Annotated in this window: 56 protein-coding genes and 1 pseudogene (1 of these 57 only partly in view); 22 read left to right on the top strand and 35 right to left on the bottom strand. The window is 58.4% G+C overall.

Annotation, left to right across the window (positions count from 1 at the left end):
- On the top strand, positions 1-40 hold the 3' end of the coding sequence (locus CJF39_RS01045) for an MlaD family protein (protein WP_094991756.1). 899 nt of this gene lie to the left of the window's left edge; 40 of the gene's 939 nt are visible here — the last part of the coding sequence; its start codon lies off the left edge, out of view; the stop codon is at positions 38-40.
- Positions 37-675, top strand: coding sequence for an ABC-type transport auxiliary lipoprotein family protein (locus CJF39_RS01050; RefSeq protein ID WP_094991757.1), 639 nt, complete (start codon positions 37-39; stop codon positions 673-675). Before CJF39_RS01045 ends, CJF39_RS01050 begins: the two co-directional genes overlap by 4 nt.
- A 63-nt stretch (positions 676-738) precedes the next feature.
- Here CJF39_RS01050 and CJF39_RS01055 read toward each other — a convergent pair whose 3' ends face one another.
- From CJF39_RS01055 to CJF39_RS01075, 5 genes are all read right to left on the bottom strand, one after another.
- Positions 739-1968 carry a nucleoside recognition domain-containing protein gene (locus CJF39_RS01055; protein WP_094991758.1) on the bottom strand — a complete coding sequence of 410 codons (1230 nt, stop codon included), beginning with the start codon at positions 1966-1968 and terminating at the stop codon, positions 739-741.
- A gap of 105 nt (positions 1969-2073) precedes the next feature.
- Positions 2074-3393 (bottom strand): glutamate/aspartate:proton symporter GltP, encoded by a 1320-nt coding sequence (gltP, locus tag CJF39_RS01060; protein WP_094991759.1) that lies wholly within the window; start codon positions 3391-3393, stop codon positions 2074-2076.
- A 558-nt stretch (positions 3394-3951) separates the two neighbouring features.
- Positions 3952-4416 (bottom strand): inhibitor of vertebrate lysozyme family protein, encoded by a 465-nt coding sequence (locus tag CJF39_RS01065; protein WP_094991760.1) that lies wholly within the window; start codon positions 4414-4416, stop codon positions 3952-3954.
- A 2-nt stretch (positions 4417-4418) separates the two neighbouring features.
- Positions 4419-4583, bottom strand: coding sequence for a DUF1328 domain-containing protein (locus CJF39_RS01070; protein ID WP_019828122.1), 165 nt, complete (start codon positions 4581-4583; stop codon positions 4419-4421).
- Positions 4584-4667: 84 nt separating this feature from the next.
- Complete coding sequence (locus CJF39_RS01075; protein WP_094991761.1) at positions 4668-4952, bottom strand: hypothetical protein; 285 nt, start codon at positions 4950-4952, stop codon at positions 4668-4670.
- Positions 4953-5388: 436 nt separating this feature from the next.
- On the opposite strand from CJF39_RS01075, the gene algB reads away from it, so the two are divergent.
- Positions 5389-6735, top strand: a complete 1347-nt coding sequence (gene algB / locus CJF39_RS01080; RefSeq protein ID WP_094991762.1) for a sigma-54-dependent response regulator transcription factor AlgB — start codon at positions 5389-5391, stop codon at positions 6733-6735.
- A 10-nt stretch (positions 6736-6745) separates the two neighbouring features.
- On the top strand, positions 6746-8533 hold the full coding sequence (locus CJF39_RS01085; protein ID WP_094991763.1) for a KinB sensor domain-containing domain: 1788 nt from the start codon (positions 6746-6748) through the stop codon (positions 8531-8533).
- A gap of 223 nt (positions 8534-8756) precedes the next feature.
- Here CJF39_RS01085 and CJF39_RS01090 read toward each other — a convergent pair whose 3' ends face one another.
- The 6 genes and pseudogenes from CJF39_RS01090 to CJF39_RS01115 form a co-directional block, all read right to left on the bottom strand.
- Positions 8757-9533 carry an N-acetylmuramoyl-L-alanine amidase gene (locus CJF39_RS01090; RefSeq protein ID WP_094991764.1) on the bottom strand — a complete coding sequence of 259 codons (777 nt, stop codon included), beginning with the start codon at positions 9531-9533 and terminating at the stop codon, positions 8757-8759.
- A 56-nt stretch (positions 9534-9589) separates the two neighbouring features.
- Positions 9590-11620 (bottom strand): GGDEF domain-containing protein, encoded by a 2031-nt coding sequence (locus tag CJF39_RS01095; protein WP_094991765.1) that lies wholly within the window; start codon positions 11618-11620, stop codon positions 9590-9592.
- Positions 11617-12495, bottom strand: a complete 879-nt coding sequence (locus CJF39_RS01100; protein WP_094991766.1) for an endonuclease/exonuclease/phosphatase family protein — start codon at positions 12493-12495, stop codon at positions 11617-11619. The genes CJF39_RS01095 and CJF39_RS01100 overlap by 4 nt, the downstream gene beginning before the upstream one ends.
- Positions 12496-12509: 14 nt before the next feature.
- Positions 12510-13154 carry a thiol:disulfide interchange protein DsbA gene (gene dsbA, locus CJF39_RS01105; protein ID WP_094991767.1) on the bottom strand — a complete coding sequence of 215 codons (645 nt, stop codon included), beginning with the start codon at positions 13152-13154 and terminating at the stop codon, positions 12510-12512.
- 197 nt (positions 13155-13351) lie between these two features.
- On the bottom strand, positions 13352-13972 hold the full coding sequence (locus tag CJF39_RS01110; RefSeq protein WP_094991768.1) for a c-type cytochrome: 621 nt from the start codon (positions 13970-13972) through the stop codon (positions 13352-13354).
- A gap of 46 nt (positions 13973-14018) precedes the next feature.
- A pseudogene (locus CJF39_RS01115) lies at positions 14019-14271 on the bottom strand (c-type cytochrome).
- A 215-nt stretch (positions 14272-14486) separates the two neighbouring features.
- Here CJF39_RS01115 and yihA point away from each other — a divergent pair.
- On the top strand, positions 14487-15131 hold the full coding sequence (gene yihA, locus CJF39_RS01120) for a ribosome biogenesis GTP-binding protein YihA/YsxC (RefSeq protein ID WP_094991769.1): 645 nt from the start codon (positions 14487-14489) through the stop codon (positions 15129-15131).
- Between the two features lie 268 nt (positions 15132-15399).
- Here the strand turns inward: yihA and polA are convergent, their stop codons facing one another.
- A complete protein-coding gene (gene polA / locus CJF39_RS01125) occupies positions 15400-18168 on the bottom strand; it encodes a DNA polymerase I (protein ID WP_094991770.1) in 2769 nt (922 codons plus the stop codon).
- 74 nt (positions 18169-18242) lie between these two features.
- On the opposite strand from polA, the gene CJF39_RS01130 reads away from it, so the two are divergent.
- On the top strand, positions 18243-18533 hold the full coding sequence (locus CJF39_RS01130) for a DUF2782 domain-containing protein (RefSeq protein WP_094991771.1): 291 nt from the start codon (positions 18243-18245) through the stop codon (positions 18531-18533).
- Positions 18534-18590: 57 nt separating this feature from the next.
- Positions 18591-19541: a homoserine kinase gene (locus CJF39_RS01135; RefSeq protein WP_094991772.1), complete on the top strand. Its 951-nt coding sequence runs from the start codon at positions 18591-18593 to the stop codon at positions 19539-19541.
- A gap of 68 nt (positions 19542-19609) precedes the next feature.
- Here CJF39_RS01135 and CJF39_RS01140 read toward each other — a convergent pair whose 3' ends face one another.
- Entirely contained in the window at positions 19610-20530 is a 921-nt protein-coding gene (locus CJF39_RS01140; RefSeq protein ID WP_094991886.1) for a zinc ABC transporter substrate-binding protein ZnuA, read from the bottom strand.
- 66 nt (positions 20531-20596) lie between these two features.
- Here CJF39_RS01140 and CJF39_RS01145 point away from each other — a divergent pair, with 66 nt between their 5' ends.
- From CJF39_RS01145 to CJF39_RS01160, 4 genes are read left to right on the top strand one after another with little or no spacing between them, the layout of a single operon-like run.
- Positions 20597-21079 (top strand): Fur family transcriptional regulator, encoded by a 483-nt coding sequence (locus CJF39_RS01145; RefSeq protein ID WP_094991773.1) that lies wholly within the window; start codon positions 20597-20599, stop codon positions 21077-21079.
- Positions 21079-21867, top strand: coding sequence for a zinc ABC transporter ATP-binding protein ZnuC (gene znuC / locus CJF39_RS01150; RefSeq protein WP_094991774.1), 789 nt, complete (start codon positions 21079-21081; stop codon positions 21865-21867). The genes CJF39_RS01145 and znuC overlap by 1 nt, the downstream gene beginning before the upstream one ends.
- Positions 21860-22648 carry a zinc ABC transporter permease subunit ZnuB gene (znuB, locus tag CJF39_RS01155; RefSeq protein ID WP_094991775.1) on the top strand — a complete coding sequence of 263 codons (789 nt, stop codon included), beginning with the start codon at positions 21860-21862 and terminating at the stop codon, positions 22646-22648. Before znuC ends, znuB begins: the two co-directional genes overlap by 8 nt.
- A 37-nt stretch (positions 22649-22685) precedes the next feature.
- Positions 22686-23402 (top strand): PA5502 family lipoprotein, encoded by a 717-nt coding sequence (locus CJF39_RS01160; protein ID WP_094991776.1) that lies wholly within the window; start codon positions 22686-22688, stop codon positions 23400-23402.
- A gap of 67 nt (positions 23403-23469) precedes the next feature.
- Here the strand turns inward: CJF39_RS01160 and katE are convergent, their stop codons facing one another.
- Entirely contained in the window at positions 23470-25608 is a 2139-nt protein-coding gene (gene katE / locus CJF39_RS01165; protein WP_094991777.1) for a catalase HPII, read from the bottom strand.
- A gap of 254 nt (positions 25609-25862) precedes the next feature.
- Here katE and CJF39_RS01170 point away from each other — a divergent pair, with 254 nt between their 5' ends.
- From CJF39_RS01170 to CJF39_RS01180, 3 genes are all read left to right on the top strand, one after another.
- Positions 25863-26870: a methionine ABC transporter ATP-binding protein gene (locus CJF39_RS01170; RefSeq protein ID WP_094991778.1), complete on the top strand. Its 1008-nt coding sequence runs from the start codon at positions 25863-25865 to the stop codon at positions 26868-26870.
- Positions 26870-27544: a methionine ABC transporter permease gene (locus tag CJF39_RS01175; protein WP_094991779.1), complete on the top strand. Its 675-nt coding sequence runs from the start codon at positions 26870-26872 to the stop codon at positions 27542-27544. The genes CJF39_RS01170 and CJF39_RS01175 overlap by 1 nt, the downstream gene beginning before the upstream one ends.
- 83 nt (positions 27545-27627) lie before the next feature.
- Positions 27628-28398, top strand: coding sequence for a MetQ/NlpA family ABC transporter substrate-binding protein (locus CJF39_RS01180; RefSeq protein ID WP_094991780.1), 771 nt, complete (start codon positions 27628-27630; stop codon positions 28396-28398).
- A gap of 87 nt (positions 28399-28485) precedes the next feature.
- Here the strand turns inward: CJF39_RS01180 and CJF39_RS01185 are convergent, their stop codons facing one another.
- The 9 genes from CJF39_RS01185 to coxB all read right to left on the bottom strand — a co-directional run bounded on the left by CJF39_RS01185 (position 28486) and on the right by coxB (position 36696).
- Positions 28486-29121, bottom strand: a complete 636-nt coding sequence (locus CJF39_RS01185; protein ID WP_094991781.1) for an SCO family protein — start codon at positions 29119-29121, stop codon at positions 28486-28488.
- Positions 29118-30017 carry a heme o synthase gene (gene cyoE, locus CJF39_RS01190; RefSeq protein WP_094991782.1) on the bottom strand — a complete coding sequence of 300 codons (900 nt, stop codon included), beginning with the start codon at positions 30015-30017 and terminating at the stop codon, positions 29118-29120. The genes CJF39_RS01185 and cyoE overlap by 4 nt, the downstream gene beginning before the upstream one ends.
- A complete protein-coding gene (locus CJF39_RS01195) occupies positions 30005-31084 on the bottom strand; it encodes a COX15/CtaA family protein (RefSeq protein WP_094991783.1) in 1080 nt (359 codons plus the stop codon). Before CJF39_RS01195 ends, cyoE begins: the two co-directional genes overlap by 13 nt.
- Before the next feature lie 10 nt (positions 31085-31094).
- On the bottom strand, positions 31095-31688 hold the full coding sequence (locus CJF39_RS01200; protein WP_094991784.1) for a hypothetical protein: 594 nt from the start codon (positions 31686-31688) through the stop codon (positions 31095-31097).
- Positions 31663-32400, bottom strand: a complete 738-nt coding sequence (locus CJF39_RS01205) for an SURF1 family protein (RefSeq protein WP_094991785.1) — start codon at positions 32398-32400, stop codon at positions 31663-31665. The genes CJF39_RS01200 and CJF39_RS01205 overlap by 26 nt, the downstream gene beginning before the upstream one ends.
- A gap of 11 nt (positions 32401-32411) precedes the next feature.
- Positions 32412-33299, bottom strand: coding sequence for a cytochrome c oxidase subunit 3 (locus CJF39_RS01210; protein ID WP_094991786.1), 888 nt, complete (start codon positions 33297-33299; stop codon positions 32412-32414).
- A gap of 12 nt (positions 33300-33311) precedes the next feature.
- Entirely contained in the window at positions 33312-33881 is a 570-nt protein-coding gene (locus CJF39_RS01215; protein ID WP_047278694.1) for a cytochrome c oxidase assembly protein, read from the bottom strand.
- A 63-nt stretch (positions 33882-33944) separates the two neighbouring features.
- Positions 33945-35534: a cytochrome c oxidase subunit I gene (gene ctaD / locus CJF39_RS01220; RefSeq protein ID WP_094991787.1), complete on the bottom strand. Its 1590-nt coding sequence runs from the start codon at positions 35532-35534 to the stop codon at positions 33945-33947.
- Positions 35535-35568: 34 nt separating this feature from the next.
- Positions 35569-36696: a cytochrome c oxidase subunit II gene (coxB, locus tag CJF39_RS01225; RefSeq protein WP_094991788.1), complete on the bottom strand. Its 1128-nt coding sequence runs from the start codon at positions 36694-36696 to the stop codon at positions 35569-35571.
- Positions 36697-37027: 331 nt separating this feature from the next.
- Here coxB and CJF39_RS01230 point away from each other — a divergent pair, with 331 nt between their 5' ends.
- Positions 37028-37663, top strand: a complete 636-nt coding sequence (locus CJF39_RS01230) for a hypothetical protein (RefSeq protein ID WP_094991789.1) — start codon at positions 37028-37030, stop codon at positions 37661-37663.
- Positions 37664-37752: 89 nt separating this feature from the next.
- On the opposite strand, the gene CJF39_RS01235 is transcribed toward CJF39_RS01230, so the two are convergent.
- The 3 genes from CJF39_RS01235 to CJF39_RS01245 all read right to left on the bottom strand — a co-directional run bounded on the left by CJF39_RS01235 (position 37753) and on the right by CJF39_RS01245 (position 39701).
- On the bottom strand, positions 37753-38484 hold the full coding sequence (locus CJF39_RS01235; protein ID WP_094991790.1) for a carbonic anhydrase: 732 nt from the start codon (positions 38482-38484) through the stop codon (positions 37753-37755).
- A gap of 93 nt (positions 38485-38577) precedes the next feature.
- A complete protein-coding gene (locus tag CJF39_RS01240) occupies positions 38578-39060 on the bottom strand; it encodes a DUF523 domain-containing protein (RefSeq protein WP_094991791.1) in 483 nt (160 codons plus the stop codon).
- On the bottom strand, positions 39057-39701 hold the full coding sequence (locus tag CJF39_RS01245; RefSeq protein WP_169962344.1) for a 2OG-Fe(II) oxygenase: 645 nt from the start codon (positions 39699-39701) through the stop codon (positions 39057-39059). Before CJF39_RS01245 ends, CJF39_RS01240 begins: the two co-directional genes overlap by 4 nt.
- 143 nt (positions 39702-39844) lie before the next feature.
- Here CJF39_RS01245 and CJF39_RS01250 point away from each other — a divergent pair, with 143 nt between their 5' ends.
- Positions 39845-40597 (top strand): DUF2059 domain-containing protein, encoded by a 753-nt coding sequence (locus CJF39_RS01250; protein WP_094991793.1) that lies wholly within the window; start codon positions 39845-39847, stop codon positions 40595-40597.
- On the opposite strand, the gene CJF39_RS01255 is transcribed toward CJF39_RS01250, so the two are convergent.
- Positions 40580-41554 carry an alpha/beta hydrolase gene (locus CJF39_RS01255; protein WP_094991794.1) on the bottom strand — a complete coding sequence of 325 codons (975 nt, stop codon included), beginning with the start codon at positions 41552-41554 and terminating at the stop codon, positions 40580-40582. The genes CJF39_RS01250 and CJF39_RS01255 overlap by 18 nt on opposite strands.
- Before the next feature lie 109 nt (positions 41555-41663).
- Between CJF39_RS01255 and CJF39_RS01260 the strand changes: the two genes are divergently transcribed.
- Together CJF39_RS01260 and CJF39_RS01265 are read left to right on the top strand one after the other, a co-directional pair.
- Positions 41664-42248: a DUF6436 domain-containing protein gene (locus tag CJF39_RS01260; RefSeq protein WP_094991795.1), complete on the top strand. Its 585-nt coding sequence runs from the start codon at positions 41664-41666 to the stop codon at positions 42246-42248.
- Between the two features lie 28 nt (positions 42249-42276).
- Positions 42277-44658 carry a penicillin acylase family protein gene (locus CJF39_RS01265; RefSeq protein ID WP_094991796.1) on the top strand — a complete coding sequence of 794 codons (2382 nt, stop codon included), beginning with the start codon at positions 42277-42279 and terminating at the stop codon, positions 44656-44658.
- A gap of 18 nt (positions 44659-44676) precedes the next feature.
- Here the strand turns inward: CJF39_RS01265 and ubiA are convergent, their stop codons facing one another.
- Together ubiA and CJF39_RS01275 are read right to left on the bottom strand one after the other, a co-directional pair.
- The gene (gene ubiA / locus CJF39_RS01270) at positions 44677-45567 is read right to left on the bottom strand and encodes a 4-hydroxybenzoate octaprenyltransferase (RefSeq protein WP_094991797.1); all 891 of its coding nucleotides are present in this window, start codon (positions 45565-45567) and stop codon (positions 44677-44679) included.
- Complete coding sequence (locus tag CJF39_RS01275; RefSeq protein WP_094991798.1) at positions 45567-46121, bottom strand: chorismate--pyruvate lyase family protein; 555 nt, start codon at positions 46119-46121, stop codon at positions 45567-45569. The genes ubiA and CJF39_RS01275 overlap by 1 nt, the downstream gene beginning before the upstream one ends.
- Positions 46122-46330: 209 nt before the next feature.
- Between CJF39_RS01275 and CJF39_RS01280 the strand changes: the two genes are divergently transcribed.
- The 4 genes from CJF39_RS01280 to CJF39_RS01295 all read left to right on the top strand — a co-directional run bounded on the left by CJF39_RS01280 (position 46331) and on the right by CJF39_RS01295 (position 48736).
- Complete coding sequence (locus CJF39_RS01280; protein ID WP_003437744.1) at positions 46331-46498, top strand: rubredoxin; 168 nt, start codon at positions 46331-46333, stop codon at positions 46496-46498.
- A gap of 33 nt (positions 46499-46531) precedes the next feature.
- Positions 46532-47680, top strand: coding sequence for an NAD(P)/FAD-dependent oxidoreductase (locus tag CJF39_RS01285; RefSeq protein WP_094991799.1), 1149 nt, complete (start codon positions 46532-46534; stop codon positions 47678-47680).
- Positions 47681-47869: 189 nt separating this feature from the next.
- Positions 47870-48145: an HU family DNA-binding protein gene (locus tag CJF39_RS01290; protein WP_016782719.1), complete on the top strand. Its 276-nt coding sequence runs from the start codon at positions 47870-47872 to the stop codon at positions 48143-48145.
- Positions 48146-48352: 207 nt separating this feature from the next.
- Positions 48353-48736: a helicase gene (locus CJF39_RS01295; protein WP_094991800.1), complete on the top strand. Its 384-nt coding sequence runs from the start codon at positions 48353-48355 to the stop codon at positions 48734-48736.
- 48 nt (positions 48737-48784) lie between these two features.
- Here the strand turns inward: CJF39_RS01295 and CJF39_RS01300 are convergent, their stop codons facing one another.
- The 6 genes from CJF39_RS01300 to exbB form a co-directional block, all read right to left on the bottom strand.
- Positions 48785-50185, bottom strand: a complete 1401-nt coding sequence (locus tag CJF39_RS01300) for an aminoacyl-tRNA deacylase and HDOD domain-containing protein (protein ID WP_094991801.1) — start codon at positions 50183-50185, stop codon at positions 48785-48787.
- A 78-nt stretch (positions 50186-50263) separates the two neighbouring features.
- On the bottom strand, positions 50264-52339 hold the full coding sequence (gene recG / locus CJF39_RS01305) for an ATP-dependent DNA helicase RecG (RefSeq protein WP_094991802.1): 2076 nt from the start codon (positions 52337-52339) through the stop codon (positions 50264-50266).
- A gap of 8 nt (positions 52340-52347) precedes the next feature.
- On the bottom strand, positions 52348-53268 hold the full coding sequence (locus CJF39_RS01310) for a hydrogen peroxide-inducible genes activator (RefSeq protein ID WP_047278730.1): 921 nt from the start codon (positions 53266-53268) through the stop codon (positions 52348-52350).
- 162 nt (positions 53269-53430) lie between these two features.
- Positions 53431-54180, bottom strand: coding sequence for a TonB family protein (locus CJF39_RS01315; RefSeq protein WP_094991803.1), 750 nt, complete (start codon positions 54178-54180; stop codon positions 53431-53433).
- Positions 54177-54602, bottom strand: a complete 426-nt coding sequence (gene exbD, locus CJF39_RS01320; protein ID WP_047278735.1) for a TonB system transport protein ExbD — start codon at positions 54600-54602, stop codon at positions 54177-54179. Before exbD ends, CJF39_RS01315 begins: the two co-directional genes overlap by 4 nt.
- A gap of 6 nt (positions 54603-54608) precedes the next feature.
- Complete coding sequence (gene exbB, locus CJF39_RS01325; RefSeq protein WP_094991804.1) at positions 54609-55604, bottom strand: tonB-system energizer ExbB; 996 nt, start codon at positions 55602-55604, stop codon at positions 54609-54611.
- Between the last annotated feature and the right edge of the window lie 174 nt (positions 55605-55778).

A 55778-nucleotide genomic window follows, 5' to 3' on the forward strand; every position in this document is an offset into this window, starting at 1 on the left:
CTTGCTGGGCCGCGAACAGAACAAGGAATTCACGCCATGAATCGTACGTATCGCCTGGCAGGTTCAATTGTCTTGGCCGCGAGCCTGAGCCTGCTCAGCGCTTGCTCGATTCTGCCCAAACCCGAACCGGTTGATGTGTACTGGCTGCCGTATGCCCAAACGCCGATTGCAGCCAGCCGCAGCGCGCCAGTGAAATGGTCGTTGCGACTCGACAAGCCGATGGCCAGTAATGCGTTGAACAGCCAGAACATTGCCGTGGTGCCGCAAGGCAACCTGATCAGCAACTATAAGGGTGCGCGCTGGAGTGACCCGGCCCCGGTGCTGTTACGCAATCGCCTGCTGGACGCGTTTTTGCAGGATGGGCGGATTCAGGGCTTGAGCACTGACGACAGCAATTTGCAGGCGGACTACGAACTGGGCGGCGAGCTATTGGCGTTCCAAACCCACTACAACGGCAAAAGCCCGGAAGTGGTGATTCAGTACAACGCTCGACTGGTGCGCGCGAGTGACCAGCGGGTGATTGCGTCTCGGCGTTTTGAAACGCGCCAGCCGCTCAACAACCCCATGGTGCCAAGCGTGGTGGCAGGCTTTGGTCAAGCGACCGATGCGCTGATGCCTCAAGTGGTGCAATGGGTGATGCAACAGGGCCAGGCGCAGCGCGCCATCACCCCTTAGCAAACAACGCAGCCGCGCCTCCGGATGGACATTCAGGGACAAGGCTGCGAAAGCTCTTGGGCGTTAACCGAAGAACCAGTAGCACACGCCAATTGCGGCCAATACGCCCGAGAACTCTGCCAACAGCGCGCAACCCACCGCGTGACGGGCACGCTGGATACCGACAGCGCCGAAGTACACCGCCAGCACATAGAACGTCGTTTCGGTACTGCCCTGCACAGTGGCCGCCACCAGCGCCGGGAAGCTGTCGACCCCCTGGTTTTGCATGGTTTCGATCAACAGTGCCCGTGCCGCACTGCCCGAGAATGGCTTGACCATCGCAGTCGGCAGAGCATCGACAAAACGGGTGTCCCAACCCAGCCATTCAACCGCATGGCGGATGCCGTCCAGGCCGAAGTCCAAAGCCCCAGAAGCCCGCAGCACGCCTACCGCGCACAACATGGCCACCAAGTAGGGAAGCAGGTTTTTGGCCACGTCGAAGCCTTCTTTGGCGCCTTCGACAAAGGCCTCATACACCTTGACCTTACGGAGCGCGCCGATCACCAGAAAAATCATGATCAGCCCGAACAGGGTCAGGTTGCCGAGAATGGACGACAAACTGGCCAGCGCGGTGGCTGACAACCCCGCCAACAAGGCCATGAATCCACCCAGAATCAGCGCCCCCGGCAGCAAATACGCCAACACGACCGGGTCCCACAGGCGTAAACGCTGCATGAAGGCCACTGAGAGCAGCCCCACGAGGGTTGAAGCACTGGTTGCCAGCAAGATAGGCAGAAACACCAGCGTCGGGTCAGCAGCGCCCTGCTGCGCGCGGTACATGAAGATGGTGACGGGCAGAAGCGTCAGCGATGAGGCATTGAGCACCAGAAACAGGATTTGCGCATTGCTGGCGCTGGTCGGATTGGGGTTGAGTTCTTGGAGGGCGCGCATGGCTTTGAGACCAATCGGCGTAGCGGCATTGTCCAGGCCCAGTCCGTTGGCGGCGAAGTTCAGGGTAATAAACCCCAGCGCCGGGTGGCCGGGCGGCACCTCGGGCATCAGGCGCTTGAACAAGGGCCCCAGCGCCCTGCCCAGCCAGTCTACAATCCCGGCCTTTTCAGCAATGCGCAGAAATCCCAGCCATAGCGTCAGAGTGCCGAACAGAAGAATCATCACCTCAACCGACAACTTGGCCATGGCGAAAATGCTTTCGACAATCGCCGCGAAAATCCCGGCATTGCCCCCTACCAGCCATTGGGCGAGTGCCGACACGGTCGCGACGACGAAAAAGCTGAGCCATAGGCCGTTAAGCATCACAAACACTCCTTAAAGATGCGGCGAATGATAGCGGCCAACCCCCAGAAACAACAAACCCCGGACAAGTCCGGGGTTTGGGGAGTGAAGCGTGCGCGGGGGCGATTATTCGCCTTTTGGCAGGGCTTCCTTGCTGCGCCAGTGCGGCAGCGAGTTCCAGTAGCGCTGACCCTTGGCCTCGTCGTACATGCCTTCCCAACGCGAAATCACCAGTACCGCCAGGGCGTTACCAATCACGTTCAAAGCCGTACGCGCCATGTCCATCACGCGGTCTACACCGGCGATGAAGGCCAGGCCTTCCAGCGGGATGCCCACGCTGCCCAGTGTGGCCAGCAGCACCACGAAGGACACACCCGGTACACCGGCGATCCCTTTGGAGGTAACCATCAGGGTCAGTACCAGCAGCAGTTGCTGGCTGATCGACAGATCAATGCCGTACAGCTGGGCAATGAAGATTGCTGCGATGCTCTGGTACAGGGTCGAACCGTCGAGGTTAAACGAGTAACCGGTCGGTACCACGAAGCTGCAGATCGCTTTCGGGCAACCGTAGGCTTCCATCTTCTCAATCACACGCGGCAGCACGGTTTCCGAGCTGGCGGTGGAGTAAGCCAGTACCAGCTCATCCTTGAAGATGCGCATCAGCTTGATCACCGAGAAACCAAACATCTTGGCGATCAGGCCCAGCACCACGAAGCCGAAGAACAGGATGGCCCCGTAAACCAGCACCACCAGCTTGGCCAATGGCAGCAACGAGGCAAACCCGAAGTTGGCAACCGTCACAGCGATCAACGCAAACACACCGATTGGCGCGTAGTTCATGATCATGTGAGTCACTTTGAACATCGACTCGGACACGCCCTGGAAGGTTTTCACCAGCGGGTCGCGCAGCTCGGCGTTCAAGCTCGACAAACCAAGACCGAACAGCACCGAGAAGAAGATGATCGGCAGCATTTCACCGCGCGCCATGGCCGCGAAAATGTTCGAAGGGATCAGGTTGAGGATGGTTTCGATGAACGCATGTTCGTGCTGAACTTCTGCGGCCGTCGCTTGATATTTGGAGATATCAACCGTGCCCAGGGTGCTCATGTCGATGCCGGCGCCCGGGTGGAACACGTTGGCCAGTACCAGACCGACCACGATCGCGATGGTGGTCACCACCTCGAAGTAAATGATGGTTTTAAGCCCGATGCGACCGAGTTTCTTCGCATCCCCCACGCCTGCAATCCCGACAACCAGTGAAGAAATCACGATTGGGATTACGATCATCTTGATCAGACGGATAAAGATATCGCCAGCGGGTTGCAAGACGTTGCTGATCCACCAGGCCTTTTCAGCACTGAAATGGTTAAGCAGCGCGCCGATTGCAATACCCAGTACCAGACCGATGAGGATCTGCCAGGCGAGGCTCAGTTTTGCCTTCTTCATGTCATTACCCTTACTTCAAGTGGACTCGGGAAAAGGCTCAGACTAGAGCGCTGGAAAGCGCATTATTCCAAAACCTTTTCCCCCGTAGAAGGTCGCCCAAAATCGAGCTGATTAGGCTCTTCGGCAGGCGAAAAAAGGCGCAACTATTCCCATGCAAGGGGAAGCCGTCTAATGCCGTAAACGCCTACCCTATGCCGAATCGGCATGGATATTGTCCGACAAGACCTTAAACGCAGGGAGCAATAAAGACAGAGAATAGACGACATAACCGCCGCAGACCGGCTGTTTCAAGGTCTTTTTACAGCTGTGACGCGGCCTAAAAATACGTCCGCACCTCAGAAATATCCGACAACATAAATCGGTTATAGAGAAGTAATCATTTTGCTATTAGTCGATAGAAGGTCGACGTCCGCAAGGGTCGCTGAAGCCACATTTTTTTCAAAAATTTGAGTCACAGTAAGGTTTTACGAATAAAAAGAAGACTTTTCAGACGAAAAAAAACCAAGGCATAACCTTGGCTTTTTTACTCATCAACAGCTGAAGAAACTGCCCAACGGGTTAGTACCAGTTAGGGTCTTTCTTCAATTGTTCTTTTAGCAGTGCTTGCATACCGGCATCAGGCTGACCCAAGAATCGATAATCGGCATGACGCGTCGGCGACTTATCAGCCGGCAAACCTGCTGGCACTTCGACCAACATGCCGTAAGCGTGCTTCTTGTCGAGGCTGACCGCCACAATAAGACGCTTGTTCAAACAGGTCTGCGCGGTTTCACAAAGAGGCCCGACCAGGTAGGCATCGCCATCTTCAGTCAACGCGTTCATCTGCTCGGCGCTTCCCGACAGGTTCATCACCCATTCCGGAAGGCGCTCTTCCTTTTTGACCACGGCTTGCCATGTGTCCCGGTACGCGGGGTCATTTAACAGGTCGTTGGCACGGGACTGGCCATCATTGGCTGCCAGCGCCATGGCACTGCCGCCCATCAACAGGGCAGCGGCCATTGCCTTAAAGGATCGGTTAAACATGGTTATCCTCGACCGCGGCGGCCAAAGATGAAGGACACCACGAACATCACCAGGAAGACGACGAACAGAATTTTGGCGATACCGGTGGCGGTGCCCGCGATACCACCAAAGCCCAGAACGGCTGCGATGATGGCGATAATCAGAAAGGTAATTGCCCAACTCAACATGGTGATTCTCCTTATTACTGTGGGAAAGCGTGTCGATCTCGATGCAGCGTCTCAAGCCCGAAAGGGTCTCAAGGTTGTGAACACTTAAAACACCCAACGTTCCTGCGGCACTTCGGTATTTGCGATTTGCGTCTCATCGGCCGCTGTCAGGGCGTAACCGGAGATCACCTCGGCGCTCGAGCCGATCGCACTGAATTGCGTCTGCTGGGCGGGTTGGTGCAAAACAGTCTGTACAGGTTGTGTCGCATGCTCAAAACGTACGAGCTGCTGACCACCGATCAACGTGACCAGAAGCGCCAAACTGGCGAACAGGCCTTGTTGAAGATGAAGCGAAGAAAGGCGAATGCGGGATAGACCTAGACGATTCATGCTCAGACTCCTGCCACTCGGTGGTCATTGTTGGGTTGAGACCGCCAGCGTTGAATGCTGGAAGACTGCGTTACAGGAGTTATTGCAGTCTGCATGCCAAGTTTTAAATTCGAATAAAAACCTTATAAATCAATAAGTTAAAAGAGATAGGCAATTGCTTGAGCGAGCATCCTGCACGATGCAGAGATGTTGGGTCGGGCGTTATGCACGACTGACCCTGCTCGCATTCAACCCGTGGCAGGAAGGGATGGCACAATGCAATTGTTTTAGTAGGAGTAATTGACCGCCGCAGCCACTGAAAATCGCCTGAAATCAGTGAGTTACAGCATGCAGGCAAGTGGCTACCCTGCTAGCCTTTCAATCATTCGTGAAAAATCATGCAACTTGCCCGATTATTCCGACACTAACCAACATCACTTACTAAGGAACGTAGGAAATGGAGTCAGCCAAAGAGCAACAGGGCCGCATTCTGCTGGTCGACGATGAGTCCGCCATCCTGCGTACATTCCGCTACTGCCTCGAAGATGAGGGTTACACCGTTGCGACGGCCAACAGCGCCGCGCAGGCCGAGGCTTTGTTGCAACGCCAAGTATTTGATTTGTGTTTTCTGGACTTACGCCTGGGTGAGGACAACGGCCTGGATGTGCTGGCCCAGATGCGGGTTCAAGCGCCGTGGATGCGCGTGGTAATCGTCACCGCGCATTCCGCTGTAGACACCGCCGTCGACGCGATTCAGGCAGGCGCGGCGGACTATCTGGTTAAACCGTGCAGCCCGGATCAACTGCGGCTGGCCACGGCCAAGCAACTTGAAGTGCGTCAGCTATCGGCACGCCTGGAGGCGCTGGAAGGGGAAGTGCGCAAGCCTAAAGACGGCTTGGACTCCCACAGTCCGGCAATGATGGTCGTGCTGGAAACAGCGCGGCAGGTCGCCAGCACCGACGCCAATATCCTGATTCTGGGTGAGTCGGGTACGGGTAAAGGTGAACTGGCTCGCGCCATTCACGGCTGGAGCAAACGGGCGAAGAAGTCCTGCGTCACCATTAATTGCCCGTCGCTGACGGCCGAACTGATGGAAAGCGAATTGTTCGGCCACACCAAAGGCGCGTTCACCGGCGCCAGCGAAAGCACCTTGGGCCGCGTCAATCAGGCAGACGGCGGTACATTGTTCCTGGATGAAATCGGTGACTTCCCGCTGGCGTTGCAGCCAAAACTGCTTCGTTTCATTCAGGACAAAGAATATGAGCGCGTCGGCGACCCGGTTACACGGCGTGCCGATGTGCGCATTCTGGCGGCCACCAACCTCAACCTTGAAGACATGGTGCGCGAGGGCCGTTTCCGGGAGGACTTGCTCTACCGCTTGAATGTCATCACTTTGCATTTGCCGCCTTTACGCGAGCGCAGCGAAGACATTCTGACCCTGGCCGACCGTTTTCTGGCACGTTTCGTCAAAGAGTATGCACGGCCCGCACGGGGCTTCAGCGAGGAGGCGCGTCAGGCGCTGGCCAATTACCGATGGCCAGGCAATATTCGCGAATTGCGCAACGTGGTCGAACGCGCCAGCATCATTTGCCCACAAGAAGTGGTTGAAGTGAGTCACTTGGGCATGGCCGAGCAAACCACACCCAACGCCCCACGTATCGGAGCTGCCTTAAGCCTCGACCAGTTGGAAAAAGCGCACATCGGCGCTGTTCTGGCGACCAGTGACACCCTCGATCAAGCGGCCAAAACCCTCGGTATCGATGCATCTACGTTGTACCGCAAACGCAAGCAGTACAACCTGTGAGTACTCTTCGATGAAACTCGCGATCAAGCTACGAACACGGTTGTTTTTGAGTATTTCTGCGCTGATTACTGTGGCGCTGATGGGGTTGGTGCTCGGGGTGTTCGGCGTGATGCAAATGGCTAAAACCCAGGAAGCGTTGATCCGCAATAACTTCATCACCCTGGACCTGGGTCTCAAGCTTCGCCAGACCCTGGGCGATCAACTGATCCTGATGCTGCATAACGAGCCCGATACGCCAGCGCTTAAAGCCTCGTCCGAGCAGTACATGAAACTGCTCAATGAGGGCATTGAGCACGAGCGTAAACATGACTTGCCCAGCGGGTTTGCCAAAGCCCGGGCAGATTATGAAAGCTTCATGCAAGCCTTTAACCAGCCGCATCACAAGGGCATAAGCCTGAGCAACGACAATGAACTCACTCAGCGCTTCAATGCCCTGCGCAACGGCCTGATTGACGAGCACCGCAAAGCGCTGGAAACGATCAATACCGCCCAGGCGCAGGCACGGGATCGGGCGATGGTGATAGCGACTGTACTCGGACTGGTTGGTATCGCCGTGCTGATAATCGGCTTCATTACTGCCCATGGCATCGCCCGTCGGTTTGGGGCGCCTATTGAGGCCTTGGCCAAAGCGGCCGACAACATCGGCAAAGGCAATTTCGAGGTGGTCTTACCGCTCTCATCTGCCACCGAGATGAACCTGCTGACACGTCGCTTCGGGATTATGGCGGAGGCTTTGCGCCAGCATCAGGCAACCAACGTTGATGAACTGCTGGCAGGCCAGCAACGTTTGCAAGCCGTGCTCGACAGCATTGACGACGGGTTATTGATGATCGATCAGGAAGGTCGCCTGGAACACTTGAACCCGGTCGCGCAGCGCCAATTAGGTTGGGACGAGGGGCGATTGGGCCAGCGACTGGGCGAAGCACTGAGCCGGCCGGAGCTGGATCAGCAATTGCTCACAGTGCTGCGCGGGGGCAGTCTGGAACGCTTGCCCGAAGACCTGAGCGTCGACATTGAAGGCGAAACACGCCTGCTGACGTACAGCCTGACCCCGGTAAGCCAGCCCAATGGACCAATTCTGGGTGCGGTGATGGTGCTGCATGATGTCACCGAGCAGCGGGCGTTTGAGCGCGTTCGCAGTGAGTTTATCCTGCGGGCCTCGCACGAGTTGCGCACACCGGTGACCGGCATGCACATGGCCTTTGGCCTGTTTCTGGAGCGGGCGCACTTCGGTCCCCAATCGCGAGAAGCCGATTTGCTCAATACGGTGAATGAAGAAATGCAGCGGTTGATGCAGCTCATCAATGACTTGCTGAACTTCTCTCGCTACCAGAACGGCATGCAAAAACTGACATTGGCCCCCTGCGATCTGCACGAGATGCTCGATCAAGCGCATGCGCGCTTTGATGATCGGGCGGCGGCCAAAGATGTCGAGATCCTGATTGACCTGCAAACGCCGCTGCCGCGCCTGAATGCCGATCAGGCCCAACTGGAGCGCGTGCTGGACAACTTGTTGGACAACGCCTTACGCCATACCACCATCGGCGGTCAGATCCGACTGCAAGCGCGACGCCATGGCGAACGGGTAATTATCAGCGTAGAGGACAATGGCGAAGGCATCGCGTACAGCCAGCAAGGCCGTATTTTTGAGCCTTTCGTACAAGTAGGGCGCAAGAAAGGCGGCGCCGGGCTGGGGTTGGCGTTGTGCAAGGAAATTGTGCAATTGCACGGCGGGCGAATCGGCGTTTACTCTCGCCCCGGCCAGGGTACGCAGTTCTATATGGCCCTACCTATATAGGCGCCGCTCACACGTCATGTGCACGGCGCGGGTCATGCCGATGATGTGCGGTACTACGCCACTGCTGGCCGTGTAATCCAATGCATCAATGAACACCTTATCGATGCAAGGTGCGCAGGTACACCAGACTGCTTTAGCCGGTGCCAAAGTCATCCACCAAATCGAATGTTGAGATCAGCTGATGGTTGATACAGCATCTTGAAGCCAAACCCTGTTCCTGAGGCTATTTGGTGGTGTTCAGCACATTCAAAATAGCTGCTGTTTCTGCGTCCGGAGTGCCATCAAAGCGGGTGGGCCGGAAGCGCATCTGGAACGCTGCCAGAACGTGCCGCGTGGCGACGTCCAGCTCTCCGGTTTGCGGGGTTTCGTAACCGAATAAGGCCAATTGCTGTTGAAACCAGGTAATGCTCGGCAGTTGCCGCGCATACACGGCCTGAGCGCGAGCCACTGCCTGGGCATTAGGCCAAACGCCAAAGCCTGCCTCTGCCAAACGTTTCCACGGGAACAACGGCCCGGGATCGAGCTTGCGCGTCGGTGCGATATCACTGTGGCCAATGATGTTTTGCGGGTCGATCTTGTAACGCGTGGAAATGTCTTTGAGCAGAGCGATCAGGGTTTGGATCTGACCTTCGGTATACGGGTACCAGACGCGGCCTTGAGGCGTGTCACGGAAGCCTTTGTTGACGATTTCAATGCCGATGGAACTTGAGTTCAGCCAGGTGCGGCCTTTCCATTGGCTTTCGCCGGCGTGCCAGGCGCGCTGGTTTTCATCCACCAGCTTGTAAAGGGTCGGCGGGGTGTCGCCTATCAGGTAATGGCTGCTCACAGGACCATGGGTGAGCAACTCTAGCGAGCGCTCCAGCGAGGTGGATGTGTAATGCAGCACGATGAACTGCACACGGCTGTCGTAGTTGACCGACGGATGATTGGTGTCCATGCGTGGCCCGCTGGCACAACCGGCCAGCAGCAGGGCAGACAAGATCAGGGTGATAAATTTCATGGCTTGAGCTTTAACGTTAGAGGCAGACAGGCAACAGCATAACGTAAGGCTGGCGTTTAACCCTGTTCAATGGTGTTGCGACCCGCCGCCTTGGCCCGGTAAAGCGCTTCGTCTGCACGTTTAAGGACTTGGTCACTGCGTTCGCCGGGCTTAAATGCGGCCAAACCGATTGAAACCGTGACGGTCACGGGCTCACCCTTAAAGTGAAACGGGCATGCCTCGATTGCAGCACGTAACTTGTTGGCCAGTTGCACCCCCACAGCCAGGGCCGTAGCGGGCATCAACAGGACGAATTCCTCACCCCCAAAGCGGGCAATAAAGTCGTTGGGGCGCAAGCGTTTACGCAATTGCGTGGCGATGATCTTCAAAACCTTGTCGCCCGCCAAATGACCATAGCCATCGTTGATGCGCTTAAAGTGGTCCAGATCGAGCATAGCCACCAGCAGCATGTTGCCGTGCTGTTGCCATTGTTCTACCTCGTGGGCCAGTCGCTCGCCCCACGCCGCCCGGTTGGGCAAGCCGGTCAAAGGATCGATCAGGGCCTTTTGGCGCTGCTCTTCAAGGTGCTCGCGGTAGCCTTGGGCTTCTTGTTCCATATGCGCTACACGCTCAGCCAGGCCTTGCAGGTGGGCAGCCACTTCCTGCTCACGGGCATCGCGCTGTTGCTGATGCTGGTCCATAGTGCCCAGCAACCCTTCCAACCGGCTTTCAAGGATGTGTTTAAGGCTGTTCAGGTCCGCGGCGTCTTGCACGCTGTTCTGCAGATCGTCAACGTGCTCACGCAGTTGGGTGTGCATGTCATCCGCTGCGGTACGCCCCTCAGCATGGCCTTCGCTGGCGGCTTGAAGGTTGCCCTGAAAGGACTCGAGTCGCTCGTTCAATTGCTTGAGATAGGCTTCGAACTCATGCTGACCGCTGTCCGTAATGGCCAGCATCAAAACCGCAAGATCGTCGAGGATGGGCAGCAATTCGTACCAGTTCAACCCTTTTTCGAGACGGCTGCGCATGGCTTCAGCTTGCGGCCGATGATGTTCGGGCAACGAAAGATCATTCAACAGGCCCAGCAATGTTGATTCAATGTGTGTCGCGACCGAGCTGTAGGAGGGCTCAGGGGTGTCGGGCAGCGCGTAAACCGGGTCTTCTTCAGGGCTTGCCTGCTCAAGCGCGTCAGGTTCAGGTTCGAGGGCCGGGGATGCTGGAGTGGGTGGTGTCTGCGCCTGGACAAGCTCGGCTTCAGCCTGGGCGACCACCGACTCCAGCGCGCCGCTCGACGCCTCATCTGCTTCGGTTGCGATCGCTTCGGGCACCTCGGCACCTGCAACGTGTGCGACAGGCTCAAGCGGTGGCAGCGACAGGATTTCGGCTTCAATGGCCGAGGGCTGGGGTTGCTCGGGTGCCTGCTCCGGCACGTTGGCTACTTCAACCTCGTGATGTGGTGCAGGTGCAGGCTCGCCAGCAGGCGCAGAGTGCAATGGAACGGGTTCTGCACTGAGAAGCTCCGGGGCGGCGCTAATTGGCTGAGGGCCGGGCGTTTCAGGCTCAGGTGCAGTCTTTTCAGCCTCGGCGCTGCCAAACAAACGTTGCAGCAAGCCCGGTTTCGGCGGCTCTGCATCGTTCAATTGAGGCGCTAGCGCCTGCCCCTGCAAAGCACTCAACTCACCCAAAAGCAGCGGGATCTCACGCGCCTGAGTCACGCGGCTGTCGAGTTGCTTGGCAAAGGTCTTAAGGGGCTTTCTGACGTCCTTGGGCAAGGGCAGCGCCTGCAACTGATTCACCAGCGTGTTGAGCGCAGTACTGATCTGTTCGACCCGGGTTTCCCGGCGCTGCTCAGAGTCGAGCACGGCTTTTTCAAGGCGAGGCATAAGGGCCGCCAGCGCGGCGTCCATTTCGTCCGTGCGCACCGCCTCGCGCATCTCTTTCATGCACTGATCGACTGTACGATCAGAACCTTCGGCGGCCAACGTACTGCGCACCAGCCCACGGCGCAGCAAGTCGAGGCGTGCATTCCAGCGACGCTCGAGTTTTTCTTGTTGTTCGATACTTTTAAGGTACTTCTCTTTCCAGCGCTTGGCGTCGTCGGCGGTCATGCAGGGGGCTCACTGGCGGGGGAACTCAACGCGGGCAGTGAGTCGACACCCACCGAGCCGGGCAAACGTATTTCAACCGCGACCGGTAAATGGTCTGAAATGGGCTGGTCCAGCACCTGAACCCGCTCCAGGGTCAAGGTTGGACTGAGCAAAATATGATCAAGACAACGCTGGGGACGCCAGCTGGGGAAGGTGGCCTCCATTTGCGGGGCCAGCAATCCTAAATCGCGCAATGGCGACGTGTGCAACAGATCACTGGCATGGGTGTTCATGTCACCCATCAATATCTGGTGTTGATAATCGCCAATCAGCTCGCGCACATACGCCAGTTGCAGGGTGCGGGTTTTGGTACCCAACGCCAGGTGCATCATGACGACGACCAGAGCGTCCGCCCCTTCACCGAAACGCACGAGGATCGCGCCTCGACCCGCAGGGCCGGGCAAGGGATGGTCTTCAATCGCAGTAGGACGCAAGCGGCTGAGCACCCCGTTGCTGTGCTGGGCCAGGCGACCGAGATTGCGATTGAGTTGTTGATACCAGTAAGGAAATTCGCCCTGTTGGGCCAGATACTTGACCTGATTGATGTAGCCGGAACGGTGGCTGCCACCGTCCGCCTCTTGCAGCGCAACCAGATCAAAGTCGCTCAATACGTTGCCGATTCTGTCCAGGTTGCCTGTGCGCCCCTTGTGCGGCAGCACGTGCTGCCAACTGCGGGTCAGGTAATGACGATAACCCTGAGTGCTGTTGCCGACCTGAATATTGAAGCTGAGCAAACGCAAACGACGATCGTCCGGCAACCCGCGGGCTGCCAGATGGTCTTCATTGACCTGCGGTTCATGCAGGCCAACGATGCGTTCTTTTTTCCAGCGCCGCACGAGCAAGGCGCTCCTTACTGCTCAACCTTGTTCGCACGCTCTTTGGCAATCAACTGATCTGCAACGTTCAAGGTTTTCTCAGGGCCGCCTGTAGTACCGAGGTCAAAACGGTACTTGCCGTTGACGACCATGGTTGGAACACCGGTGATTTCGTACTTTTTGGCAAGTTCTTTCGCTTTGACGATCTGGCCCTTGATGGCGAACGAATTGAACGTCGCCAGGAACTTGTCTTTGTCTACCCCTTGAGTGGCCAAGAAATCAGCCATGTCAGCAGGATCGGTCAGGCGCTTGCCTTCTTTTTGGATAGCCTCGAACACCGCATTGTGCACTTTATGCTCAACACCCATGGCTTCAAGGGTCAGGAACAGTTGCCCGTGAGCATCCCATGGGCCGCCGAACATGGCAGGAATACGCACAAAATTCACATCCGCAGGCAGCTTCTCGACCCATGGGTTAACCACTGGCTCAAACGCGTAGCAATGCGGGCAGCCGTACCAGAACAACTCAACAACTTCGATCTTGCCAGGCTTAGCGACCGGAACAGCATTAGCCAGCTCGATGTAGGTTTTACCCGCTTCAAGCGGCACATCGGCGGCTTGGGCTGACATGCCAAACAGGCTGGCACTGACGAGAGCGGCGCTGAGGATCAGATTACGCATGCTTTACTCCTGGACAAATAAGGTCGCTGTCACGTGACCTGTATTCAGACAGGCCCGTGCAGTCTTGAGTTCGGTAGTGTAACGGCAGATGCCATAAAAAAGGGCAGCCTACGCTGCCCTTTTAAACTCACACTCAAGGATTAAACGATCGTTAACATTGCCATTGCTTCTGCGCTGGCTGCCCGACCCTAGAAACCTTAGTGCAGACCTTGAATGTAGCTGGCAAGGGCCTTGATGTCCTTGTTGCTCAGCTTGGCCGCAATACTGCGCATGACCATGGTGTCGCCGTCGTTTGTACGTTCACCTTCACGGAAATTGGTCAGTTGCTTCTCAATATAGTCCGCGTGCTGGCCGCCCAGATGCGGGAAGCCGGCAGGCGCGTTGCCCTGACCGTCAGGCGAGTGGCAGCCGGTGCAGGAAGGCAAGCCTTTCTCAATATCCCCACCACGGAACAGTGCCTGACCGCGTTCGACCAAAGCAGGATCGGCAGCGCCCACCGTGTTCTTCTGGCTGGAGTAGTACGCGGCGATGTCCGCAAGATCCTGATCACTCAGGTTGGTCAGCAAGCCGGTCATTTCCAGCACCGTGCGCTTGCCATCCTTGATTTCGTGCAACTGCTTGAGCAGGTATTTGTCACCTTGCCCGGCCAGTTTCGGGAAGTTTGGCGCCATGCTATTGCCGTCGGGACCGTGACAAGCGCCACATACAGCGGTTTTTGCCTGACCGGCAGCAGCATCGCCCACAAGAGCAGTGCCTGCAGCCTGGGCAACACCGGTGACGCCCAAGGTCAACAGCAGACTCACGAGTAATTTGTTCATCAGCTAATCCAACTACGGCTAAGGGTTAAAGAGTTATGGGCCGGGTTCACTCATTCATCACACGATGATCATTACGGTAAACCTCGACACTGCAGTCCATGCACAAACCACGCGGCGGCATCGCCTTGAAACCCTGGGTCACGTGCTGCACCAGCGCTTCCATACCCTTTTTCTTTCTAGTCTCAGGCTTTCCGACGACCGGTTTCGGTTCGGTTGGCGCGGGCCAGAACGTCAGGTAATACAAACGCGGTTGTACACGGCTTCCGGATCCTGTGTAGCCTGAGCGCTATTCGCGGCATCAAGACACCGACAGCCAGCAGTCATAAAACGACCTTTCAGGGTTGGGAGCTTGCTGCGTTCTAATGCGCAACCTAGGTCAATCGCTCCCGTGTACTTCATCCTACGCTGGGACAAAGCGCACACAAAATCTGCGGCATTATATACTGGCGTCACTGAAACGGAAACGACACTGCTCGCCGCGTCCATTCCTGACGCCGCTCACATCGGAAATCCCATGCAACTCAAGAACCCCATTCTCGGTCTGTGCCAACAGGCTAAATTCATGCTTAGCGCCGCCAAAGTCGATCAATGCCCTGACGACGAAGGCTTTGAAGTCGCATTTGCCGGGCGTTCCAACGCCGGTAAATCCAGCGCCCTGAACACCCTGACACACGCCAGCCTGGCACGCACCTCAAAAACCCCAGGCCGTACGCAACTGCTGAACTTCTTCCAGCTCGACGAAGAACGCCGCCTGGTTGACTTGCCGGGTTACGGCTACGCCAAAGTGCCAATCCCGTTGAAACTCCACTGGCAGCGCCACCTGGAAGCCTATCTGGGGAGCCGTGAGAGCCTGAAAGGTTTGATTTTGATGATGGATATCCGTCATCCCATGACCGACTTCGACAAGTTGATGCTCGACTGGGCCGTTCACAGCGGCATGCCGATGCACATCTTGTTGACTAAAGCCGACAAGCTGACGTTTGGTGCCGCCAAGGGTGAACTGCTCAAAGTTCAGTCGCAAATCCGTAAAGGCTGGGGCGACGCAGTCACTATCCAAATGTTCTCCGCCCCCAAGCGCATGGGCCTGGAAGAAGCCTACACGGTGCTTGCGAACTGGATGGAACTGCCCAATAAAGGCGAAGAGGAAGCAGGCGAGTAACAAATCGCAGGCAAAAAAAACCCCGGACTTCGTATGGGGAGGGGGAAGTTCGGGGTTCAAGTACTGAACCGCTAGGGCGGGGTTCAGAATTCTGCCAACACTTAACACAACATTAGGAGCATTGAAGGGCTTCACCACCCATTCAACAGATCTGAGTGGTGAAGAAGGATTTAGTTCCAGATGCCTAAAAACTCTTTGATCTAAGCAAATACCCTTCAGCACTAATGGCAAATTGCCTGCGACGATGAGTCGCAGGCAATCCGGCAAATTAGTGCGCCTCATCCCAGTTATTGCCTACGCCCACTTCCACCACCAGTGGCACGTCAAGCTCCGCTGCTTGGCTCATATGGACACGGACCTCGTCGCGCACTTGATCCACCAAGTCTTCGCGCACTTCAAGCACCAATTCATCGTGCACTTGCAAGATGACGCGCGCATCAAGGCCCGAGGCGCTCAACCAATTATCCACCGCCACCATGGCTTTCTTGATGATGTCAGCCGCCGTGCCTTGCATCGGTGCGTTGATCGCGGTGCGCTCGGCGCCTTTACGCAAGGCCGGGTTCTTCGCATTGATCTCGGGCAGGTAGAGGCGACGGCCGAAGATCGTTTCGACATACCCTTGCTCAGCCGCCTGGGTGCGGGTGCGCTCCATGTAATCAAGCACGCCCGGGTAGCGTGCGAAATAACGGTCGATGTACGCCTGCGACTGCTTGCGGTCGACCCCGATTTGCTTGGCCAGACCGAAAGCGCTCATGCCGTAGATCAAACCGAAGTTGATCGCCTTGGCGCTGCGTCGCTGGTCCGTGGTGACATCGCTCAGTTCAACCCCGAACACTTCCGCCGCGGTCGCACTGTGTACATCCAGGTTATTGCGGAAGGCATGCAGCAACCCTTCATCCTTGGCCAAGTGCGCCATGATCCTCAGCTCGATTTGCGAGTAGTCCGCCGCTAGCAACTTGTAGCCTTGTGGGGCAACGAATGCCTGACGAATCCGACGGCCTTCGGCAGTACGAATCGGAATGTTCTGCAGGTTTGGATCACTGGAGGACAAACGGCCTGTCGCCGTGACTGCCTGATGGTAGGAGGTGTGAATCCGCCCCGTCCGCGGGTTGATCTGTTCAGGCAGGCGATCGGTGTAGGTGCTTTTGAGCTTGCTCATCGAACGGTACTGCATCAGCACTTTCGGCAACGGGAAATCTTGTTCGGCCAGTTCAGCCAGAACAGCCTCAGCGGTTGAAGGCTGGCCTTTGGCCGTCTTGCTGATGATGGGCAGGCCCAACTTCTCGTACAGGATCACGCCCAGCTGCTTAGGGGAACTGAGATTGAATTCTTCGCCCGCAATCTCAAACGCCTGGCGTTCAAGCGCAACCATTTTGTCGCCCAGTTCAACGCTCTGTACGCCCAGCAGCTTGGCATCCACCAAGGCACCCTGACGTTCAATACGCGCCAGTACGGGCACCAGCGGCATCTCAATGTCGGTAAGCACACGGTTAAGGCTCGGAATCGCCAGCAGCTTTTCGTGCAACACATTGTGCAGACGCAACGTGATGTCTGCGTCTTCAGCAGCGTAGGGGCCGGCCTGTTCCAGCGAGATCTGGTCAAACGTCAGCTGCTTGGCGCCTTTGCCGGCAATGTCCTGAAAACTCGTGGTGCTGTGCCCCAGATACTTGAGCGCGAGGCTGTCCATGTCATGACGCGTGGCTGTGGAGTCGAGCACGTAAGACTCCAGCATGGTGTCGAAGGCAATACCTTGCACCACAATCCCGCACGCCTGATCGCCGCCAATTGCACAGTTGGCCAGAATGTTCATATCAAACTTGGCGTGTTGGCCGACTTTGGCTTTGCTCGGGTCTTCGAGCAGCGGTTTGAGCGCACGCAGTACAGTGTCACGGTCCAGTTGCTCAGGCACGCCCATGTAGGAGTGCGTCAGTGGAATGTAGGCCGCCTCTCCAGGCTTGACTGCGAACGACAACCCCACAAGCTGCGCTTGCTGAGCATCCAGACCCGTGGTTTCGGTATCGAAAGCGATCAGCTTGGCGTCCTGCAGCTTTTTCAGCCACACATCAAACCTGGCCTGATCAAGGATGGTTTCGTACTGCACTTCGCTGTCAGTACTCGTCATCGGCTCTTCATGAACAATCACTTGGCCCGCGCGTTTGGCTTCTCGCTCGACTTCAGCGATCCAGCTTTTGAACTCCAGTTCGGTGTACAACTCGATCAGCTTGTCGCAGTCGGGCGCTTTGAGGTGCAAGTCCTCAAGGCCGATATCCAGCGGCACATCAATTTTGATCGTGGCCAGCTGATACGACAAAAATGCCATTTCCCGGTGTTCTTCCAGCTTCGCGGGCAGGTTTTTAGCCCCGCGAATCGGTAGCGTCGGAACGATGTCGAGTTTTTCATACAAGTCGACCAGACCGCCGCCCACACCCACCAGCAAGCCAGAAGCCGTCTTGGGGCCAATGCCCGGAACGCCAGGAATGTTGTCGGAGGAGTCGCCCATCAGCGCCAAGTAATCAATGATCTGCTCGGGCGTCACGCCAAACTTCTCTTTGACCCCTTCAACGTCCAGCACACTGCCGGTCATGGTGTTGACCAGGGTGATGTGACCGTCGACCAGTTGCGCCATGTCTTTGTCGCCGGTGGAGATCACCACCGGGCGGTCTGCCGCGGCGCTGCTGCGCGCCAGCGTGCCGATCACGTCGTCGGCCTCGACGCCTTCCACACACAACAGCGGGAAGCCCAGCGCGATCACGCTCGCATGCAAGGGCTCGATTTGCACGCGCATGTCATCGGGCATGCTCGGCCGATTAGCTTTGTATTCGGCGTACATGTCATCGCGAAATGTCCCGCCCTTGGCATCGAAAACAACCGCGAACGGGCTGTCCGGGTACTGCTTGCGCAGGCTTTTCAGCATGTTCAACACGCCTTTCACGGCACCTGTCGGCAGGCCCTTGGACGTGGTCAGCGGTGGCAAGGCGTGGAAAGCGCGGTACAGATATGAAGAACCGTCCACCAGGACGAGGGGTGCTTGGCTCATGAGCAGGATCAACCTTTTCGGCGAGTCCGGCGCTAGAATGTCCGGACCAATGACGACAAAGGGACAAGGTTATCATGCGCACACTTAATCGCCTGTTGCTCACCAGCTTGATTGCAGCCATTCCGCTGGTAACCTTCGCGGCAGATGAAGCACCTTCCGCCGATCCGGAAGTCACCATTCGCACGGAAGGCGATAAAACCATCCAGGAGTACCGTCAAAACGGCTTCCTGTACGCCATCAAGGTCACCCCAAAAGGGGGCAAACCGTACTTTCTGGTACGCGCTGATGGTTCAGATGGCAATTACATCCGTTCCGACCAGCCGGATATGCTGATTCCATCGTGGAAGATTTTCGAATGGAAATAGCGTCTTAACTTTAATCGGCGCCGCGCCGTCGCGGCGCCCGTACTGGCAGTTTTAACCATGTCTGTTTTCACGCAACTGGCTCGTCCCGAGCTGGAAACTTTTCTTGCGCCTTATGGGCTCGGCCGTTTGCTCGACTTCCAGGGGATTGCCGCGGGTAGCGAAAACACCAACTACTTCATCAGCCTGGAGAAGGGCGAATACGTTCTGACTCTGGTTGAGCGTGGTCCCATCTACGAAATGCCATTCTTCATTGAATTGCTGGACGTGCTGCACGACGCCGACTTGCCGGTGCCCTATGCCTTGCGCACGCTGGATGGCCAAGCCTTACGTGAACTCAAAGGCAAACCCGCGCTGTTGCAACCGCGTCTGGCGGGCAAACACATTCGCGAAGCCAATGCTCAACACTGTGCGCAGGTGGGCGAACTGCTCGGTCATTTGCATGTGGCAACCCGCGGCAAGGTGCTTGAGCGCAAGACGGACCGTGGCCTGGACTGGATGCTGGCCGAAGGCCCCGCGCTGAAAAAAGACCTGACGCCTGATGCAGCCCGCTTGCTACAACTGGCACTGGATGAAATCAGCGAGCGCAAGGCACAGATTCTGGCGCTGCCACGGGCCAACTTGCACGGCGACCTGTTCCGCGACAACGCAATGTTCGAAGGCACGCACCTGACCGGGCTGATCGACTTCTACAACGCCTGCTCCGGGCCGATGCTGTACGACGTGGCCATTGCACTGAACGACTGGTGCGCAGACGACGCTGGCCAAATAGACGCCCCGCGTGCCCGCGCCTTGCTGGGTGCCTATGCAGCGCTGCGGCCGTTTACCGCCAGCGAAGCCGAGCTGTGGCCCACCCTGCTGCGCGTCGCCTGTGTACGCTTCTGGCTGTCGCGCCTGATTGCGGCACAGACATTTGCAGGCCAGGACGTGCTGATTCACGACCCGGCCGAGTTCGAACAACGTCTTGCTGCCCACCAAAAGGTCAGCATCGCCCTACCGTTCGCGCTGTAACCGCGCGGCTTTTGTCATCACTGTCGAGGCAGCGCCTCTTGCCCCGACAGTGGCTACAAAGATCCGTCTTACAAGCTTTCCAGACAGCCCGCCAAGTCGTTGCCCAACGTCTCCAGCAGTTGCTCATACCCTTGAGCCGTCGCCGGCGTGTAGCCGCCCAACGCATCAAGCTCAGCCAACTTGACGGGCATCCCGGCCGTCAGTGTTTCAGCCAGGCGCGGACGCAATGGCGGCTCACTGAACACACAGGTTTTGCCCACTTGCTGCAATCGCTTGCGCATCGCAGCCACATGTTGAGCACCGGGTTGCACTTCCGATGCGACGCTAAAGACACCTGCATGCTTGAGGCCGTAAGCACTTTCGAAGTAGTCGTAGCCTTCATGGAAGACAAAGAACGGCTTGTCGGCGACCCCCGCCAGACGGGCCTTCAGGCGCGCATCCAACGCATCCAGACGTTCGTTGAACGCTTTCAGGTTGCGCCGATATTTCGCCGCATTCGCCGGATCTTTCTCACTCAGGTCAGTCGCCATTTTGGCGGCGATAACCCGCGCATTCGCGGGCGCCAACCACAGGTGGGCATCCAGCGTGCCGGGGCGATGATCATGATCATGCTCGGCAGCATCCTCATCATGGGAGTGACTGTCTTGGGTAAAGTGACGCAGGGTAAGGCCCGGCAAGGTCTGTACAGACACCGACGGCGCTGCACGCCCATTAAGCACCCGCGGCATGAAGCCCTCCATGTCCGGGCCAATCCAGTACAGCAGGTCGGCAGACTGCACACGCCGTACGTCGGATGGACGAAGTGCGAAGCTGTGTGGCGACGCATTGGGCGGCAGCAATACGTCCGGCGTGCCCACACCGTCCTGCACGGCAGCCGCGATCAGTTGCAAGGGTTTGATGCTGGTGAGCACCTTAACGTCCGCCTGAGCCGGGCCGATCACCAGCAAACAGGCACTGAAAGCAATAAAAATCGAAAAAAGACGGGACACGATGAGCACTCGAAGTGGTTGAAACGGGTAACATAATAACGTCTCTCTCAGAAATCGTCGCCGCCCATGCCTATTACACCCCTCGCCAGCCGCCCACATGACCACTCCCATTGCGTCCACAGCGCCCTCAGCGAAGCCGATGCTTTGTGTGCGCAAAAGGGCTTGCGCCTGACCGCATTGCGCAAGCGTGTGCTGGAGCTGGTATGGCAGAGCCACAAGCCGCTGGGCGCGTACGACATTCTGGCCGTACTCAGCGAGCAAGACGGACGCCGCGCTGCGCCGCCTACTGTGTACCGGGCACTCGACTTTCTGTTGGAAAACGGCCTGGTGCATCGCATCTCGTCACTCAACGCCTTTATCGGATGCAGCCACCCCGAGCACCCGCATCAGGGCCAGTTCCTGATTTGCCGCACCTGCCACGCAGCCATTGAGCTGGAGCAAAAATCCATCAGCGATGCGATTATCAGCAGCGCGCAGGATGTCGGCTTTACTGTCGAAGGCCAGACTGTTGAAGTGGTCGGGCTGTGCGCAGGTTGCCGGGAGGCTTGATGAGCGCTGCATTGATTCGCCTTGAACACGTCACCGTGACCTATTCCGGGCAAAACGTGCTCGACAATATCGAACTGAGCGTCGAACCCGGGCAAATTGTGACCCTGATCGGCCCGAATGGCGCGGGTAAAACTACATTGGTCAAAGCGGTGCTCGGGCTGATCAAACCGACGAACGGCAGTGTTTGGCGCAAGCCCAAGCTGCGTGTGGGGTATATGCCGCAAAAATTGCACGTCGACCCGACGCTGCCCCTCTCGGTGCTGCGCTTTTTGCGGCTGGTGCCGGGCGTTGATCGCGCTCAGGCACTGCAAGCCTTGAAAGAAGTAGGCGCCGAAAAAGTCATCGACAGCCCGGTACAAAGTGTCTCCGGCGGCGAAATGCAACGTGTGCTGCTCGCCCGGGCCTTGCTGCGCAAACCTGAACTGCTGGTGCTCGACGAGCCGGTGCAGGGCGTGGACGTGGCGGGTCAGTCCGAGTTGTACGCACTCATTACCCGTTTGCGCGACCGTCACGGCTGCGGCGTGCTCATGGTGTCCCACGACCTGCACTTGGTGATGAGCACCACTGACCAGGTGGTGTGCCTCAACCGTCACGTCTGCTGCTCGGGCCACCCGGAGCAGGTCAGCGGCGACCCCGCATTCGTCGAGCTGTTCGGCAAAAACGCACAAAGCCTGGCGATTTATCACCACCATCACGACCACGCCCATGACTTGCATGGCTCTGTGGTAACCGAAGGCGCTCCAACAGCGCACGCACACGTTCATGGAGAAGGCTGCAAGCATGGCTGATTTTTTGTTTTACGCCCTGCTGGCTGGCTTGGCTTTGGCGGTGGTTGCAGGCCCCCTGGGGTCATTTGTGGTGTGGCGACGCATGGCCTATTTCGGCGATACGTTGTCCCACGCGGCCCTGCTGGGTGTGGCCCTGGGCTTCTTGCTGGACATCAGCCCGGCCATTGCCGTGACGGTCGGCTGCCTGTTGCTGGCCATTCTTCTGGTCACCTTGCAACAACGACAACCGCTGGCTTCAGACACGCTTCTCGGAATTCTCGCACCCAGCACCTTGTCCCTCGGGCTGGTCGTACTAAGCTTCATGCATGAAGTGCGGATTGACCTGATGGCCTACCTGTTCGGTGACCTGCTGGCGATCAGCCCGACAGACCTGATGTGGATTGTGGGAGGCAGCGCTGCGGTGCTGGCGCTATTGGTCGCATTGTGGCGACCGTTACTGGCGATTACAGTGCACGAAGAGCTGGCGATGGTCGAAGGTTTGCCCGTCGCCGCACTGCGCATGACCCTGATGCTGTTGATTGCTGTGGTGATTGCCGTGGCAATGAAGATTGTCGGAGTGCTGTTGATTACATCGCTGCTGATCATCCCGGCGGCAGCGGCTCAGCGCCATGCCCGCTCCCCTGAACAAATGGCCCTTGGCGCGAGTGTGCTGGGGATGATGGCCGTGTGTGGTGGCCTTGCGCTGTCGTGGTTCAAGGACACGCCGGCTGGCCCGTCGATTGTGGTGTGTGCCGCTGCACTGTTTCTGCTGAGTTTTGTTCTGCCCCGTCGAGGGGTGTAGACTTGCTCGTTTTTTGCGCACTTAGAGAGCCGCAGGAATGAAGCTGTTCAACTACCGTTACGTGCTCCTTGCCGCATTTACCGTGCTGCTGGGCGCCTGCCAAAGCACTCCGACTGCCGACCAGCTCGCGCAGCAACAGCGTGCCGCGGCCATCGCTCAACTGGAGCAAAACCTGGCCAGCAGCGAACTTGCGACCGCCGAAGACGAATTGGCGACCCTGCAAGCGCAAACCCCGGACGACCCGCAGTGGGTGCAGTACCAGCGCCAACTGGCTGAGGCCTACCTGCAACGCAGTCAGATCTTCCTGCAAAAGGGCGATGTGAACGCGGCAGCCACCGCGTTGAGCCGTGCTCGCACCCTCATGCCCAAGGCGCCCGCCCTGACTAGCGGCGTCAACAGCGCGATCGCCCATGCGCGCAAAGCCGAGCTGGATAAAGCCGAAGCCGCGCTCAAGGCGGCTGAAGCGCGCCCACCGGCCAAGGTCATCGACCCGGCAGCCGAAAGCACGACTGTTGCGTTGAACATCACCGATATCAAGAAACTTCGCCATCAACTGGACCTGATCGCGCAAGACATCGTCAATTATCAGTGCGCCGTCACGCTGCAAGTGCCGCGCACAGCCGATTACCCATGGCTGGCGACCTTGATCAGCAAGCGGGTTAAAAAACTTGACCCTGAGTTCGACCTCAAGCTTGACCGCCACATCGTGCGCCACGTCCCCGCGCAAATGGTGCTGATTCCAAGCAAGCCTTGATCGACAGGCTACCGACGTAAAAAAACGCGCTTGCAGGTTCTGCAAGCGCGTTTTTTTTTGGCTCACCTTATGCCGGGATTGCTTTGGCCTTCGGCTCACGCGCCCAGACACGATGCTGACCTATGGCAGCAAAGAATGCCTTGAGGTCCTTGGCATCCTTGAGCACCAACAGCCCCTCATCCGCCTGCAAATGCAGCACATCCAGCAACTGCTTGGCTTCGCCGTGCAGCGCAATCGCTTTCAAGTGTTTATAAGCTTCCAGTACGTAATGCAAAGCTACGCCATCGCCGCTGAGCGCTTTGATCGATGCGGCGCCGCCGGGCACATACACGGCGTCGAAAACCACGGAAGGCATGCCTCCCATTGACGCATCCACCGGCAGCACTTTGCCATCAGCTGTCTTCACAGGCGCTGAAGTCGGGCCCAGCAACTTGGCATGCGCGCCTTCCGCCGCCAGCGCCTGCTTAAGTGCATCAATCGCGGCACCATCGACGCCGTTGGCAGCCAAAATCGCCACTTTACGGGTTTTGATATTGCCTGGCAGCAGGTTGGCCTGACTCAGCGCAGGGGACTGGCTGACGCTGGTTTTGCGGGCGTCCACGGTGCCTGCTTTAGGCGCCGGCAGACCAAGGTTTTCGGCCACACGTTTGGCCAGTTCGAGATCGATGTTGGCCAGAATCTCGTTTACCTGACGCGCACGGATATGCTCGCGTTCGACCTTGCCCAACTCAAAGCTATAAGCCGCAATGATGTGTTCTTGCTCGTGTTTACTCATGCTGTGGAAGAACAACCGCGCTTGCGAGAAGTGATCGCTGAACGACTCGCTGCGTTGGCGAATCTTGTTCGCATCGATGCGTTTCGGGTAGCTTTCAAATCCGCCATCGCGCGCAGCTGGCGGGGTTTCTTTCGGCCAGCCGCCATCAATCGAGTTAGGCTCGTAAGACGCCCGACCTGTATGGATGGTGCTGCGGTGCTGTGCGTCACGCTGGTTGTTATGGAACGGCGCTACCGGGCGGTTGATCGGGATTTCATGGAAGTTCGGCCCGCCCAGACGGCTGATCTGCGTATCGGTGTACGAGAACAGTCGGCCTTGCAGCAGCGGGTCGTTGGAGAAATCGATACCAGGCACGATATGGCCCGGGCAGAACGCAACCTGCTCGGTCTCGGCAAAGAAGTTGTCCGGGTTACGGTTAAGCACCATTTTGCCCAGTGGCGTGATAGGCACCAACTCTTCGGGGATCAGTTTGGTCGGGTCAAGGATGTCGAACTCAAACTTATGCTCGTCTTCCTCGGCAATGATTTGAACCCCCAATTCCCACTCAGGGTAATCGCCCACTTCAATCGCTTCCCACAGATCGCGGCGATGGAAATCGGTGTCTTTACCGGCGAGCTTTTGTGCTTCGTCCCACACCAGTGAGCAGGTGCCTGCACTTGGGCGCCAATGGAATTTAACGAAATTGGATTTACCCTCGGCATTGACCAGCCTGAAGGTATGCACGCCGAAGCCCTGCATGCTGCGCAGGCTTTTCGGAATGGCCCGATCTGACATGGCCCAAATGACCATGTGCGCCGATTCGGGCACCAGCGAAACGAAATCCCAGAACGTGTCGTGGGCTGAGCCGCCTGTAGGAATTTCGTTATGCGGCTCAGGTTTTACCGCATGTACAAAGTCAGGAAACTTGATGGCGTCCTGAATGAAAAAAACTGGCATGTTATTGCCGACCAGATCGAAGTTGCCTTCGTCGGTGAAAAATTTAACCGCAAACCCGCGTACGTCGCGCACGGTATCGCCCGAGCCGCGCGGACCTTGCACAGTGGAAAAGCGCACAAATACCGGGGTTTTCTTGCTCGGGTCCTGCAGGAAGCCAGCCTTGGTCAAGGCGCTATGGGCTTCGTATGTCTGAAAGTAGCCATGGGCGCCAGTGCCACGGGCGTGGACGATGCGCTCTGGAATGCGTTCATGGTCAAAGTGCGTGATCTTCTCGCGCATGATGAAGTCTTCAAGCAACGAAGGGCCTCTGGCGCCAACTTTCAGTGTGTTTTGATTGTCTGCAATCTTCACCCCTTGATTGGTGCGCAATGCCTGATCGGTGGCGTCATCGCGATAGCTTTCCAGGCTTTCAAGTTTGACGTTCGTGTTGCCACGATCCAAGGTGTCGGTGCCGGCCATCTGGCTCTTGTTCGAAGACGGTTTTTTGGTACTCATCAGACGTCACTCCTTGTTGGCAAAAGCCCCACGGGCCGGGCTTTGTGGACAAATCTCCCAAAATGGGATGTGAGTTGCTCTAGTACTGACTTGTACCCTTTGGCGACGTTCCTTTTTTCTGACCTTTGATCGTCTTATTGCCAAATCAAAGGATGGAGCGCAAATAAATGCTAAGAACCTCTATACGGACAGGCTAAAATGCGCGCCCGGCTAACCGCTGATCTTATTTTTTCGCGCCCCACAAGGTTCGCTACGTGATTGAGTTCCATAACGTTCATAAAACTTACCGGGTCGCCGGTAAGGACATTCCCGCGCTGCACTCCACCAGTTTGCGTGTCGAGAGCGGTCAGGTATTTGGTCTGATTGGCCATTCCGGTGCGGGTAAAAGTACATTGCTGCGCCTGATCAACCGCCTCGAAACACCGAGCGGCGGGCAGATCATCGTCGACAACGAAGACGTCACGGCGATGGATGGCAACGACCTGCGCCGTTTCCGTCAACAAGTCGGCATGATCTTTCAGCACTTCAACCTGCTGGCCTCCAAGACAGTGGCTGACAACGTTGCGCTGCCCCTGACGCTGGCCGGTGAATTATCCCGCAGCGAAATCGACAAACGTGTCGCTGAACTGCTGGCACGGGTGGGCTTGTCCGACCACGCCAAAAAGTACCCCGCACAACTGTCGGGCGGGCAAAAACAGCGCGTGGGCATCGCCCGTGCCTTGTCCACCCAGCCCAAAGTGTTGCTGTGCGACGAGGCCACCAGCGCCCTCGACCCACAAACCACCGCTTCGGTGTTGCAGTTGCTGGCCGAAATCAACCGCGAGTTGAAGCTGACCATCGTGCTGATCACCCATGAAATGGACGTCATCCGTCGCGTGTGTGACGTGGTCGCGGTCATGGATGCAGGCAAAATCGTCGAGCAAGGCCCCGTGGCCGATGTGTTCCTGCACCCCAAGCACCCGACGACCAAGCGTTTTGTGCAGGAAGACGAGCAGATCGATGAAAGCGAACAACGTGACGACTTCGCTCACGTGCCAGGCCGCATCGTGCGTCTGACCTTTCAGGGCGAAGCCACCTACGCGCCGTTGCTGGGCACTATTGCCCGTGAAACGGGTGTGGACTACAGCATCCTGGCCGGTCGCATTGACCGCATCAAAGACACCCCTTATGGGCAACTGACCCTCGCCATCACCGGTGGCGACATGGACGCTGCTTTCGCGCGCTTCACCGCCGCAGACGTACATATGGAGGTGCTGCGCTAATGGAAACCCTCTTGAGCTTCTTTTCCAACATCGACTGGTACGAAATCTGGCTGGCCACGGGCGACACCCTGATCATGCTCGGCGGTTCGCTGCTGTTTACGGTGTTGCTCGGCTTGCCGCTGGGCATCCTGCTGTTCCTGTGCAGCCCGCGCCAACTGCTGGAACAGAAAACCCTGTATTCGGCCCTGTCGTTCGTGGTGAACATTCTGCGTTCGCTGCCCTTCATCATCCTGCTGGTTGTGATGATCCCGTTCACGGTCTTGATTACCGGTACCTCGCTGGGTGTCGCCGGTGCGATTCCGCCGTTGGTCGTGGGGGCCACGCCGTTCTTTGCGCGCCTGGTCGAAACAGCGTTTCGAGAAGTGGACCGCGGCATCATCGAAGCCACTCAGGCAATGGGCGCCAATACGCGTCAGATCATTACCAGTGCGTTGTTGCCTGAAGCCCGTCCCGGCATATTTGCTGCGATAACGGTGACAGCCATTACGCTGGTGGGCTACACCGCCATGGCAGGCGTCGTCGGCGCGGGTGGTCTGGGCGACCTGGCCATCCGCTTTGGTTACCAGCGCTTCCAGCCCGACGTGATGATCGTGACAGTGGTGCTGTTGCTGATTCTGGTGCAAATTCTGCAAACCGTTGGCGATCGGCTGGTGGTGCACTTTTCGCGCAAGTGAGCGCGACCCCTCGTTAATAAACGTAACCGCCAGCCTCCGGGCTGGCAGGCGCCTGAAGTCAGGTGTTCACAAGGAGTTGCTGGATGAAGAAGTTATTTGCTGCGGTAGCCGCTGTTGCGGCGTTTTCAGCCCACGCGGGCGATCTGACGGTGGCGGCCACGCCTGTGCCGCACGCCGAAATCCTTGAGTTCGTGAAGCCAGAATTGGCCAAACAAGGCGTTAATCTCAAGGTCAAGGTGTTCACCGACTACATTCAGCCAAACGTGCAAGTCGCCGAAAAGCGCCTGGATGCCAACTTCTTCCAGCACCAGCCTTACCTGGATGAGTTCAACAAGGCCAAGGGGACAAACCTGGTCAACGTGGCCAGCGTTCACCTTGAGCCGCTGGGCGCTTACTCTTCCAAGTACAAAACGCTTGATGAACTGCCCGAGGGCGCGACCGTGATCATCCCCAACGACGCCACCAACGGCGGTCGTGCATTGTTGCTGCTGGACAAGGCGGGCTTGATCAAGCTCAAGGACTCAAACAACATTCTCTCGACGCCTAAAGACGTTGTGGAGAACAAAAAGGGCCTGAAATTCCGTGAACTGGAAGCTGCCACCATCCCGCGTGTGCTGACCCAGGTCGATATGGCACTGATCAACACCAACTACGCGCTGGAAGCCAAGTTGAACCCGGAAAAAGACGCACTGGTGATCGAAGGCAGCGACTCGCCTTACGTGAACATTCTGGTAGCTCGCCCGGACGACAAAGATTCGGACGACATGAAGAAACTGGTTGCCGCGCTGCACAAACCTGAAGTGAAAGCGTTCATCAACGAGAAGTACAAAGGCGCCATCGTTCCGGCGTTCTAATGCCTCTGCCCCTCGCCTGATCGCTGCCGCAGGCTACGAGCTTTGATCTGCAAGCTCGCAGCCTGTGCCGGCAGCAACTGCTTACCCTTACTTCCTTTCGACCAAACCCGGTAACTGGGCAACCATTTTCTGGTTGTTGAACGGTGCGCGGATAAACCCCCGCTGAGTGCCGTCCGGGCCAATCAGCGCCAGATTGCCACTGTGGTCGACCGTGTAATTGGGTTTGCTGGTGTCTGCCGGGATGAACGGAATGCTCACCGCATTGGCCAAGGTTTGCAGCTCTTCAATGGACGCAGGCGTCAGGCCCACGAACTGCGGATCGAAGTAACCCAGGTATTGCTTGAGCTGCTGCGGGGTGTCGCGATGCGGGTCGACGCTGACCAGTACGATTTGCAGTTTGTCCTGCACGGCTTTCGGTAACTCGCTTTTGATCTGACGCAGCTGGGCCAAGGTGGTCGGGCAGATATCCGGGCAAAAGGTGTAACCGAAGAACAACACGCTCCACGTGCCTTTCAGTTCGTTCATTTGCACCGGCTGACCGTCCTGGTTGGTCATCTTGATCGCCGGCAACGGACGGCTCTGCGGCAGCAGAATGATGCCCGCATCGATCAGCGCCGTATTGTCGCTCTGGCCTTTGCCGGACATGATTTTGTTAAACGTCAGGCCCATGACCAACGCCACCAGCGCAACGAGGATGTAAACGGTTTTTTGAGTTTTAGTCATAGGTTCAACACTGAGTAATGATCGACAAGCAAGGCGATGAACAACGCGAACAGGTAGTAAATAGAGTACTTGAAGGTGTTGATCGCGGCGTGCGGCAGGGTGCCACGGTACAGCACCCATGCCCAATACAGAAAGCGTGCACCCAACCCCAGGGCACACACCAGGTAGAGCCCGCCGCTCATGCGAATCACAAACGGCAGCAGGCTCACGGCCAGCAGCACACAGGTGTAAAGCAGGATGTGCAACTTGGTGTACTGCTCGCCATGGGTCACGGGCAGCATCGGAATGTCGGCGTTCGCGTATTCGGTTTTGCGATGGATCGCCAGTGCCCAAAAATGCGGCGGGGTCCACGCGAAGATAATCAGCACCAATAACAGCGGTTCGGCAGTCACATGCCCGGTCACGCACACCCAGCCCAGCAGTGGCGGTGCAGCCCCGGCCAGCCCGCCGATCACGATGTTCTGCGGGGTGGCGCGTTTGAGAAAGCCGGTATAAATCACCGCATACCCCAGCAACGATGCCAGCGTCAGCCATGCCGCGAGTGCATTGGTGAACACCCATAACATCCCCAGCCCCGACACTGACAGCAACAGGGCGAACGAAAGCGCAGCACCGGCTGAAACCCGCCCCTCGGCCAGCGGACGTTTCTGGGTGCGCGCCATCAACGCATCAATGCGCCGGTCCACCACATGATTGACCGCCGCCGCCCCGCCAGCGCACAAGCCAATCCCCAGATTGCCAAAGACCAGCACTGTCCACGGCACGCCCGCGCGCGTAGCGAGGAACATGCCCACCAGCGAGGTGATGAGCATCAGCATCACCACCTTGGGTTTGGTCAACTCCAGGTAATCACGCCACAACGCCTGACGCGGCCGTTCGACGATCAAGGTCGCCATGGCAGTTCTCCTTTAAGCAGGATCGGCGCGGGCACGGGTGGTCGAGGGCTGAAACGCCAGCGGGCAAGACGCGGCGCCTGGACCCTGACCAGGGCCGTACGAGCGTGGTAATTGACCAGCACCAGCGTCAACAACAGGACGGCGCCGCCAGCGTTATGTGCCACGGCAACCGCCAGGGGCAAGCCGAACAGCACGTTGCTGACACCCAGACTCAGTTGCAGGCCAAGCGCCAGCATCAGTAACCCCGCCAGCCGCGTCATGCCCACCCGACGCAGTTGCCAGGCCAGCCCCAGCAACACAACCGTGAGCACCAACGCCCCCATGCGGTGAGTGAGATGAATCGCCGTGCGCGCGTCGCTGTCCAGCTGGCCGCCCAAATAGTTGGGGCCGATATGTTGCGTCAGATGAAAGCCGTTAGCGAAATCGGCCGGCGGCCACCATTGACCATGGCACGTCGGCAGATCGACACACGCCACGGCGGCGTAATTGGAACTGACCCAGCCACCCAGTGCGATTTGCACAATCGCCAGCACCAGCCCGGCAGTCGCCCACCCCTGTAAACGGCGTGGCACGGCCAGCGCTGGCAGCACGCCTGACAAGCGCAGGGTCAGCAAAAACAACAAGCTCAAGGTCGCAAAACCGCCAAGTAGATGGCCGGTCACCACTTGCGGCCAGAGTTTGAGCGTGACTGTCCACATGCCAAAGGCCGCCTGCGCGAGCACCACCAACAGAATGAACAACGGCAATTTGAGGGGTTGACCGGGCAGTGCACGCTGACGCCAGGCGCGCGCCGCCAACAGCACGATCACCAACGCCAGCGTGCCGGCGAAGTAGCGGTGCACCATCTCGCTCCTGCCTTTTTCGGCATGTACCGGGGTGTCGGGAAAGTGCCGTTCAGCATGGGCCAATTGAGCATCGGTTTTGGGTACGCTGATGAAGCCATAGCAGCCGGGCCAGTCCGGGCAACCCAGCCCGGCATGGGTCAAACGCGTGTAGGCACCCAGTAACACCACCACCAGGGCCAGCAAGGTTGCAAGTAATGCGAGACGAAATCCGGCTTTGGCCATGACGGTTTTCCTACCCGATGTTGGACAGTTTCAACAGGTGGCGCAGGTCGTTGAGCACATCCTTGCCTTTGACACTGGGGTCATAGCGCAGCACCAGATTGCCGTGCGGATCGATGATCCACAGCTGCGCGCCGCCATTGCCCTGCGCGCCCTGTGTGTACGCCGGCATGTCCATCGCATAACGCTGCAACTGCGGGTATTCACGTTGCAGCTTGGCCACATAGTCAGCGTCCAGCGGCTGCGCGCTTGCCAGCGCATGGGTGGCGCGGGAGGCATCGCGCCCCAGACCGATCTGAATCTGGCGTGCCAGGTACACCAATTGCTGACACGCAACGGTGCAGGTTTGCGGTGCGGTCACCAGCAACTGCCAGCGGTGCTCGTCCGTTTCAACACCCAATTGAGCCCGGGTCGGGCCGTTACCAATCAGTTCACCGTGATAACTGCGGCTTTCCGGCACCCAGAACTTGAGCGTGTACATCCCGGTGGCCAATACCATCGGACCGATGGTCAGCAACAGAATAAAGATCAACTGCAGCCGTCCTCGACGCCGCGTAGCCGGTGCTGCGTTGCGAGCCGTTTCAGACCGATTGATGGCCGTTCCCATGGCGCTTCTCCCGAGCGTTATGCCAACCGAGGTACCCATAAAGCCCGCACAACGCCAGCGCCATGGCGAACCATTGCACGGCATACGCGGTATGTTTTTCCGGCCCCATGCCCGTGGCGATCACCGGCCAGTCGGCTTGATACGCCGCAGGGCCGGGCGTAATACGCACTTCATCGTTAAAACCGATTCGACCCAGCTCATCCCACAATCTGGCCGGGAAGACCGCTGTCACCAGTCGCGGCCAATCACCTGTGGTCGGGTCGGCGCGCAACTGGAAGGGCGCGCCGGGGGATTCGTACACCCAGCCTTCGAGGTCCAATAACTGATCCGGGGTGCTGAACACGGGTGGCGTGCGCCGACTTGGCCATTCAATCCAGCCGCGATTAAGCAGCAGCCACTGGCCGCTGGCCTGATCCTGAAAGGGCTGCAGCAGCTCGACCCCGACCTTGCCGTCGCGCATACGGTTGTCCAGTAACACGCTGTGTTGCGCATCCAGATGGCCCCGCAATTGCACCCGGCGAAAGGCGGGGGCGCCGTCGCTCATCAACTGCCCGACAGCCACTGGCGCGGCAGCCCGGCGTTCGGCGTAATGGTCGAGCAGCACGCGCTTTTGCTCGGCACGTCCCAGCTGCCAAACGCCCAGAAACACCAGCACAGGCAATAACGCCAAGACCACCAACGTGGGTAAACGCCCGGGCGCAAAGGCGGCCATGGTCGGGGCGTCTACAGCACGTAGACAAACAGGAACAACGCCACCCACACAGCGTCCACAAAGTGCCAGTACCAACTCGCCGCCTGGAACCCGAACTGATGCTCGGCATTGAAATGCCCGCGCACGATACGCACCAACATCACCAACAGAATCAGGGTGCCGATGGTGACGTGGGCGCCATGGAAGCCGGTGAGCATAAAGAAGGTCGCGCCATACACACCCGAACCCAGCGTTAGCCCCAGCTCCTTATAGGCATGAATGTATTCCTCGGCCTGAAAGCCCAAGAAAGCGATGCCCAGCACCACAGTCAGCCCCAACCAGGCTTTCAAGGCACCGCGCTGGCCTTTGTTCAGCGCATGGTGAGCGAGGGTGAGGGTGACGCTGGAGCTGACCAGCAACACCGTATTGAGCAGCGGCAGGCCCCACGGGTTGATGATGTCTTTGGGCGCCGGGTAAAGCACCGGATCGGGGCTGTTCAGCAAGGGCCAGGCAAACTGAAAGTTGGGCCACAACATGTGTGCCAGCGCTTTGCTGCCTTCACCGCCCAGCCACGGGCCCGAAAAATGACGCACGTAAAACAGTGCGCCAAAAAACGCCGCGAAGAACATCACTTCCGAAAAGATGAACCACGTCATGCCCCAGCGAAACGAGCGATCGAGCTGCGGGCTGTACAGCCCGGCGCGGCTCTCTTTAATCACCGCACCGAACCAGCCCACCATCATGTAGGCCACCAGCAGGCTGCCGACGAAAAAGATCAGCGGACCATGGGATTCAGGGCGTGCGGCCTTGAGGTCGCTGAACCACGTGGCCAGCCCGCACACCGTGACCAGCAGGCCTACCGTGGCAATGATCGGCCACTTGCTCTGCGCCGGGACATAGTAGTGATCATGAGTTGCCATGGAGCGTTCTCCTTATCGGGCTGGCCTTTGAGCGTCATTGCCAGCAGCAGCAACGGGCGGATGGCGCGCGGTGATATCGAACAGCGTGTAGGCCAGCGTCAGATGCTTCACGTCCTTGGGCATGTCGCGGTCGACGATAAAACGCATGGGCATTTCGATGCGCTGTCCCGCTTGCAGCACTTGCTGGGTGAAACAGAAACATTCGGTCTTGTGGAAATACTGCGCCGCTTCAGCCGGGGAAATACTCGGCACCGCTTGGGCCGACATGGGGTGGTCAGAGGGGTTGGACGCCACAAATACCATCTCGTACACGCCGCCGGGGTTGACCACTAACTGATCGCCCTTGGGGTAAAACTCCCACACCATGCCCAGGTTGTTGGTGGCCAGAAACTGCACCCGCACCTGCCGCCCGGTGTCCACTACCTGCGCCCCCTCATACTGCCCGGCCGTCTTGCCGTTAATGCCGAAGGCTTTGCACATCACGTCATACAGCGGCACCAGGGCAAAGCCGAAGGCAAACATCACCACCACCATCAGCAACAGGCGCATAACCAGGCGCTTGATCGATGTTGAGTCAGCCATGAATCCTCCTGCTGCCTTAATATCCCTGGCCCTCTCCCTCCGTAAAGGGTCAGAACAAAGGGTTCACTTGATTTCAGGCGGCGTCGTAAAGGTGTGATACGGCGCGGGCGATGGCACGCTCCATTCCAGGCCTTCGGCGCCGTCCCACGGTTTGGCAGGCGCTTTCGGCCCGCCGCGAATGCATTTGATGACGATGAACAGGAACAGCAATTGGGTCGCGCCAAACATGAACCCACCGATCGACGACACCATGTTGAAGTCGGCAAATTGCAGGTTGTAGTCCGGAATCCGACGTGGCATACCGGCCAGTCCCACGAAATGCATCGGGAAAAATGTCAGGTTCATGCCCACGAAGGACAACCAAAAATGCAGCCGGCCAAGGGTTTCGTCGTACATATGCCCCGTCCACTTCGGCAACCAGTAATAGGTCGAGGCAAAAATGCCGAAAATTGCGCCCGGTACCAGCACATAGTGGAAGTGCGCCACCACAAAATAGGTGTCGTGGTACTGGAAGTCGGCCGGTGCAATGGCCAGCATCAACCCGGAAAACCCGCCGATGGTGAACAAAATCACAAACGCCACGGCAAACAGCATGGGCGTTTCAAACGTCAGCGAGCCTTGCCACATGGTGCTGGCCCAGTTGAAGACTTTGACCCCGGTTGGCACGGCGATCAGCAGCGTGGCGTACATGAAAAACAACTCGCCCACCAACGGAATGCCCACCACAAACATGTGGTGCGCCCACACGATAAAGGACAGGAAAGCGATGCTGGCCGTGGCGTACACCATTGAGGTGTAGCCGAACAGTGGCTTGCGCGAAAAGGTCGGGATGATGGCACTGATCGCGCCGAAAGCCGGCAGGATCATGATGTACACCTCGGGATGGCCGAAGAACCAGAACACATGCTGGAACAACACCGGATCGCCGCCGCCAGCCGCGCTGAAGAAGCTGGTGCCGAAGTGGATATCCATCAGCATCATGGTGACCACGCCCGCCAGCACCGGCATCACGGCAATCAGCAGGAAAGCAGTAATCAGCCAGGTCCAGACAAACAGCGGCATTTTCATCAGCGTCATGCCGGGCGCCCGCAGGTTGAGGATGGTGGCAATCACGTTGATTGCGCCCATGATCGAGCTGATGCCCATCAGATGGATGGCAAAGATGAAGTACGTCACGCTCTCGGGGGCATAAGTGGTGGACAAGGGGGCGTAGAAGGTCCAGCCAAAATTCGGCCCGCCCCCGGCCATGAACAAGGTCGATACCAGCATCAGAAACGCCGCCGGCAGCAGCCAGAAACTGAAGTTGTTCATGCGCGGCAAGGCCATGTCCGGCGCACCGATCATCAGCGGAATCATCCAGTTGGCCAGCCCCACAAACGCGGGCATCACCGCGCCAAACACCATGATCAGGCCGTGCATGGTGGTCATCTGGTTGAAGAACGCCGGCTCGACGATCTGCAAACCCGGCTGGAACAGTTCGGCACGGATAACCATGGCGAACGAGCCCCCGAGCAAGAACATGCAGAAGCTGAACCACAGATACAGGGTGCCGATGTCCTTGTGATTGGTGGTCAGTACCCAACGCATCAAGCCTTTGGCCGGGCCGTGAGCGTGGTCGTCGGCGTGCCCGTGGTCATCGATAACAGCACTCATGTCCTGACTCCTTGCGCACACATCAATGAGCGGCTCATTTGCCTTGCGCCTGTTTCAGCGCGAGCACGTCTTTGGGGGTGACCATGTCGCCCTTGTTGTTGCCCCACGCGTTGCGTTCGTATGTCACCACCGCCGCAATGTCGACTTCCGACAGTTGTTTGCCGAACGCGGCCATGGCCGTGCCAGGCTTGCCGAAATACACGCGATGCAAGTGGTCGGCGGCGGGGCCGGTGGCAATCGGGGAGCCCTTGAGCGCCGGGAACATCGGCGGCAGCCCTTGGCCTTCGGCCTGGTGACAGGCAACGCAAGCGGTGTGGTAGACCTTGTCACCCCGCGCGACCAACTCGTCGAGGGTCCAGTCCTTGCTGGTCAGCTCTTTGAGCTGCGCAGCCTGCGCCTTGCGTTCGGCCAACCAGGCGTCGTAGTCGGGTCGGGTTTTGACATCGACCACAATCGGCATGAAACCATGGTCCTTGCCGCACAGCTCGGCGCATTGACCGCGATAAAGGCCGGGCTTTTCGACGCGGGTCCAGGCCTCGTTGATAAACCCCGGAATCGCATCGCGCTTGACCGCAAACGCAGGCACCCACCATGAATGGATAACATCCGCAGAAGTCACCAGAAAGCGCACTTTGGCGCCAGTTGGCAGCACCAGCGGCTCATCGACTTCGAGCAGGTAATGCTCGTCCTTGGGGGCTTTGTTATGAATTTGATCGGCAGGGGTGGACAGGTTGCTGAAGTATTCGACGTCCTGGCCCAAGTACTTGTAATGCCACTTCCACTGATAGCCCGTGATCTGGATGTCGACATCCGAATCACTGCTGTCGTAGATATTGATCAGGGTTTTGGTGGCTGGCACCGCCATCGCCACGAGGATCAGAAAAGGCACGACCGTCCAGAGGATTTCGACCGTGGTGCTCTCGTGGAACTTGGCCGCTTGCTGGCCCGTGGAGCGCCGGTGAACGATCATCGACCAGAACATGGCACCAAATACAATGATGCCGATGACCACACAGATCCAGAAAATGGTCATGTGCAGGTTGAAGACCGCCTGGCTGACTTCAGTCGCGCCGGGGGTCATATTCACGGTCCAGGCGGCCTGCGCCGGATTGAAAACGGACCACAACAGCAGGCCCATCCATAGGTTTGGATGTCGCTTCATTGCGGGTTCCCCTTTATTTTTCTTGTTATTGCGCCGGTCTATACCTGCGTTACAAGGGGGCGGTTTTCAAACCAGTGAACCTTGACCGCCGAGCCTCGCCTGCTCAGGCAGTCGGGCATCATCAGAAAACGTTTACAAAATCGAGTATAGCCAGCACCTCGAACCCCGCAACGCGCTGACCGAAAACTGTAAAAAACTGACCCCAACGACAAATGGCACTCACTGCCCGATCGCAAAATGAATAACAATACGCGCCCTCTGAAAAAGGCCCTGTGATTCACGGGGCCATTTTTCAACGATATTCCCTGTCTAGTGTCTCCCTGGAGTTCCCATGAACACCGCCGCCATCCGCGAGCAGATCTTGTGTGCCCAAGAACATGAGGCCGATACGGGCCTGCTCGCTCGCCAACTGGAAACCAAACTGCCGCACCTTCACGCGACCATTCATGTGCCCGAGGTCGATAAAAGTGCAGTGATGACGCGCTTTGTCAGCGCCTACATCGATCAAGTGCCTGACTTGCTGGAAGCGGCCAATGAAGTCGCGCGCGAAGCGGGCATCGAGTCGCAGATCAAGCCGGTACTGAAAATTGCCGAACAGTTTTTCGTTCAGCCGCCAGCACTGATGAAGGAACACGTCGGTCTGGAAGGTTTGCTGGATGAAGCGTATTTGGCGCACCGCCTGGTGGAAGAGGTCAACGACCTCTATATCAAGCACTTCAAGCAGCCGCTGATCCCGCTGGACACCACGGTGGCCAACCTGATCGCGCATCAATTGATCGGTGAGAGTTTTGCCAATCAATTGGATGAAGTCGTGCATCACGCGCTTGACCGCATGCTGGACGACGAGTGTTTCGCGCTGGAATCGGTGGAAGCCTACCGCGACAAACTCACCAGCCCGGACACCGGTGCCGCCTGGAAGCGCTGGCCGTGCCTGTCCAAACAGTTGGGTGTCGGTTTGAATTTGTAAGCTTGCACGTGTCGCACGGGCTCAATGACGTGCGACGGCTGCGCCGCCGAATCAGCCTCGCGCTGCCCGGCGGCGACTACCGGCCTGGTTTAGAAACGCGCCTTGGGCGTTGCACTCGGGATCGGGTTGGTCCCGTCGAGTGGCAGGAAAGCGCCTTTATCTGCGTCATACGCCTTGATCTGGCTGGTTTCGATGTCATACACCCAGCCATGAATGAACAAATGCCCGCTGGCCATGCGCGAAGCCACTGACGGGTGGGTGCGCAAATGCTGCAACTGAGCGATGACGTTTTCTTCGGTCAGTACGTGCATGCTTTCGGCTTCATTGGCGCAGTTGCAGTTGTCCTGCACCATGGTTTTGGCCACTTCTACGTGGTGCAGCCAGGCGCGAACCGTCGGCATTTTTTTCAAGCTGGCCGGGTTCAGCACAGCGCGCATTGCGCCACAGTCCGAGTGGCCGCAAATGATGATGTGCTGCACGCCCAAGGCCAGTACGGCGTATTCAATGGCGGTTGAAACACCACCGTTCATCTGACCGTACGGTGGAACTACGTTGCCAACGTTACGGGTCACAAACAGATCACCCGGCGCACTTTGGGTAATCAACTCAGGCACGATGCGCGAATCCGCACAGGCAATGAACATTGCCCGTGGTCGTTGCGCAGTGGCGAGTTTTTTAAAAAAGGCTTCTTGTTCAGGGAAGATTTCGTGATGGAAATGTAAAAAACCATCAACGATATGGTGCAACGCTGCGTCGGCACTTTCAGCGTGTGAAGGGCCAGTGGCCGAAGCAGCAGGCTGCGGTTTTTGTTTATCACTCATCGCGTATTCCCCAAGGCAAAGTGGCACCGGATGTTACCTGAACTCAAATCGGGGCTCTACGCTAAACCTGCGTATGGCCCGGACAGGTGCGGGTCATTGCTCCAGCACTTTGGCCGCGTCATCGAGTTCAAGTTCACTGAACACCTTCACGCCAGCCTGGCTCAGCAGCGCGGCCGTCACGCCCTGGCCTGCCACTTTAGTTGCGCTGAAACTGCCATCGTAGGTTAGCCGGTTGCCGCATGAAGGGCTGTTGGCCTTGAGAATAGCGACGCGAATACCGTGTTTCTCAACCAACGCCAGCGCTTGCCGGGCGCCAGAAACAAACGCCTCGGTGACATCTTCACCGTCTGTCGTTATGACCGGGACCTTACCGCTGAGGACTTCACTGCCTTGGCCACCCGGAATCTCGGCCGCAGCGCGCGGCGTGGGCAAGCCACCCGCAACCTCAGGGCAGAGTGCAATCACCCGGCCTTCAGCTTGCCACTGCATCAGTTGCGGGTACGGGCCGCTTGCACCTGCGTCATACCGCACGCGATGCCCCAACAAGCAGCGGCTGACCAGCACTTTTGGCTTCACAGCACGATCTCCGTGGGACGGCGCCGGAACCAGCCCGTCAACGACAAGCGGTCACGGGTTGCGGGCATGACTTCATGGGGGATTTCCCCCGAAAGGAACACCACCAGGCAGCCGCCCGTCGGCAGCACATCGTATTCGCCGCGGTCATTGAGGTACATGCGCAAGTGCCCACCATGTTCGGGCAACCATGCCTGATTGAGGTACACCACTGCCGACACCATACGTCGGTCGTCGTCGCGAAAGCGGTCCAGGTGCTTGAGGTAAAACGCGCCCGGCGGGTACATCGCGAAGTGGCTTTCGAAGTCCTCCAGGCCCAAAAAAAGCCTGCGGTTCATAGCGACTCGCAGGCTTTCCATCAAGCCAAGATAACTGTCACAGGCCAGCGCCTCTCCGGGCTCCAGCCATTGAATGTGGTCCCCGCGGATCCCCTCGCGGACTTCCTGGTTCAGCCCGCGCCCCACCGCAGCAGGGGTCAGTTCACCCTCAGCCGAACGTTTACGGCACTCAGCCGCCAGCTCAAGGGTCAAAGCCTCGGGCAGGAAGATATTTTGCTGTGACCATCCCTGTGCGTACAGGTCGTCGACAATGCGCAGTAACAGCGGGTGATCAGAGGATATTTGCATGGCGCGCATAGTATCCATACGTCTCAAAATCTGACAGAGCCATATAGCGGTGTTCCACGAAAAAATACCGCTCGCCCTTTAAAAGCCCTTTGGACTAGACGAATTCTCGACAAGTCCTACGCCACACCCGGACAATAGCGACTTGTTGACAGGAGTCCTTCATGCGCCGCTTGGTTTTATCGTTGCTTATTTTTTGTTCATTACCCGCATGGTCAGACAGCCTGGATGATTTGTACAAGGTCGCTGGCTGGTCGGATCAACGTGCGCATTTCAATGACGCGCTGACGGCTGCCCAAGAGCGCTATCGCAGCAATTTGCCGCCCGCTGTGTATCAAGCACTGGTCAACAACAGCAGCCAGCGTTTCGACCCGCAAGCCATGGACGCGCGCGCCAAGGATCAGATGCGCAAAAACCTGACCGATCCAGCCCCCGCACTGGCTTTTTTCCAGTCCGGGTTGGGGCGCAAGATTGTCGCGGCCGAACTGCTGGCCACGCGTCGCGATCAATTGGCACAGCATGCCCAAGGTTTGCCCCGTATTGAAGCCAGCGCCACCCGCCAATTGCTGATTAACCATCTGTCCAACGCCTTGCCTGCCCGCGAAGCAGGGGCAGAAGTCAGCCTCGCGATTGCCGGTGTGGCGGCTGACAGCCTGAGTTCGATGATCCCGGGACTGCTCGGCGGCGGTCAGGCCCAGGGCATGCTCAACGGACAGCGCCAGCGGTTGATGGAACAGATCGGCGGCGAGTTGGATAACACGTTGCTCTACGTTTATCGCGACTTGTCCGACCCCGAACTGGAAGAATTCGTCACCTTTGCTGAGTCGCCTGAAGGCAAAGCGTATTACCAGGCCGCCCTGAGCGCAGTGCGTGCGGGATTGGCGGTCGGGCAGAGCACCTCAAGCCTGGCGCCGTGAGCTTACGGTCGACGCGTCGAAGTGCCGATCCAGAAACGCGAAATACCGCTCGCGTATTTCATCCGTTTCATTGGCCAAGTGATGGCGAGCGCCGGGTAGCAGCAACAGGTGCGGCTGCTGGAATTTGCTGTTGAGCACCTGCACGTTATGTCGCCAATCCACGGTTTTATCAGCGTCGCCCTGAATGATCAGCGGCTGACGCGCACAGGGCGGTGCGCTTTCAATGCGCGGGATCCAGCGGGCCAGCGCACCGACCCAAGCGGTAGGCAAACGCAGCGGCTGCAACGGGTCAGCCTGCAAGAACGGCATGAAATCGAGGTTGTTGGTGTTTTCGCTGAAACGCCGGGCAATACCTTTGACGAATGGCCGCAGCAGGTAATAGCTGAATTTTGACCAATGCCAGTCCTTGGGCCGCACCAGCGGTGCCATCAATATCACCTGCCCTTGCGCCGGGCTGCTGTCGCCCTGACGCAGCAAATGATCCACCACGATCGCGCCACCGGTGCTTTGCCCGTACAAGTGCCACGGCTGGGGCAGCGACAGTGACTGCGCCTCAATGAACAAGCCCTGCAAGGCTTCCTGATACTGATAAAAATCGCCAATGCTGGCCCGCTCGCCACTGGACAGGCCGTGCCCCGGCAAGTCGCAGGCAATCACCACAAAACCCCGGTCCAATCCCCATTCAATGACGTGACGGTACAACCCCATGTGGTCGTAAAAACCGTGTATCACAAACAGCGTGCCCACCGGCGTCGCCTCGGGCCACCACACTTGGCTGACCAGATCGTAGCCCGCGGCGCTGTAGCGCCCCAATTGACGCTTCACGGGGATGGCGCGATGGGGGAAGTCCAGCCCGTAAAAGCGCTGATACGCCAGTCCTTCTCTCGATATCGGGCCATCTGCGGCCAAGGGCTGCAAACTGGCGCGCAAGGTATCGGGGGAAAACGGGGCAGGCATAAGGGGTTCCAGGCAGGGCGCGTGTGCGCAAAACAGGCTTTATAGACCGTCGATATTCATCTGTCAGGTCAAGCATGGCAAGCTACGCGGCCTTCGAGGACCTAATTTCATGCCCGTGCCCACTTTCAAGACCCTGCTTGCCTGCGTGCTGACCCTTGTTTGCGCGGGCGGGTTATGGGCCGCTTATGACTGGTTTCAGGGACAGTACATTCGTCCCTTCAGCGATCAGACCGCGCTGTTCGCCGGGGATGTGTTGAGCCTGCCCGCCGAGCTGTCCGGGCCGGGGCCCATCCGCGTGGTGCATTTCTGGGACCCGGCGTGCCCGTGCAATGTCGGCAACCAGCAACACCTGAGCGAACTGTTAGCGCATTACGTGCCACTGGGCATCGCGTTCTATTCGGTGCAAAAGTCAGGCACGCAAGGCCAATTGCCCGACAGCCTCGGCGCGATCAAACCCCTCGCCCGACTGCCCGGCGCCGAACACGTGAGCGCCAGCCCTGCCGTCGCTATCTGGGACCACAGTGGTCAGCTGGCGTACTTCGGCCCCTACAGCGAAGGGGCAACGTGCAACGCCAGCAACAGTTTTATCGAGCCGATCCTGCAAGCGCTGAGCGCCGGGCGCCCGGTCAAAGCCACTCACACCATGGCCGTGGGCTGTTATTGCCCGTGGCAGGCCGATCTCGTCGCGCCGTGATGGCGTTTTAACGAACAGGAGTTCACCCATGAAACGCCGTTTGACCGTTATTGCCCTCATCGTCGCCGCCGTGGCCGGGGGTGGTATCTGGTACGTGCAGAGCAAATTGCCCACGCGTCAGGGGCAGGTTGAACTGCCCACACTGCAAGAGCCCGTCAACGTGCGGTACGACGAACGCGGCGTGCCGCATATTCGCGCGGGCAATCAGCTCGATATGTACCGGGCGCTAGGGTATGTGCAGGCACAGGATCGCCTGTTCCAGATGGAAATCATGCGCCGTCTGGCCCGGGGTGAGCTGGCCGAAGTGCTGGGTCCCAAATTGGTGGACACCGACAAGCTGTTTCGCAGCTTGCGCATTCGTGAGCGAGCGGCCAGTTATGTCAGTGAACTGGACCCGCAATCCCCTGCGTGGCTGGCACTGCAAGCGTATCTGGACGGCATCAATCACTATCAGGCCACCCACGCTAAACCCGTGGAGTTCGACGTGCTGGGCATCACCCCGCGCGCGTTTACCGCCGAAGACACCCTCAGTGTCGCCGGCTACATGGCCTACAGCTTTGCCGCCGCCTTTCGTACCGAGCCCCTGCTGACCTATGTGCGCGATCAATTGAGCAGCGATTATCTGAAGGTCTTTGACCTCGACTGGCAACCCAAAGGGGTTTTGCCCCCGGCCCTGGCAGCGAATGACTGGAAGACCCTCGGTGCACTGGCGCAGCTCAGCGACAGCGCCTTGAGTCAGGCCGGGTTGCCGCAATTTGAAGGCAGCAATGCCTGGGTCGTGTCAGGCAGACGCACACAAAGCGGTAAGCCGCTGCTGGCAGGCGATCCGCACATTCGTTTTTCAGTGCCGTCTGTGTGGTATGAAGCGCAGCTGTCGGCCCCGGATTTCGACCTGTACGGCTATCACCAGGCGCTGGTGCCGTTCGCGTTTCTGGGCAACAACCGTGCGTTCGGCTGGAGCCTGACGATGTTCCAGAACGATGACCTGGACTTGATCGCCGAAAAGACTAACCCCGCCAACCCGAATCAGGTCTGGTATCAGGGCCAATGGGTCGACATGACCCGAACCGAACAGGAAATTGCCGTCAAGGGCCAAGCCCCTGTGACGCTGGTGCTGCGCCAGTCGCCTCACGGGCCGATCATCAACGATGTATTGGGCGACATCGCAGGCAATACGCCCATCGCCATGTGGTGGGGCTTTCTGGAAACCAAAAACCCGATTCTGGAAGGTTTTTACCAGCTCAACCGCGCCGACACAGTCAGCAAAGCGCGCAAGGCAGCGACATACATCCACGCGCCGGGGCTCAATGTGGTGTGGACCAATGCCAAAGGCGACATCGGCTGGTGGGCCGCCGCACAACTGCCCAAACGCCCGGCTGGGGTGAACCCGGCGTTCATTCTGGACGGCAGCACTTCGCAGGCCGATAAGCCCGGCTTTTACCCGTTCAGCGCCAACCCGCAGGAAGTGAACCCGCCACGCGGCTATATCGTGTCGGCCAACTTCCAGCCGGTGTCGCCCGCCGGCATTGAGATTGCGGGCTATTACAACCTGGCCGACCGCGGCCAGCAGCTCAATCGACAGCTAAGCGCCCCCGGCGTGAAGTGGAACCTGAAAAACAGTCAGGCACTGCAACTGGGCACCATCACAGGTTATGGGCAGCGTGTGCTCAAACCACTGCTGCCTGTACTGCGCAAGGTGGTGAGCGACCCGGCCGAGCTCAAGCTGGTGGAGCAACTGGCCCAGTGGCAGGGCGATTACCCGCTGGAATCGACCAGTGCAACGCTGTTCAATCAATTGCTGTTCAGCCTGGCCGATGCCGCGATGCAAGATGAGTTGGGCGATGCGTTCTTCGACATGCTGCTGACCACCCGATTGGTGGATGAGGCGCTACCTCGCCTGGTTGCCACTCCAAAATCGCCGTGGTGGGACAACCGCCACACACTGGCGCAAGAGTCGCGGGCCGACACGGTGCTGGTCGCGTGGCGAAACAGCATCACTCAGCTCAAGGCAACCTTGGGGGACGATCCCGCGCACTGGCAGTGGGGACGGGCGCATACCCTGACCCACGAGCACCCGCTGGGCAAACAGAAGCCGCTGGACTGGCTGTTCAACGTCGGCCCGTTCGACGCGCCGGGAAGCCATGAAGTGCCCAATAACCTGTCGGCCAAACTCGGGCCGGCGCCGTGGCCGGTGAGTTACGGCCCGTCCACCCGGCGTTTGATCGACTTTGCAGACCCCACCCATACCCTGACCATCAACCCGGTGGGTCAGAGCGGAGTGCCGTTCGATAAGCACTACAAGGATCAGGCGCAAAGCTTCATTGAAGGCCAGTACGACAAACCGTACCTGGAAGAGGCCGATGTGCAGCTCAACACCCGTAGCACCTTGCGTTTGATGCCCAAACTGTAGGGACGGGCCTGCACAGGGTCAGGCCAGTGCGTAGTTGAGGACGATGCCGACGAAGATCGCCAACCCTGCCCAGTGATTGTGCAGGAAGGCTTTGAAACAGCGCTGCGGATCGCGGTCGCGGGTGTACCAGAACTCCCACACGAAGCAGCCCGCAGCCACCAGCAGGCCCAGGTGGAACCAGCCGCCCAGATCAAAGTGCGTGCCGGCCAGCAACAAGCAACCCAGCGCCAGGCCCTGCAGGCTGAGGTTGATCACGCGATCGGCATCACCGAACAGGATGGCGGTGGATTTGACGCCGATTTTCAAGTCGTCTTCGCGGTCAGTCATGGCGTAGTAGGTGTCATAGGCCACGGTCCAGAGCAGGTTAGCGATGTACAGCAGCCATGCCGCTGCGGGCAGGCTGCCGGTTTCGGCGGTGAACGCCATCGGCATTCCCCACGAGAAGGCAGCGCCCAGCACCACTTGCGGGTAATAGGTGTAGCGCTTCATGAATGGGTAACTGGCTGCCAACGCCAGGCCCCCGAAAGACAGCCAAATGGTGGGCGCATTGGTGCACAGCACCAGCAGGAAACTGATCCCCATCAGCAGGGCAAAAAATACCAATGCTTCTTTACTGCTGATTTTTCCGCTCACCAAAGGGCGTTGTTCAGTGCGCTTGACGTGGCCGTCGACCTTGCGGTCCGCAAAATCGTTAATCACACAGCCTCCGGCACGGGTCAGGATGACGCCGAAGACGAAGATCAGCAGGTTGCTTAGCGAAGGCACACCTTTAGCCGCAATCCACAGCGCCCACAGGGTTGGCCACAGCAGCAGATAAATGCCGATAGGCTTGTCCATGCGTGTCAGCTGGATGAAGTCCCATGCGCGGGGGTTCAGGCGATTAAGTGATTTGAGCAAACGCACGTACATCAGTTGTTCTCCGGCCGGGCACACACAGCAGCCCACAGGTTGGGTAAAAACACTTCAGCCACCAGCACGCTCAACGACCCGCGCACAAAGCGTGAGCGCCGCCCCCACAGGTTGTCGGCCCGGTCAGCGTCCGGCAGCCAGTCCCGCGGGTAACGGCACACCTGCAACGGGCCTCGCTCGAACGCCTGATCGCTGAACAACAACTCGCCCAGCGAACGCGTACCCAGCGCGTCCATATTCAAACCACCCGCTTCAAGCGCGGACTTGGAAGCCACACTGCGGGCAAACACCCACGGCAGGTGATACCCGCGCAAATACACTTCGCGCACCCAACCCAGGCTGGCAGCCGGCAGCCCCAGTGCGCGGCATTCGTCCTCGCGCAGGGTTTGCCACCCTTCATACAGCGGCAACACACTGAAGTGGTTATTCGACAGCGCGGTGAGGCGGCGGGTCAGGGAGCCTTCATCGAACAACCAGTCGAGGGTGAGGGCGTCGGGCAGGGCGCCGAGCTGGCTTTGTTCACGCCAGACGGGGGAGATCAACGGGGAAGTCATGTGCGGCACAGTCGGTCATAATTGGCAGCCATTGAGGGCGCCGAGCTTATCACGCTGCCCCATGCCTGAGCGCTTGAGTACCGATTGGCAGCAAACAGGCTTGCATCTGCCGCGTTCGATCAGTACAAAACGCCCTGATTTCACCAAGCACCACGCGCCGTTCTTAAAAAACCGTGGGCTTGCCAAAGCCTGAACCCAAGGAAATACCCATGAAAAAGTGGCAATGCATTGTCTGTGGACTGATTTATAACGAAGCCGACGGCTGGCCGGATGACGGCATCGCCCCCGGCACGCTGTGGCAGGACGTGCCTGAAGACTGGCTATGCCCGGACTGCGGCGTCGGCAAGATGGATTTCGAAATGATCGAAATCAACTAAACACTTTTGAGTTTCACCCCTATGGAGAATGGAATGAACGCACCTGTCGTGATCGTGGGCACCGGGCTGGCCGGCTACAACCTGGCCCGTGAGTTTCGCAAACTGGACAGCGAAACGCCGCTGTTGTTAATCACGGCCGATGACGGGCGTTCCTACTCCAAACCCATGCTCTCCACCGGCTTTGGCAAAAACAAGGAAGCCGACGGCCTGAGCATGGCCACGCCGGGCGCGATGGCCGAGCAACTCAAAGCCGAAGTGCGCACCCACACGCGCATCAGCGGCATCGATCCCGGCCATAAACAATTGTGGATCGGCGAAGAAGCCGTCCCGTATCGCGACCTGATTTTGGCGTGGGGCGCGCAGACGGTGCAGGTGCCGGTGGAAGGCGACGCTCAGGACGCGATTTTTCCGATCAACGACCTGGAAGACTACGCACGGTTTCGCGCAGCGGCTGCGGGCAAGCGCCGTGTGCTGATATTGGGCGCAGGTTTGATTGGCTGCGAATTCGCCAATGACCTGATCGCTGGCGGCTATGACGTGGAGCTGGTTGCCCCGTGCGAACAGATCATGCCCACCCTGCTGCACCCGGCCGCCGCGACAGCGGTGCAATCGGCCCTTGAAGGGCTCGGCGCACGTTTCCATCTCGGGCCGGTGCTGACCCGTCTGCAACGGACGCAGGAGGGGCTACAAGCGCATCTGTCGGACGGAAGCGTCATCCCGTGCGACGTAGTGGTGTCCGCCATTGGTTTGCGACCACGCATCGACGTGGCCGCTGCTGCCGGGATCCGTGTCAATCGCGGGATCGAAGTGGATCGCCTGCTGAAAACCTCCCACGCCAACATTTTCGCGCTCGGGGACTGCGCCGAGGTGGAAGGGCTGAGCTTGCTGTACGTAATGCCTTTGATGAGCTGCGCCCGCGCGCTCGCGCAAACGCTGGCGGGCAACCCGACGGCTGTCAGCTATGGCGCGATGCCGATCACGGTCAAAACGCCAGTGTGCCCCTTGGTCGTATCACCCGTCCCTCGAGGCCACGAAGGGGTTTGGTCCGTTGAAGGCGCTGGCGCCGATATCAAAGCGCTGTGCCGCGATGCTGATGGCAAATTGCTGGGTTATGCACTGACGGGTGAAGCCGTCCGCGAGAAATTGGCGCTTAACAAAGAGCTGCCTGCACTTTTGGCGTAAATGCTGCGAATTCTGTCGTATATGCCTTTGCCTTAAGGCAACAAAGGCCGGATCGATGCTGGCGTCGGCTTTTGCCGCATGCCATTCTCACACCGGTCTGCCGCAGCGTAGAGCCTGCGGCGCCTTAGGCGTTGCTCCACAGAGAGCAGCACGGACATAACAACAAAAAACCGTCAAAGAGGCTTCATCATGCGTAAACCAGATCTCGCCGCCGCCATCGCTGAAAAGGCTGACCTCACCAAAGAACAAGCCAACCGCGTCCTGAATGCAGTACTGGAAGAAATCACCCAGGCCCTGCACCGCAAAGACAGCGTCACGCTCGTGGGCTTCGGCACCTTTATCCAGCGTCATCGCGGCGCTCGTACCGGCCAAAACCCGCAAACGGGTCAGCCGGTTACGATCAAGGCCAGCAACACCGTTGCGTTCAAGCCTGGCAAATTCCTGAAAGACAGCGTCAACCCTTAGTCTTCGCCCGGCCATTCGCTGCACCTGGCCATGAAGAATGGGCACGCTGGCCCGGCCAGTCGCCCATTCTTGATAGACAATGAGACAATCGTGCGGCCATAAGTGGCAAAAAATCGCCTATCTACGCCTATCCCTATAGATTTATGGCGTTCTCTGAGCAAATCGCTACACTGCGCCGGCCATTTATTTTTCCCTGAGGCCGCGTAGATGAAATTTCGTTTTTTGCTCTGGATGCTGGGCTTCCTGATGAGCAAGGCCAGCCGTAAAAACCCTGCCTTTAAGCAGCAACTGGTGGACAAGGATCTTGTGTTCCAGCTGCAAACCCTCGATGGCAAAGTTGCTCGTCACTTCAAGGTCCAGAACCAGCGCATCACTAGCCACGCCGGGCTTTATCCGGAACCGGCTTTTGCGATTGCATTCAAGGATGCTGCCTACGGATTTGCAACCTTGCAGGCCAAGAACAAGCAGTTGGCATTCATGACCGGGATTCAGGACAAGTCGATTCAGATCAAGGGTAATCCGGCACAGGTGATCTGGTTCCAGGGGCTGACCAAATACCTCAAGCCGCGAAAAAAACCGAAAGCCCAGTGAAACCTGATCCTCTCCGGCCGGGAGAGGGTATTTAGCGGCGCGTTGGCTTTACGCCTGACTGAACTGCGCCGCCAGCTCTCGCAGCAGCACCTCGGCCTCCAGCACCTTGCTGACGACGTCTTCAGCTTTCTCGCGCGTAACGCCAAGGCTTTCGAACAACGCATCCGGCAACGGCTCATAAGGCCCGTGCCCGATGCTTCGGCTACGCAACAGGCCCACGGCCACACACACCAGATTCGGATACTGAGCATGCTCGCCGGTGTAATGCGGGTCATGCTGGAAGCGCAGTGCCGACGACAGCTCGTCAGGCATATCCCAATAGCGCATCAGCCATGCACCAATCTGCTCACGTGTAATGCCCAGCAAATGATGTTCAACGAGGCTATGGCTGACGTGCGGGTTCACTTCCAGATGACGACAAATCAGCGAGAAATGCGGAGGAAACACGTGGGCCAGCAGCAAATAACCGAAGTTGTGCAGCAAGCCCGCCAGATACGTCAGGCCGGTTTCAGGGCGTCCGGCCCGGGGCATGGCGCGGGTTAACCCTTCAATCACCGCTGCGGTGTAGATCGACTGCTGCCAGTAAGGTGTGCTCGATTGCGGGTGATCCTTGGGCAAACTCAAGGTTTTACCCAAGGCCAGTCCCAGCGCCAGATTGATCACAAGATCGAAACCCAGTACGCGGACGATTGCATCTTCTACTGAGCGAATCTTGCCCGGCGACGCGTAATACGGCGACGCCGCCCAGCTCATCACTTGAGCGGCGAGTGCCGGGTCGGTTTCGACAACACCGGTGATGTCGTCGATGGTGGCGTTGGGATCGACGCGCAATCGGATGATTTTGCGCGCGGTTTCAGCCAACGGCGGAATCTCGATGGTGGCTTCCAGCCGCTGCTGAATGCGTCGCGCGGTAAAGGCATGCACCGCCTCAGTAATGGCCTCACTGTCGTCATCGGGGCGGTCGAGGTTGAGCTTGATGGCCGCCAGCGGTTCCGCAAAACGGCCCGCGCTGGCTTTGGTCAGCATGCTTTTGAAGTCTTCCTGCGAAATCTCCAGCAACAGACCCGGCTCGCCTGCATTAATCAGCAACAGCGGTTGTTGCAGCAATTGCTCTTCGTACAGACAAGGCGAGCTGGTGAGCGCTGGCAACCCCGGCAACAACATCAGTTCGTGCTTGCCGAGCATGCGTTCAAGCGCGGCGGGCGCCACGGCCGTCATCCGCCGACCGGTCAACTCGGCCAAACGATTGAGGTCAAGCAAATGGCTCTGCGGGAACAGCACCATGAGCGCACCTACCGAATCATCGAGCAGTGCGGCTTGAACCTTGCGAGCGGGATTCAGGCCGGGGTGGTCAATGACTTCCCGGTAGGGGATGGCCAACTCGCCGAGCAATTCCCGGATAACGGAAGGTGTGCTCGGGGAGGTTGAGACGCTGGCGACTTTAGTCATGGTGTGTGTCCGGTTCTTACAACTCGAATGTGGTTATCAGGCAGTTAATCGGCCGCTGATCTATTTACTGAACGCGCTTTAGACCTGCCCGTATTGCTGACCATGTCGCAGCCATCGGTCCAGCAGCGGGCTGACATGGGCTGGCCAACGCTCCAAGAGCGCTTGCGCGGCATCACGAACCGCAGGCAGCAGGTCGGCATCGCGCATCAGGTCCGCGACTTTGAATTGCAGAAGGCCTGTTTGCCGAGTCCCGAGCATTTCGCCGGGGCCACGCAGCTCCAGGTCTTTTTCCGCGATAACGAAACCGTCATTGGTCTCGCGCATGATTCCCAGACGCTGACGGCCGATTTGCGACAGCGGCGGATGGTACAGCAGCACGCAATGGCTGACGGCGCTGCCACGCCCGACGCGGCCACGTAACTGGTGCAGTTGCGACAGCCCAAGGCGCTCGGGGTTTTCGATGATCATCAGGCTGGCGTTGGGTACGTCGACCCCGACTTCAATCACCGTGGTGGCGATCAACAATTGCAACTCGCCCGCCTTGAAGCGCGCCATGACTTCGGCCTTTTCTGCGGCTTTCATGCGTCCGTGTATCAGCCCGACGCGCAACTCGCCCAAGGCGCTGGACAGGTCTTCAAACGTGGTTTCTGCCGCCTGGCAGGTCAGTTCTTCGGACTCTTCGATCAGGGTGCAGACCCAGTACGCCTGCCGGCCTTCGGCACAGGCGGCGCGAACCCGCTCGATCACTTCGACACGCCGGGTGTCGACCACCAACACGGTGTTGACGGGCGTTCGGCCGGGGGGCAGTTCGTCGAGGATCGACGTGTCGAGGTCAGCGTAAGCACTCATGGCCAGCGTGCGCGGGATAGGTGTTGCCGTCATGATCAATTGATGCGGGCATATCACACCGCCCGCGCCCTTATTGCGCAGGGCCAGCCGCTGTTGAACACCGAAACGGTGCTGCTCGTCGATGATGACCAGGGCCAGGTTTTTGAACTGCACTTGATCCTGAAACAACGCGTGTGTGCCCACCACCATGGGCGCGCCATTGGCAATTTGCTCCAGCGCAGAGGCGCGAGCCTTGCCCTTTAGCTTGCCGGCCAACCACGCCACTTCAAGCCCCAGCGGTTCGAGCCAACGCTTGAAACTGATGAAGTGTTGCTCCGCAAGGATCTCCGTCGGTGCCATCAATGCTACTTGATAGCCAGCCTCCAGCGCTTGCAAGGCCGCCATGGCCGCGACCACGGTCTTTCCGGCACCCACATCGCCCTGGATCAGGCGCAGCATTGGCTCATGCTGATTGAGGTCGTAGGCAATTTCGTTGCCTACGCGCACTTGAGCGCCGGTCGGAGAGAAACCCAAATTGTTCAAAAATTGCACAGGCAGATTTTTGGCCAAGGGCAAAACCGGGGCACGCAGCGAACGCAAGCTTTCACGCAGGCGTTGTTGGGACAGCTGATGGGTCAGAAGTTCTTCGAAGGCAAGCCGGTGCTGAGCCCAATGATGGCCAAGGGCGAGTTCTTCAACATCCGCATCGGCCGGGGGCTGGTGCAAATAACGAATCGCCTCGTCCAGCGGGGCCAATTGGTAGTCTTTGGCCAGCTCCGGCGGCAACCAGTCCGGCAGGCTTCGCGGCCCCAGCATGGCCAGGCTTTGCTGGCTTAACTGACGCAACCGCTGCTGGGTCAGGCCTTCCGTCGTGGGGTAGATCGGGGTCAGGGTGGTATCCACCGGAGGTGGCTCATCGCCCGTGATGGCGCGGTATTCCGGGTGGTAGATTTCGAGCCCCGATGCGCCGGGACGCGCTTCGCCGTAACAGCGCACTTCAGTGCCGCGCTTGAGGCTTTCCTTTTGCGCATTGCTGAAGTGGTAGAAGCGCAGGCTCAGGCCGCCGGTGCCGTCATTGATCCGTACCAGCAGACTGCGGCGTTTGCCCATGACCACATCGGCGCCGATCACCCGCCCTTCGACCACCGCATCCTGGCCCGGCCGCAACGCGCCGATGGGCACGACGCGAGTGCGGTCCTGATAGCGCAGCGGCAAGTGGAACAATACGTCTTGTACGGTTTCCAGCCCGACCTTGGCCAATTTCTCGGCCATGGCCTCGCCCACGCCCTTGAGCGCAGTGACCGATACCTTCGACAACTCGGTCATGGCAGCGCTTATGTCGCAGCAGGCGGCTTGGCCACCGAGCACAGGCGAATCGAGTCAGCGAGAATCTCAATGGCTTTAGGCCGGGGAAAACTGGCACGCCAGGCAATCGCTACGGTGCGAAATGGCACAGGCGGCGTCAGTGGACGCACGGCCAGCACGCCGGGGGAATAGTGGTGACTGTCCACCGCCGACAGCGGCAGGATCGAGATTCCCAAACCCGAGGCCACCATGTGGCGAATGGTTTCGAGCGAACTGGATTCCACTGTGGTGTGTTTGGCGCCGTCATTGCCTTTGGTCAGGGTCGGGCAAGCTTCCAGCACCTGATCCCTGAAGCAGTGACCTTCACCCAGCAACAGCAGGCTCTTGTCATTCAACAAACTGGCGTCGATGGTTTCTTTTTTGGTCCACGGGTGCTCGCTCGGCATCAGCACGTAAAACGGCTCATCGTAGAGCGGCAACGTCAGCACGTCGGCTTCCTGGAACGGCAGGGCGATGATGATCGCGTCCAGTTCGCCGTTGCGCAGTTTGTCGCGCAGCACATGCGTGAAATTTTCTTCGATGTACAACGGCATCTGCGGGGCAACCCGGTGCAGTTGCGGGATCAAATGCGGGAACAGGTATGGGCCGACGGTATAGATCGCGCCGACCTTGAGCGGGGCAGTCAGCTGGTTTTTACCCGCTTGCGCCAACTCGCGAATGCCTTGCGCCTGCTCCAGTACTTTTTGAGCCTGGGCCACAATGCCTTCACCCACAGGGGTGAGTCGCACGGCGCTTTTGCTGCGCTCAAAAATCAGCACACCGAGTTCGTCTTCCAGTTTTTTCACACCCACCGAGAGGGTCGGTTGGCTGACGTGGCAACGCTCAGCCGCATGGCCGAAGTGTTGCTCTTGGGCAAGAGTAACGATGTAACGCAATTCTGTAAGAGTCATAGCGGGCGTCCATGTGGTTGCGGGCCAAAGCATAACGGCTGCAATCGATAGACGCACGTTATCAGACATTACCCACAGAGCTACAGTCGCTAATCAATGTCCGTGCTGTTTTTCTCTTGGCTGTAGATGCAAAAAGGGCACCTCGCGGTGCCCTTTGAGCTGTCAGCGCCGACGTTTATCTATCGAATAAACGAAAGGGGCCACAATTTCAATGCTGCCGTTGGTCAGCATGTCTGCCGGTGGCTTGGGCAGCGGCTGTGCCCGGCGGATCATTTCCAGGGTAGCCCGGTCCAGATCAGCATTGCCAGAACGCCCCACCAGCTCATAGGACAGCACCTTGCCCTCGGCATCGACCACGAAGCGCAATCGGTTCAGGCCTTCCTTTCCGCGCGACTGAGCGGCAGGCGGGTACTTTTTGTACTTGCCCAAGTGAGCCAGCAACGCGCCTTCCCAACTGGCCTTCGCAGCCAGTTGCTGGGCCGATGGGCCCGGTGCCGGGGCGGCAGACTTCTCGCTCGGCGCCTTGGTTGGCGTCGCATCGCTCGGTTTTTCTTCAGAAGGCTTCTCTTTGACCGGGTCCGGCTTCTTTTCCACAGGCTTTGGAGGCTGCGGCTTCTGCTTGGGCTTGACCGGTTTAGGAACGGAAATCTTCGGCTTGGGCGCTTCGGCCAGCTTGGGGATCGGCAACTCTTCCACTGGAGCCGGCGGCTGTGGTGGTGTCACCACTTTCGGCGGCGCAGGAGGAGGCGGTGCCGGCAGTGGTGCGAGATCGATCATCATCGCCTGAGGCGGAAGTTCGATCGCACGCGGGGCAGACCACTGCAGGGCGAGTATGACCGCCACTGCATGGACGCCCAATACCACGGCCAGGCTGATTCCGTAACGCGTCATCTTTTGGCGCGTCATGCTCATTTCTTGGCTGCCGTCTCAAGTCCGACCAGACCCACCTTCAAATAACCGGCTGCGCGTAATGCATCCATTACGCTCATCAAGTCACCGTAATCCACGCCTTTATCGGCCTGGAAGAAGATAGTCGTGTCCTTGTTGTTGTGCGTGCGGGCATCGAGGGTCGGGCCCAAGGCTTCAACCGAGACCGGCTCTTCGCCAAGGAACAGCCGCTGGTCAGCCTTGACGCTCAGGAACACCGGCTTCTCGGGACGAGGGGCAGGCTTGGCAGTCGAGGCAGGCAGGTCCACTTTGATGTCCACAGTGGCCAACGGAGCGGCCACCATGAAGATGATCAACAGCACCAACATCACGTCAATAAAGGGCGTGACGTTGATTTCATGGTTCTCGGCGAGATCGTCTGCGCCTTCTTTTAAATGCAGGCCCATGGCCGATTACCCCACTTTCACCATGTGCGGTTGCGAGCTGCGCTCAGGCGGCAGGTGATCGAGGTCACGGCTTACCAGCAACAACACCTCGGCTGACGCGTCTGCCACTTGGGCCTTGTAGCCTGTGATAGAGCGCGCGAAGACGTTGTAAATCACAACCGCCGGGATCGCTGCAACCAGGCCCAACGCCGTCGCCAGAAGGGCTTCGGCAATACCGGGCGCTACAACAGCCAGGTTGGTGGTCTGGGTTTTGGCAATGCCGATGAAGCTGTTCATGATGCCCCATACGGTCCCGAACAGGCCGACAAACGGGGCTGTCGAACCGATGGTGGCCAGTACACCTGTGCCGCTGCTCATGTTGCGGCCGCATGCGGCTACCAGTCGCTCCAGACGGAAACTCACACGTTCCTTGATGCCTTCTTTTTCCCGGCTGTTAGCCGACAAACGCATTTCTTCAAGGGCGTCTTGGACGAGTAAGTGAGCAAGCGTGCCTTCTTTGGCAGCCGACTCACTGGCTTCCTTGAGGGTACGGGCCTTTTTCAGGCTGGCGATTTCGGAACGCAGACGACGCTTGGCGCCCAGCACTTCAAAACCTTTGGCGATCCAGATGGTCCAGGTAATGATCGAAGCAATTGCCAGGCCGATCATGACAATTTTGACGATGATATCGGCGTTTTTGTACATACCCCAGGGCGACAGGTCGTGCGCCATGCCCAGGCTGTTGCCTTCTTCAGCCACAATTTGCTGTGTTTCGTCCGCGGGCGCCGCAAGGGCGTCAACGGCGGGCGCAGGCTCGGTTGCGCCAGGAGCCGCCACAGGAGCCGCCGTATCAGCCGGGGCAGCCGCGACAGCAGCAGGTTGGTTAGCAGGCGTCGTTGGCTCATCGGCAAACGCCGCAGCAGGAGCAAGTAACAGGCTGAACATCAGCGCCGCCACTGCACGCCATAGGCGTGTCGGGCTCAACGGCTGGGTTGGCGAAGCGGTGGAATGATTGCGTGTCATGCTAGCCGGACCTGAGAAAGTATTAAGGTTTTGCCCTACAACGCGTGTAAGACCAAGGACAAATGATGCGTTATTATTGCAAGTAATTCTTGTTAACAAAAGCAATAGCACCTGTTTTTTTCCAATGTCACGACCAACGTCTGACCTTTTCGTACCGCTTTTTAGCTTTTCCCC

Source organism: Pseudomonas lundensis (assembly GCF_002269125.1).
GTDB classification, from domain to species: Bacteria; Pseudomonadota; Gammaproteobacteria; order Pseudomonadales; family Pseudomonadaceae; genus Aquipseudomonas; species Aquipseudomonas lundensis_A.

Bases quoted from the DNA above. Each gene is read 5' to 3' on its own strand.
- CJF39_RS01185 (WP_094991781.1), bottom strand. From the start codon at position 29,121: ATGACTAAAACTCAAAAAACCGTTTACATCCTCGTTGCGCTGGTGGCG.
- CJF39_RS01135 (WP_094991772.1), top strand. From the start codon at position 18,591: ATGTCTGTTTTCACGCAACTGGCTCGTCCCGAGCTGGAAACTTTTCTT.
- CJF39_RS01095 (WP_094991765.1), bottom strand. From the start codon at position 11,620: ATGACCGCCGACGACGCCAAGCGCTGGAAAGAGAAGTACCTTAAAAGT.
- cyoE (WP_094991782.1), bottom strand. From the start codon at position 30,017: ATGGCGACCTTGATCGTCGAACGGCCGCGTCAGGCGTTGTGGCGTGAT.
- CJF39_RS01090 (WP_094991764.1), bottom strand. From the start codon at position 9,533: ATGAAATTTATCACCCTGATCTTGTCTGCCCTGCTGCTGGCCGGTTGT.
- CJF39_RS01285 (WP_094991799.1), top strand. From the start codon at position 46,532: ATGAACGCACCTGTCGTGATCGTGGGCACCGGGCTGGCCGGCTACAAC.
- polA (WP_094991770.1), bottom strand. From the start codon at position 18,168: ATGAGCCAAGCACCCCTCGTCCTGGTGGACGGTTCTTCATATCTGTAC.
- CJF39_RS01070 (WP_019828122.1), bottom strand. From the start codon at position 4,583: ATGTTGAGTTGGGCAATTACCTTTCTGATTATCGCCATCATCGCAGCC.
- CJF39_RS01275 (WP_094991798.1), bottom strand. From the start codon at position 46,121: ATGACTTCCCCGTTGATCTCCCCCGTCTGGCGTGAACAAAGCCAGCTC.
- CJF39_RS01215 (WP_047278694.1), bottom strand. From the start codon at position 33,881: ATGGCTGACTCAACATCGATCAAGCGCCTGGTTATGCGCCTGTTGCTG.
- exbD (WP_047278735.1), bottom strand. From the start codon at position 54,602: ATGGGCCTGCATTTAAAAGAAGGCGCAGACGATCTCGCCGAGAACCAT.
- CJF39_RS01175 (WP_094991779.1), top strand. From the start codon at position 26,870: ATGGAAACCCTCTTGAGCTTCTTTTCCAACATCGACTGGTACGAAATC.
- dsbA (WP_094991767.1), bottom strand. From the start codon at position 13,154: ATGCGTAATCTGATCCTCAGCGCCGCTCTCGTCAGTGCCAGCCTGTTT.
- znuC (WP_094991774.1), top strand. From the start codon at position 21,079: ATGAGCGCTGCATTGATTCGCCTTGAACACGTCACCGTGACCTATTCC.
- CJF39_RS01260 (WP_094991795.1), top strand. From the start codon at position 41,664: ATGCCCGTGCCCACTTTCAAGACCCTGCTTGCCTGCGTGCTGACCCTT.
- gltP (WP_094991759.1), bottom strand. From the start codon at position 3,393: ATGAAGAAGGCAAAACTGAGCCTCGCCTGGCAGATCCTCATCGGTCTG.
- CJF39_RS01290 (WP_016782719.1), top strand. From the start codon at position 47,870: ATGCGTAAACCAGATCTCGCCGCCGCCATCGCTGAAAAGGCTGACCTC.
- CJF39_RS01245 (WP_169962344.1), bottom strand. From the start codon at position 39,701: ATGGATACTATGCGCGCCATGCAAATATCCTCTGATCACCCGCTGTTA.
- CJF39_RS01050 (WP_094991757.1), top strand. From the start codon at position 37: ATGAATCGTACGTATCGCCTGGCAGGTTCAATTGTCTTGGCCGCGAGC.
- CJF39_RS01265 (WP_094991796.1), top strand. From the start codon at position 42,277: ATGAAACGCCGTTTGACCGTTATTGCCCTCATCGTCGCCGCCGTGGCC.
- algB (WP_094991762.1), top strand. From the start codon at position 5,389: ATGGAGTCAGCCAAAGAGCAACAGGGCCGCATTCTGCTGGTCGACGAT.
- CJF39_RS01210 (WP_094991786.1), bottom strand. From the start codon at position 33,299: ATGGCAACTCATGATCACTACTATGTCCCGGCGCAGAGCAAGTGGCCG.
- CJF39_RS01235 (WP_094991790.1), bottom strand. From the start codon at position 38,484: ATGAGTGATAAACAAAAACCGCAGCCTGCTGCTTCGGCCACTGGCCCT.
- recG (WP_094991802.1), bottom strand. From the start codon at position 52,339: ATGACCGAGTTGTCGAAGGTATCGGTCACTGCGCTCAAGGGCGTGGGC.
- CJF39_RS01110 (WP_094991768.1), bottom strand. From the start codon at position 13,972: ATGAACAAATTACTCGTGAGTCTGCTGTTGACCTTGGGCGTCACCGGT.
- CJF39_RS01230 (WP_094991789.1), top strand. From the start codon at position 37,028: ATGAACACCGCCGCCATCCGCGAGCAGATCTTGTGTGCCCAAGAACAT.
- CJF39_RS01160 (WP_094991776.1), top strand. From the start codon at position 22,686: ATGAAGCTGTTCAACTACCGTTACGTGCTCCTTGCCGCATTTACCGTG.
- CJF39_RS01300 (WP_094991801.1), bottom strand. From the start codon at position 50,185: ATGACTAAAGTCGCCAGCGTCTCAACCTCCCCGAGCACACCTTCCGTT.
- CJF39_RS01195 (WP_094991783.1), bottom strand. From the start codon at position 31,084: ATGGCCAAAGCCGGATTTCGTCTCGCATTACTTGCAACCTTGCTGGCC.
- CJF39_RS01085 (WP_094991763.1), top strand. From the start codon at position 6,746: ATGAAACTCGCGATCAAGCTACGAACACGGTTGTTTTTGAGTATTTCT.
- CJF39_RS01065 (WP_094991760.1), bottom strand. From the start codon at position 4,416: ATGTTTAACCGATCCTTTAAGGCAATGGCCGCTGCCCTGTTGATGGGC.
- CJF39_RS01130 (WP_094991771.1), top strand. From the start codon at position 18,243: ATGCGCACACTTAATCGCCTGTTGCTCACCAGCTTGATTGCAGCCATT.
- CJF39_RS01055 (WP_094991758.1), bottom strand. From the start codon at position 1,968: ATGCTTAACGGCCTATGGCTCAGCTTTTTCGTCGTCGCGACCGTGTCG.
- coxB (WP_094991788.1), bottom strand. From the start codon at position 36,696: ATGAAGCGACATCCAAACCTATGGATGGGCCTGCTGTTGTGGTCCGTT.
- ubiA (WP_094991797.1), bottom strand. From the start codon at position 45,567: ATGTACGTGCGTTTGCTCAAATCACTTAATCGCCTGAACCCCCGCGCA.
- znuB (WP_094991775.1), top strand. From the start codon at position 21,860: ATGGCTGATTTTTTGTTTTACGCCCTGCTGGCTGGCTTGGCTTTGGCG.
- CJF39_RS01075 (WP_094991761.1), bottom strand. From the start codon at position 4,952: ATGAATCGTCTAGGTCTATCCCGCATTCGCCTTTCTTCGCTTCATCTT.
- katE (WP_094991777.1), bottom strand. From the start codon at position 25,608: ATGAGTACCAAAAAACCGTCTTCGAACAAGAGCCAGATGGCCGGCACC.
- exbB (WP_094991804.1), bottom strand. From the start codon at position 55,604: ATGACACGCAATCATTCCACCGCTTCGCCAACCCAGCCGTTGAGCCCG.
- CJF39_RS01145 (WP_094991773.1), top strand. From the start codon at position 20,597: ATGCCTATTACACCCCTCGCCAGCCGCCCACATGACCACTCCCATTGC.
- CJF39_RS01280 (WP_003437744.1), top strand. From the start codon at position 46,331: ATGAAAAAGTGGCAATGCATTGTCTGTGGACTGATTTATAACGAAGCC.
- CJF39_RS01200 (WP_094991784.1), bottom strand. From the start codon at position 31,688: ATGGGAACGGCCATCAATCGGTCTGAAACGGCTCGCAACGCAGCACCG.
- CJF39_RS01250 (WP_094991793.1), top strand. From the start codon at position 39,845: ATGCGCCGCTTGGTTTTATCGTTGCTTATTTTTTGTTCATTACCCGCA.
- CJF39_RS01205 (WP_094991785.1), bottom strand. From the start codon at position 32,400: ATGGCCGCCTTTGCGCCCGGGCGTTTACCCACGTTGGTGGTCTTGGCG.
- CJF39_RS01310 (WP_047278730.1), bottom strand. From the start codon at position 53,268: ATGACTCTTACAGAATTGCGTTACATCGTTACTCTTGCCCAAGAGCAA.
- yihA (WP_094991769.1), top strand. From the start codon at position 14,487: ATGCAACTCAAGAACCCCATTCTCGGTCTGTGCCAACAGGCTAAATTC.
- CJF39_RS01315 (WP_094991803.1), bottom strand. From the start codon at position 54,180: ATGAGCATGACGCGCCAAAAGATGACGCGTTACGGAATCAGCCTGGCC.
- ctaD (WP_094991787.1), bottom strand. From the start codon at position 35,534: ATGAGTGCTGTTATCGATGACCACGGGCACGCCGACGACCACGCTCAC.
- CJF39_RS01295 (WP_094991800.1), top strand. From the start codon at position 48,353: ATGAAATTTCGTTTTTTGCTCTGGATGCTGGGCTTCCTGATGAGCAAG.
- CJF39_RS01180 (WP_094991780.1), top strand. From the start codon at position 27,628: ATGAAGAAGTTATTTGCTGCGGTAGCCGCTGTTGCGGCGTTTTCAGCC.
- CJF39_RS01255 (WP_094991794.1), bottom strand. From the start codon at position 41,554: ATGCCTGCCCCGTTTTCCCCCGATACCTTGCGCGCCAGTTTGCAGCCC.